This window comes from Chryseobacterium sp. TQ-BC-N36, from assembly GCF_058382295.1.
In genome coordinates this window covers 4,641,201-4,698,871 of the sequence record NZ_CM178175.1, presented here as the reverse complement: position 1 = coordinate 4,698,871, position 57,671 = coordinate 4,641,201, and the positions used below count along the sequence as shown (strand labels likewise).

Below are 57,671 nucleotides of genomic sequence, written 5' to 3'. Positions count from 1 at the left end.
GTTACAGTAATAAATTTGCTTAAATGCGATTTGAATGAGTCCATTGTAAGAATTAATACTCAAACTTAACTTTATTTTTTTAGTTTTACAATGAGAAAATATTGAATCATGGAAATCGTTGCTAAAATTCTGATCGCTGTTGTTGCACTGGAACACCTTTATATTCTTTGGATGGAAATGTTCGCATGGGAAACCAAAGGAAAAGAAGTTTTTAAAGCGGCTCTGCCTGCAGAAATGTTTAAGCCAACCAAAGGACTCGCTGCCAATCAGGGGCTTTACAATGGTTTTCTGGCTGCCGGACTGATCTGGTCGTTTCTGATTAAAGATCCGCAATGGCAGACCAATGTAGCGCTATTCTTTTTAGGATGTGTAGCCGTTGCCGGAATCTACGGAGCAATTTCTGCCACTAAAAAAATTTTTTTCGTTCAGGCTTTACCTGCCATCCTTGCTATTATTGCCGTTTTATTGAAATAAGCCTTACGAGTTTATCGTCAAAGTTTCTTCTCACATCAATATTCTCTTAACTTAAATGATAAGAGAAAAAATGCCGTGAAACACCTGATTTAAAACAACACTGAAAACCAACAAATTACAGCCATAAAAATCCATTTAATATAAAATTCGTAAATTTGCACCGTCATCAGAAATTGATATACAGTTTTTTGATGCTGGCAAGCATTTTGATGAAATGTAGCCATTCAAGTTGTTCAGTACACATATCTTTAATTACCTCATCCGTAATTTAATTGTAGAATCTATGTAAAAGATCAGTTTCTTTTTACATAATACACTCTTTTTCTAGAGTATAATCTATTGAAATATTTAAAATAAACATAAGGCCATCAGGTCTTTATGCTGTTATTTTTTTGTTTAAAGCTTTTATCACTAATGGCTTAGCAAATTATTTTATCCTATCGTCATCACCAGAACAACTAAAGCTAAATGGATATAATGAATTGATGTACAATTTTTATATCAAATTATTAATTGAAAAATTCTGAATATGGAAAAAAATGAAAACACTAGAAAAGTAAAACTTAAAGTGGAAGACCTGACCATCATCTTTGGTAAAAACAAAGAAAAGGCACAAGAACTTCTGGACAAAGGTTTTTCCAAAAAGGAAATTCTTGAAAAAACGGGTTGTACCATAGGAATCAACAAAGCAAGTTTTGAAATCTATGAAGGAGAATTCTTTGTCATCATGGGATTGTCAGGAAGTGGAAAATCTACTTTACTGCGCTGTTTGAACAGACTGAATGAACCCACTTCCGGAAAAGTATACATCAATGACGATGATATCACCAGCAAAAACAACAAAGAACTGCTGGAAGTAAGAAGAACGGAAATGAGCATGGTATTCCAGAAATTCGGATTGCTCCCCCATCATACGATTCTAGACAATGCCGGTTTTGGGCTGGAAATAAGAGGAGAAGATAAAGCTTCACGCGATAAAAAGGCACAGAAAGCACTGGATATCGTAGGATTAACCGGTTTTGAAAACCAATACCCTTCACAACTTTCAGGAGGAATGCAACAGAGAGTAGGGTTAGCAAGAGCTTTGGCCAATGATCCTGAAGTACTGCTTATGGACGAAGCCTTTTCTGCACTTGACCCATTGATCAAATCTGAAATGCAGGATCAGATGCTTGAACTGCAGAATACCTTACAGAAAACCATCGTCTTCATTACCCATGATCTGGATGAGGCCATTAAAATCGGAGACCGTATCGTCATCATGAAAGATGGAGTCATAGAACAGATAGGAACAGCGGAAGAAATTTTAACCAACCCAGCAAGCGATTATGTGAAAGCATTCGTGGAAAAAGTAGACCGTAAAACAATTATCACTGCCAGATCTCTAATGTTCGACAAAGCAACGGTAGTACGCTTCAGAAAAGACGGTCCGGAAGGAGCTTTAAGAAAAATGAGGGCTACAGGCCTGGAAAACTTACCTGTCGTAGATTTTCAGAATAAATTTCTTGGATTTGTTACTCTTAACGATGTCGTACGCATTGCCAAAAAGAAAGAACCAACAGTAGAATCAATTATCAACAGTAATGTTCCTTCAGTGTATCCTGAAGTGACTGTTGAAGAAATGTTACCACTGATCTCAGAAAATAAATCGTCCATTGCCGTGATTGATGAAGACAATAAATTTTTAGGTCTTGTGACCCAGTTATCTCTGGTCATAGAAGCCACAAAGTTTAACGAAGAAGAAATTATTGAATTAAAAGAAATCGCAAACAACCAATAAGATGAATAAAACTATAGATATAGGTCAATATGTAGAAACTGCAATCAATTGGCTCACAGAAAACGGAAAACCTGTATTCGATGTCATAAAACACTTAGGAAATGCCTCTATCATGGGGATTGAATGGGTATTAACAAACACACCTTTTTATGTAATTATTCTCTTCTTTACCCTTTTGGCACTGTGGAAAGCCGGAAAAGCTATCGCTGTGGTAACTGCAGCCGGACTAAGCTTAATATTTTTAATGGGATTATGGAAAGAAACTATGGAAACGCTGGCACTGATCTTTGTTTCCACTATTACAGCCCTTATCCTTTCTATCCCTTTGGGAATTCTGGCCGCTAAAAGCAAAATAGCAGACAAAATCATCCGTCCTTTACTGGATCTGATGCAGACTATGCCAGCCTTTGTCTACCTGATTCCTGCGGTGCTGTTTTTCAGTATCGGAAAAGTACCCGGTGCTTTTGCAACGATTATTTTTGCGATGCCGCCTGCAGTAAGGTTAACGGCATTAGGAATTGAGGCTGTTCCAAAAGATATTGTAGAAGCAGCCAGAGCCTTTGGAGCAACCAACCGACAAATTCTGTTTAAAGTAGAGCTTCCTTTAGCCATGAAAACGATTTTAACAGGGATCAATCAAACGATATTATTATCCTTATCCATGGTTGTGATTGCAGGAATGATTGCTGCAGGTGGTTTGGGAGAGAAAGTACTGGAAGGAATTAATAATCTGGATATCGGGTTAGGATTTGAAAGTGGTTTATCCGTTGTGATTTTAGCCATTATCCTGGACCGTATTACCCAGGGATTTGTAAAGAAAAAGCAATAAGATGAAACAATTAAAATATCTGTTTTTACCCGTTTTAATGTTACTATTTACAGCATTAAGTTCGTGTGAAAATATAAAAAACTCTAAATATATCACCATCGGAATGGTAGATGGCTGGGCGGAAGATGTTGCGATGACACACCTTGCTAAAGCCATTCTGGATGAACAGGGATATCACGTTATTATTCAAAAAGCCTCTACAGATATGATCCTGGCTTCGATGAATAATGAAGATACAGACCTTTTCATGGGAGTCTGGCTTCCATATACTCACGCAAAAAAGCTCGCTAAATTTCCGGGACTGACTCATCTTGGAACCAATTACGACAACGGCCGTATAGGATTGGTGGTTCCGGAATATGTTCCTGTGAACTCTATTGAAGAGCTCAATCAGCATAAAGATCAATTTAATCGTAGAATCATAGGCATTGAAAAAGGAGCCGGATTAACCACCGGAACAGACAAAGCAATCATAGATTATAAACTGGATTATCAGCAGATCAACTCCTCTACCATTGCCATGATCACCGAGTTACAGAATGCCATACAGCGCAAACAATGGATTGTGGTAACGGGATGGCAGCCTCATTGGATGTTTGGAAAAATGAAGCTTAAGTTTCTTGATGATCCCAAGAAGATTTATGGTGAAGCGGAACAGATTAAGACTTATTCAAGGAAAAGCTTTGCGAAAGATCATCCGGAGCTGGCCATATTCTTTTCAAAACTTCATTTTGATGATGAGAACATGTCTGATCTTTTAATGAAAATGGAACAGAGTAAAAACAAAGAAGCCACTGCCAAAGAATGGGTGAAAGATCACCCGGAACTGATACAGTCTTGGTTAAACAAAAATTAATAAACAATTTGGTATTATTTAAAATCCTCAGCTCTATATGAGCCTGAGGATTTTTTTTGATTTATTATGCAGAAGAACTCATTGATTCTTTGATTTTCTCACGATGAAGGATTCCCCAATTGACTAATGTTTCTGTTACCGGAAATACAGATTTTCCATATTCTGTGACAGCATAGGTTACCGTAATAGGTTTTGTATCCTGAATGGTTCTTGTGATCAGGAGATTGGCTTCCAGCTCTTTTAATTCTTTGCTCAGCATTTTTGCAGAGATCCCTTCAATACTGCGTTCCAGCTTTTTAAAATGAATCATCTGATCCGGTCTGTTCGTCAGATACCGTAAAATCATCAGTTTCCATTTTCCTCCCAAAACATCCAGACTGTCACGCATTGCAAACAGTTCTTCTGTACAGCTTGCTTCTCTTTCGATACCGTTTTCAATAATTTTTGCCATAATAGTTTCATGAAGGTAACTAGTTACCATTGGTTAACTAGTAGCAAATATAAACTATTCCCTTTTTACATTTGTGTATCAAATTAACAATAATGAAAGCAGTTATTTTAAATAAGAACGGAACACTGGAAAACGCACTGGTAGAGCAGCCAAAACCCAAAAGCAATGAAGTTTTAATCCATATTAAAGCAAGTGGTTTCAATCCCATCGATTATCAGATGCTGGAAAATGAACTGGAACGAAAACTGATCAGTTCCCCGATATTAGGAAGAGAATTATCCGGAATTGTAGTTGATATAGGTTCAGAGGTTACAGCATTCAATATTGGAGACGAAGTCTATTGTGGAAGCGGTTCTATGGGAAGTAACGGTACTTATGCAGAGTACATAAGCGTTCCCGAGGCCATTGTTTCTTTTAAACCAAACAATATTTCGTTTGAGCAGGCGGCTGCCATTCCTTCAGCAGGGCTTACTTCTTTACAGATCTTTAACCGTTTGAAATTAAACTCCGAAAATACAGTTTTAGTAACAGGAGCAACCGGAGGAGTCGGTTCATTTCTGATCAAAATTTTATTAGCACATAATATCCAACAGATCACAGCCACGGTTGGCAGCGAGGAAAACAGACAGATTCTTCTCAATCTGGGATTGAAAAATCATCAGATCATCAACTATAAAGAAGAAAATCTAATCAGTAATATTCTAAAAGCCAATAATGATCAACCTTTCGAATATGGAATTGATCTGGTGGGAAACTATATGTCTGAAGTGACCGCAGAGGTTTTGAAAATTAACGGAACCTATGTAGATGTGACCGCTTTAGTCACTAAAGATGCTCATGAAGCCCTGTTCAATAAAGGAACTATGATTATGAATATCTCCAATTATGCTTATGGGAAGATCAAAAAATATGATTACTATAAAAACAGCTTATTTGAAATAAAGAAACTTATCGAGAATGAAACAATTCCCCCTCCACAATATAAAATAGTTGGAAACCTTTCTTTGGATACTGTTATGCAGGCACATTCCATTCTAAAAAATAACCAGACCCAGGGTCACAAACTAATCATGAAACATTAATCTATGAACAAAATACCAAGACGGATCGTAACAGGAATAAAAGACGGAAAATCCGTTATTATAGAGGATCAGCAAGTAGAAAACGCGGTGGAACATTTCCCAGGACTTATCATTTCGGATGTATGGAATACTCAGACAATGCCGGCAAGCCTGAATTTTGAAACCAGAATTCCTAACACAGGATTTCCGCAAACGCCTAAAAATGGCACTTATTTCAGATATGTGGTGGTTCCGCCAGATAAAGATTTAGGCGTAGAATGGAAAAAGAACGAACCTCATCCGATGATGCATCAAACGCCAACACTGGATTATATCATTATTCTTTCCGGCGAACTTTACCTCATCATGGAAGAAGGAGAAACTCTTTTGAAACCTGGCGACATCGTTATCCAGAGAGGAACGGATCATGCATGGAGCAACCGTTCTGATGAACCTTGTATTCAGCTGGCTGTGCTGATCGATGCAAGTGGTCAGTTAGAATAATTGAAAGATTTAATGATTTAAAAATTTAAAGATTGGAATAGTTCTTACTCATTTTAAAATTCGTTAAAGAAAAAAATCTATGGAATCTTTGTAATTTGTGGGAAATAAAAAAGACTTTTAAAGTTGGGAAAACGCAAAGTCGCAAAGAAAAAATAAACAATAAGTTGTTTTATGGCGCAAGAAAATCAAAGATTTTCAGCAAAGATTAATCCATATAGTATTAGGAATATACAATTTTATCGCAGATAAAATCTTTGCGACTTAAAAATATCACCAAAGAAAAAACTTGCGCCTTCGCGTTTTCCAACAAAATTCAGAAACCTTAACTCACACAGATAAAGCAAATTTTGCAGATTTTTTTACTCAAACATCTGCGTTATCTGTATAATCTGCGGGAAATAACAACAACTTTGCGTTTTCCAACAAAAACCTTCCAATTTATAAAGCAGAAATTTCCAACAGTTTCTGCTTCATTTTTTCAGGCGTCATCTGCCCTTCCTGATAATACACCAGATTCTGATGCTTATCCAGAAATACCCACAAAGGATACACAGGCTGATTTTTATTTTTTGACAAAGCCAGCGCCAGCTTATGAATTCCCGAATTTCCATTCTGCAGATATTCAAACTCCTGATTCTGAAAATGAATTCTATCCTTCGTCTTTTCTGCCTCGAAATTGATAAAATAAAAATGTTCATTCATTATATTAACCAGCTCTTTATCTTTATTCAAACGGAAAGTTTCAATTTTACAGACCACACACCAATCCGTATAAAGGTGAATAACCACCGGCTTCGGATTTACTTTCTGCAAAACCTCAAGATCAGAAAAAGTGCCTGTCTTCATCTGAGACAGATAAAAACAGGGCACTAACATTAAAAATAAAGCCAATTTTTTCATTTCAAAGTATATTTTACTCCCAGGAAACCTCTTATTCCCTGCATCGGTGCATAGCCATATGCCGTATCAAAAGTATAATGATTAGGATTATTGATGGGATCATCAACATGTTTATCAAATGGGTCAAATGGTCTCATCAGAGGATCTTTAGGTCTGAAATTGAACAGGTTTTTCATTCCGCAATACACCTCAAATCCTGATTTAAAGCTCTTAGACACCTGAATATTAGCCAGAGAATAAAATGGTGAATATTCCGGACGGAAGTCATTTACCAGAACAGGAAGCCGCATTGGTCCGTAAAACTGTCCTGTAAAATCAATGGTCAGATTATTCGCAAACTTGTAGGTCAGGCTATAAGTACCACTCCACTTCGGGGCATGCAGCTGTTGTGTCTTTTGATTTTCATTATCAAATTTATGATACACATCCAGATAGGTCACTCCCAGATTAACACTCAAAGGAAACTGAAAACTAAAATCCACATTCAGAGAAGCGCCCCTTGAAATTCCGTATCCGTGAAGATTGTCATAAATGATTTTATCAGGATCAGAATCAAAATCACCTACGATTTTATTGCTGAAATACGTATAGAATGCGGAAGCATCAAGATTCAGCAAACGGTTTCCTAACGGAATTTTCCAGATATAATTCAGATTTCCGTTGACAGATCTTTCCGGTTTCAGGTCCGATTTTACCACAACCTCCCTTGAGCCTGTAAGCGCTGCATGATCTTCCGTAAACAGATTCACCACCCTGAAACCGGTTCCAAAGTTGAAACGTAAGGTATGATATGGATTAGGATTGAATTTCCATGCAAATCTCGGTGAGTGTACGGAATGATGCACTTTATCATAATCATATCTGTATCCGAGCAGTATGGTATTTTTTTCATTGATCTCCCACTGGTCCTGGATAAACGCACCCCAGATCGGAGATTTCATCGGCGCATTCGTGATACCGTCTGCAGCCAATGTTCCTGGTGTATTATCATCATAATAAGTTCTTTTGAAAGTAAGTCCGGCAGTGATATCATGCTTACCAAAACTTCTGTCCCAATAGGTTTGCACAAAAGCTACCTTTTGTGTCGCATTGAACGGATTGGTACCATAAAATGAATTCTGATCATGATAATTGTAAGAAAACTGGGTAACAATATGTTCCTTCATCGGCCATTCGTACAACCCGAAAACCTCTGCTCTGTTGGTATAAATACTTTCTCCATACACTTCATCGCTTCCACGGAAAGATTTGTTCCACTGCATTTCTCCCCCAAAACGGTCTTCATACAGATATCTCATCGCAAAACTGGCCTGTCTGTTTTCTTTTCTTTTAAAATTCCATTTGTTGAAAACCGAAATCCTGCTTTGCAGTGTAGCATCCGTAAAATTATCTTTATTCTGATCTATCCTTTCCTGAAAACTGAAATAATTCAAACTTAATAATGAAGCTGCATTCTTGCCCACATTAAACTTCGTAGAAAGATCCAGATTATTCTCACTCCATGTGCTGGTCATCAGATCTACACTCAGCTTGGGAGCGGTCAAAGCATTTTTAGTGATAATATTAATCACTCCTCCCATGGCTTCAGAACCGTAAATGGAAGACGCCGGGCCTTTTACCACTTCTATTCTATCCACCAAGCTATTAGGGATTCCGCTCAGTCCATAAACAGTGGAAAGTGAACTTACAATCGGCATTCCGTCAATCAGGATCATCGTATAAGGTCCTTCCAGTCCGTTGATATGAATATCTCCTGTATTGCACACAGAACAGTTCAGCTGAGGTTTTACCCCGTTCACCATTGCAATAGCCTCGAAAATACTGGGAGTCGGATTTTTCTGAAAAAATTTCTGACTGTAGATCTCCACTGCCACGGGACTTTTGGATCTGCTCATGGGTTTTATAGTACCGGTCACCACTACATCTTCGATGTTACTTGTCTTAAATTCCTTCTTCCTCACTTTCACTGAATCCTGGATTTTAGTCTGCTGTAAACTCAAGCTGTCGGTCTCCTGCGCAAAACAATAAGTTGATAAAAAAATGACAGAAAATAATATTCGCTTCATGAAATTAAAATTGTTAGACAAATCTAACAATTATTTTTCAAATACAAAACTTTGACTGAAAAATATAGATTCATCCAATTCATGAAAAATGATTAAATTTGAGAAACTACATATGAAAGTAAAATGAGATATCATCAATCGGGAAATATCCCACCAAAAAGGCATACGATCTTTAAGTCTCCGGAAGATAAATTTTACTATGAGCAGCTTTTCGGTACGGAAGGCTTCCATGGTATTTCTTCTCTGCTATATCATATCCACCGCCCTACGCAGATCAAATCTATCGGTGAGCCGAAAGATGTCACTCCTAAAATCGCTGTGGAAAAAAACATCACTCCAAGAATGTTTAAGGGAATGAATGTCACACCTGAGGACGACTTTATGGACAGCCGAAAGATCCTTTTGATGAACAGCGACCTGAAAATGGGATTGGCAAAGCCGAGAAAATCGATGGATTATTTCTACAAAAATGCAGAATGTGATGAGCTTTTATACGTTCATAACGGAACCGGAATTTTGAAAACATTTGTAGGAGATCTTGAGTTCGTAACGGGAGATTATCTTATTATTCCGAGAGGAACGATCTATCAGGTGGAGCTGAAGTCTGATGATACCGTATTTTTTGTCTTAGAAAGCCACTCTCCTATTTACACTCCGAAAAGATACAGAAATGAATTCGGGCAGCTTCTGGAACATTCTCCATTCTGCGAAAGAGATATTATCGCTCCAGCTTTCAAAGAACCGATCGATGAAAAAGGAGAATTCCTGATCAAAGTAAAAAAAGAAAACCAGATTACAGATTTCATCTACGCAACACACCCGTTTGATGTAGTGGGCTGGGATGGCTATTTTTATCCTTATAAATTCAATATTAAAAACTTCGAACCGATTACCGGAAGAATTCACCAACCGCCACCGGTTCACCAGAATTTTGAAGGACACAATTTCGTAGTCTGCTCATTCTGTGCAAGAATGTATGACTACCATCCACAGGCAATTCCTGCTCCTTATAACCACTCCAATATTGATTCTGATGAAGTATTGTTCTATACGGAAGGTGATTTCATGAGCCGTAACCATATTGATCTCATGGATTTTACCCTTCACCCGGGAGGCATTGTACACGGACCACACCCTGGTGCTATGGAAAGAAGTATCGGTAAAAAATTCACGGAAGAATATGCTGTAATGGTAGACCCTTTCCGCCCTTTAAAAATTACTGAAGAAGCTTTGAAAGTAGAAGATCCATCTTATAAAACTTCATGGCTGGAATAAAACATTAAAATACTTTTCTTTTAATCGAAAAAGTATTACTGAATACATACAAAAGACGCTTTAAATCCTTTATTTAAAGCGTCTTTTTTCGTAAATTTGTAAGGTATGGTTACCATATTAGCCATCATTATTTTTCATGACGCATCCTAAGTAATGGTGGTTTAAAACAAAATCAATATTACATGTTAGAAAGAATCAGATTAGAAAGTCTACACCAAAAGGTAACAACAGCTGAAAACGCTGTAAAAATGATTAAAGACGGCATGACCATCGGGTCCAGCGGTTTTACAAAAGCAGGTGACAGCAAAGCTATTTTGCCGGCATTGGCGGAAAGAGGAAAAACAGAAGATCTCAAGATCACCCTAATGACCGGAGCTTCACTGGGGCACGGTACAGACGGGAAACTGGCAGAAGCCAATGTCCTGAAAAAAAGAATGCCCTTCCAGGTAGATCCTATCCTAAGAAACAAAATCAACAACGGAGAAATTCTCTTCATTGATCAGCATTTAAGTGAAAGTGCTGAGCTTCTTCACACCAAAAACCTCCAAAACATAGATGTAGCCATTATTGAAGCTGCCTATATTGAAAGAGACGGAAGCATTGTTCCTACCACTTCTGTAGGAAATTCGGTAACCTTTGCAGCTTTGGCAAAAAAAGTCATTATTGAAATCAATACAGAAGTTCCGGAAGAAGTCTATGGAATCCATGACATTTACCAGGCAGAAGATTATCCTTACAGAAATGTTATCCCAATTGTAGCTCCTTGGAATAAAATCGGAAGAAAAAGCATTCCCGTTGACCCCAATAAAATTGAAGCCATTGTTTTTACTAACCGTAAAGACAGCCCGGCAGATATTGCAGAACCAGACGAAAAAACAACAGCCATTGCTAAACACCTTCTTGCATTCTTTGAAAACGAAGTTCTTTTGGGTCGCCTTACAGACCGCTTACTTCCCCTTCAGGCCGGTATCGGTAAAGTAGCCAATGCTGTTCTGACAGGTTTCAAAGACAGTAACTTTTATGATCTGACCATGTTTTCCGAGGTACTTCAGGACAGTACTTTTGATCTGATCGATTCCGGTAAACTGAGCTTTGCTTCGGCATCGTCCATTACCGTTTCTCAGGAATGCTATGAAAGAGTTTTAGGAAATCTTTCAAAATATAAAGACAAATTCGTTTTAAGACCTCAGAATATTTCCAATACACCGGGACTGATCAGAAGATTGGGAGTTATCGCAATCAATACAGCTATTGAGTTCGACATCTATGGAAATGTGAATTCTACCCATATCGGAGGAACAAAAATCATGAATGGAATCGGAGGCTCCGGAGACTTTGCGAGAAATGCCTATCTAAGTATTTTCGTGACTCAGGCCGCATCAAAAGGCAACAACATTTCGCATGTCCTTCCCATGGTTTCTCATACAGATCATACAGAACATGACGTTGATATTCTGGTAACGGATATCGGATTGGCAGACTTAAGAGGACTGGCTCCTAGAGAAAGAGCCCAGAAAATTATTGACAATTGTGTTCATCCTGATTATAAAGAAGAACTCCAGTCCTATTTCGACAGAGCCTGCGAAAGAGGGGGACATACACCTCACCTGCTGGAAGAATCTTTCAGCTGGCATCTGAGATTTTCTGAAACAGGAAGTATGAAACAGAAAAAATCGGTTGAAATTTCTAATTAACCTGAGATTAGTTTTAAGAAAAATTAAAAAATAACTGGCCGTCATTTACTTTCTTCGAGTGAATGACGGCTTTTTTTAGAATGAACCATATATATCGGAATTAATTTTTATATTTAAAAGATTTTAAAAAGCGTAATCCGAAAAGCTATATGAGTAGGAAAAAACTAAATACAATTATCTATGAAAAATCTTAAAAAAATGAAGAGAAACGAGTTAAAAAATGTAAAAGGAGGAGATAATCCTACCCGCGTTGTTTGTTTACAACTTATGAATCAATTTGTAGAAGCAATTCCCGAAGATTTTTGTGCTAATCCAGAAAATTCATCTCATACAGTATGTGTATGTAAAAGACTTTATGGTCTATAATATGATGCTAAAAGTATAATCGTCGCATTAATAAATTAGCTTATCAAAAACTACTGTAAGCGATGAATATAACTTTTGTATAAATTATCAGATTCTTAAAAAATATTTTATTCTAATTAAACTGAGTCAGGTTTAAGTAAAGTTAAAAATAATAGACCGTCATTTACTTTCTTCAAGTTGAATGACGGCTTTTTTTTAATAAGCAAATACGATCAGGCTAAAAGCTTCAACTGATTAAAGCAATAACTTTTAATCCCAAATTCTATTTCTATTCTTCTTATTCCGAACTAAGTCTAATTAATGCCCCACTATAAAAAAAAGCAAACAAATCACTAAATATCAAAAAAATTAAATCCTAACCTTTCACTATTTATTTGTTTTTTACAAGATGATAAAAGTCTTTTCAATAACTTTAAAATATTTGAAAAGGATATTATTATAAAGATTATCTTTGAAATAAGAGAGGTATTTTATGAAGTGAGAAACACGATTGACACCCTGTTAAAAAGATAAAATATGAATAATTACATCAGCGCAGAAGAAGCAATATATACGGTAAAAAGCGGAAACCGTGTCTTTTTTCACGGTAGCGCCTGTACTCCTAACTACCTGATCGATGAACTGGCAAGACAAGCTGGCAGACTGCAAAATGTGGAGATGGTTTCTATTACCCAACAGGGGAATGTGGAAGTTGCAAAACCAGAATACAAAAACAGTTTTTTTATCAATTCTTTGTTTGTTTCCACTCCTGTACGTGATGCCGTAAATTCCGACAGAGGAGACTTTGTACCAGTATTCTTAAGTGAAATTCCTATTTTATTCAGAAAAAATATTTTACCGCTGGACGTAGCTCTGGTTACCGTTTCTCCACCGGACAGACACGGCTTTTGTACATTGGGCACCTCTGTAGATATTGCAAGAGCAGCAGTAGATACAGCAAAAATCATTGTGGCTACTGTCAATCCGAGAATGCCGAGAACACATGGGGACGGAATGATCCATATCAGCAGAATTCATAAACTGGTCTGGCATGAGGAAGAACTTCCTACGGTAGATTACGGCTCAAAAGTGGGTCCTGAAGAAATGCTGGTCGGAAAAAATGTTGCTGAACTCATTGAAGACAGATCTACTCTTCAGATGGGTATCGGAACTATTCCTGATGCAGTGCTGAAATGTCTTACCAATCATAAAGACCTCGGAATTCATACAGAAATGTTGAGTGATGGTGTTATCGACTTAATCCAGAATGATGTGATTAACAACAAATACAAAGGTTACAACGATAATAAAACCATTACAAGTTTCTGCTTCGGAACCAGGAAACTCTACGATTATGTGGACGACAACACCGTATTTGCTTTCAGAGATGTAAGTGAGGTCAATTTTCCGATTAATATTATGAGAAACAAAAAAATGGTGGCCATTAATTCTGCCATTGAAATAGACCTTACAGGACAGGTTTGCGCCGACTCTATCGGAACACTGCAGTACAGTGGAATCGGAGGACAAATGGATTTCATGCGTGGTGCCGCTTTAAGTGACGACGGAAAACCCATTATTGCAATCACTGCGAGAACCAAAAAGGGGATTTCCAGAATTGTTCCTTTCCTGAAACAGGGAGCCGGGGTGGTAACAACAAGAGGACACATTCATTATGTAGTTACAGAATACGGAACGGCATATTTATACGGAAAAAATCTTCGTCAGAGAGCACAGGAACTTATCAGCATCGCCCATCCGGATGACAGGGAAATGCTGGAAAGAGCTGCCTTTGAAAGATTCAAACAGTGACAGTCAAATCAAAGAATTTCAGGCTGTTTTTGTATCTAAAAACATAAAACATTACGCCTGAATGTATAAAATCATAAAAAAAGTGCTAATATTTTGGCAGTATTTTTGATAAAATTCTTTCAAAAACAAGGAAATTGAAAACTATATATAATTCGATACGAGAAGAAGTTGTAAAGCATTCGAAAGTAAGAAATTCTGTTTTGGGGAATGTGAATGAGTGGAAGAGAAGCCATTATATTATTCTTTCCGAAATTATTAAAGATGAACTCTCGGAAGCAGAAGAACTGAAGGGAGGGAAAAAATTCGAAATCGGAAATACCATTTCCCATGTCACTCTGCAGCGTTTCTTTGAAAATGATTATCAGGATAAAACCCATAGTGATCTCAGGTTTTTAAAAACATTGGATAAAATATGTATTTTCTTAGGATATAAAGATCTCAATGATTACATACTGACGATCAAACATAAAAAAGAAGATGACAACCGGGAAACTGATGAAATTTCATCCATTATACAGATGGTTTACGACTATTGTGCTACCGCTTTTGAGTTCTGCAAGCAGTTTCCTGATCATAACACCAGCCTGTTTAAAGAACTGGTTTTTGATGATTCTCCATTTTTAGAACGGGTTTCACAATTTAGCAAAGAATTGTGTGATAAAGATTTTCATCTGGTAACTAAAAACAACAGATCCAACTACGAAGTTTTTGACATTCATGTCGTTACTGATGAACCGGATAAGAAAATCCTGGAATCCCAGGAATTCTGGAACCTGTTGTTCAAAGTAGGAGAAACCGGAGAAGAGCATTTTGTAAATCAGCTGAGTACCCAGATCTACTTTATACGGAAAGTAAATGACTCCTGGAAAATCTGGGACAATTATAATCCCGATGCCGGAATGCTTAACAGAAAAATAGAAACCATCTAAAATAAGAAAGCCGCAGAGAGTATCTACGGCTTTCATGTTTCGAAATATTTTTTCTCACTTGTATTTTGTATAACAAATGTAGGTAGACGATTTTAAACGTAAGAAACTTAAATATACTTAAGTAAACTTTTCTTTAACATTATGTTAAATATCTTCAATGAATCCGAAGTAATATTTTCGCAATGTCCAAGTTTTTTGTAATTTGCATACCAATAAAATAAAAGTAAAAGAGAAAATATGTCAACACTTACATTTGCCGAGAAAATAGCTCAAGCAGAAAATTTCTTGCCGATTAACGGTACAGATTATATTGAGTTTTATGTAGGAAATGCAAAACAGGCTGCCCATTATTACAAAACCGCTTTCGGTTTTCAGTCTGTAGCTTATGCCGGTCCTGAAACAGGAGTAAGAGACCGTGCATCTTATGTGCTTCAACAGGGAAAAATCAGATTGGTATTAACAACAGGACTTAAGTCTGATTCTCCTATCAGTGAACACGTAAAAAAACATGGTGACGGAGTAAAAATTTTGGCACTTTGGGTAGATGACGCCTATGCAGCTTTCGAAGAAACAACTAAAAGAGGCGGAAAACCATATTTAGAGCCTGTAACGTTAACTGATGAGCATGGTGAGGTAAGAATGTCCGGAATCTACACTTATGGAGAAACCGTTCATATGTTTGTAGAAAGAAAAAATTATAATGGAGCTTTCATGCCTGGTTACGAAAAATGGGAAAGTGATTATAACCCTGAAGAAGCAGGCTTGTTATACGTAGACCACTGTGTAGGAAATGTTGACTGGAACAGAATGATCCCGACAGTAGAATGGTATGAAAAAGTAATGGGATTTGTAAATATCCTTTCTTTTGATGATAAACAGATCAACACAGAGTATTCTGCATTGATGTCTAAAGTAATGTCAAACGGAAACGGATATGCTAAATTCCCGATCAATGAGCCGGCAGAAGGTAAAAAGAAATCTCAGGTAGAAGAATACCTTGATTTCTATGAAGGTGAAGGTGTACAGCACATCGCTGTTGCTACAAAGGATATTATCCACACTGTAACCGAACTGAAAAAACGTGGTGTTGAGTTCCTTTCTGCTCCACCTGAAGCTTATTATGACATGGTTCCTGAAAGAGTAGGCCATATTGATGAAGATCTTAAAAAACTTCAGGAGTTAGGTATACTTATTGATCATGATGAAGAAGGCTATTTATTACAGATCTTTACGAAGCCTGTAGAAGACCGTCCTACTCTATTCTTCGAAATTATTGAAAGACACGGCGCACAGAGTTTTGGTGCCGGAAACTTCAAAGCTTTATTCGAAGCATTAGAAAGAGAGCAGGAAAGAAGAGGTAATCTTTAATTTACATTTACAATATAGGTTTTGTCAGAATATAGTATTCTGGCAAAACTTTTTTATAAAACACAGTATATGAGAAAACTTTTAATTGGAATTTTCCTTCTGGGAGCATTAGGGCTTAAAGCTCAATACGGAACACTGAACGAAATTCTCAACCGACTTGAACAAAGAAAAGGCATCAATCAGCATCTTGAAAATGTAAATATTGACAGCAAAAAATTCGTCTTCATTAAAGATGAAACCGATCATACAGAAAGGGACTTTATTATTATCAAAGGAAATAATGCCACTTATGTAGAAGTTTTTGATGATAAAGCAACAGGAGAAAGCAGCTCCAATGTTTTCACAGGTGATATCATCAGGAAAAAAAATATTATTTCTTTAAGAGCAGATATGCTTGAGAATAAAAAAATCCCAATGCCAGTCACCAAGACGTTATTGCTGACCCAGCAGGATAATATCCTGTACCTCATCGATGTCAATACCAGAGACAGATGGATAGACGAAGCCTCTTACTCAAAAAAGACAAAATAAATGTTCCGGGGAATACTCCGGATGATATTTAATCTAACTAAAATCTAAACTTATGAAATCATTTGTAGACTATTCCTCAAATTCGGATTTTTCTATACACAATATTCCTTTCGGAGTCGCAGTTTTTAATAAAGAATACATCGGATGCTGTACAAGAATCGGAGATCAGGTCATTGATCTGGCTACCTTGTATGATCTTGGCTATTTCGAAGATATCGAAGGATTGGACGATAATGTTTTTGAAGCATATACCATCAACGAATTTATCGAACTGGGTAAACCGGTTACCAACGCCGTTCGTACCAGAATCCAGGCTCTATTGCAGGAAGGGTCAACTTTATCAAAAGACCAGAAAACGATTGAAGAAGCATTCTATGATCTGGATAAAGTAAAAATGATGATGCCTGTTCATATTCCTAACTACACAGATTTCTATAGCAGTATTGAACACGCTACCAATGTTGGAAAAATGTTCCGTGATCCGGCCAATGCTTTATTACCTAACTGGAAACATTTACCGGTAGGTTACCACGGAAGAGCATCCTCAATTGTTGTTTCCGGAACAGAAATCAACCGTCCGAAAGGTCAGATGAAACCTGCTGATACAGATAAACCCGTTTTTGGACCATGCAAGCAGCTGGATTTCGAACTGGAAATGGCATTTATCATCAATAAAAATACGGAGATGGGAGAAAGTATTTCTACCAAAGACGCAGAAGATGCTATCTTCGGAATGGTCATTTTTAACGATTGGTCTGCAAGAGATATCCAATCATGGGAATATGTTCCGCTGGGGCCATTCCTTGCTAAAAATTTCGGTTCATCCATTTCTCCATGGGTGGTTACCCTTGAAGCTCTGGAACCATTCAGAACAGCTTCTCCTGTACAGGATCCTGAAGTTTTAGACTATTTAAAATTTGAGGGTGATAAAAACTACGATATCAATCTTGAAGTATACATCCAGCCAGAAAACGGCGAGCAAAACCTGATCTGCGAAAGCAACTACAAACATATGTACTGGAATATGACCCAACAACTTGCACACCACACCGTAAACGGTTGTAACGTAGAAGTAGGTGACATGTATGCGAGCGGAACTATTTCCGGAAGTGATCCGAAATCTTTCGGTTCTATGCTTGAGCTTACATGGAGAGGCCAAAATCCTTTATCATTAAGCAACGGAGAAGAGAGAAAATTCATTGAAGACAATGATACGGTTACCATGAAAGCATGGGCTGAAAAAGATGGTGTGAGAGTAGGCTTCGGGGAAGTTTCAGGTAAACTTATTCCGACACTTTAATTTTTATTTAAATTTTAACTTTGCACAATAACTATTAAACCTTATAGGTTTTCAAAACCTATAAGGTTTAGTGTATGACACTGCTAGAGATATGCTGTTAAACAGTTAATATTAGAAGTGTCATGCTAAGCGGAGTCGAAGCACCTTTTTAATATCATTTGAATACTTAAGTTAAATTAAGTGTTAAAACCAAAAACATGAAAACAGTAATCCCCTCAGAGATAACCTCTGTACAGCTACAGACCATTATGCAGACAGCCGTTTCACCGCGCCCGATTGCACTGGCTTCTACTGTGGACAAAGACGGTAACAGTAACTTATCTCCATTCAGTTTTTTTAATATGTTCAGTACAGTTCCTCCGGTTCTGATTTTTTCACCATCGAGAAGAGTACGTGACAATACCACTAAGCATACACTGGAAAACGTTCTTGAAGTGCCTGAAGTAGTAATAGGAACAGTGAATTTCCCGATTGTACAGCAGATATCTTTAGCCTCTACAGAATATGAAACCGGAGTCAATGAATTTATCAAATCCGGTCTTACGATGAAAGATGCAGACCTTGTACAGCCTAGACTGATAGAAGAGTGTCCTGTTAATTTTGAATGTAAAGTGTTAGAGGTAAAACCATTAGGTGATCAGGGTGGCGCAGGAAACCTTGTCATCTGTGAAGTTCTGAAAATTCATATCAGGGAAGAATACCTGAACGAAGCCGGAAATCTGGATCAGAAAAAACTGGATATGGTAGCCCGTTTAGGCAGTAACTGGTATTCGAGAAGCAATGAGAGCAGTCTCTTTGAAGTACCAAAACCTTTGGTAACAAAAGGAATCGGTTTTGATCAGCTCCCGGATGCCATAAAATACAGCAAAGTATTTACAGGAAACGACCTTGGAATGCTCGCCAATACCGAAATATTACCTGCCGGAGAATTTCATGCTGATGAAAACATTCACCTTGATGCCCAGAGATTACTTCTGGAAAGTAAAGTTGAAGAAGCATGGACCGTTTTGACCATTAAATAAAATAAAAGAAGCCTGAAATTTCAGGCTTCTTTTATTTTATAATGGAAGTTAGAGGCTGGAAGTTTATAAAAACTTAAGTAACTTACAGTTTTTATAACTATTTTTGATTTCAATAGATGTTGGAATGCCATTACCCCAGCTTCTGTCTTCCAGCTCCCTTTCTTATTTTGCTTTCAACGATTCAGAAACAGTAATTTTTCCTTTTTCAGCAAAGTCTGTTATCTTGCCATTTTTATCAATAGAAACATTCAGATTATCATTTTTGGCATCATAATAAATGCTTGTAGCATATCCCGGGCAGTCGTGCTGCTTACAGCCTGTCAGTTTATAAATTCCATTCTCTGATGCAATAGGACCTTCCACATTGAAATTCTTCACCATTTCATCGTATTGGGATCCTGCCAGTTTTTTCAGTCTTTCTGATATCCCCTTATCTTCAAAGAATTTAATATCATGTGGATATTTACCCACATTCTTGGTGATAATATTATCAGGAGCCGGAGCAGAGGGAGATGGTGATGCAACAGAATCATTTTTTGGAGTTGAGACAGTGTCTGGAGGCATCGCCGTAGTAAGAGTATCTGTAGTGCTTACAGAAGATTCTGTTTTTGTTTCTTTTTTACACGAAACAAGACATAGTGAAAGTGCAAATGCGCCTGCAATAATTTTTTTCATAATGATACTGATATGGTGGTTCATTTATAATAACGTGTTTTTAAATGTTTTATTTCAATTTTTCTTTGATAAAATCAATACATTTTTCGGTTACAGTATTCAGATCTTTGGGTAAATCATTTTCTGTCCATGGTTCTTTTGCTCCGAAAGTATGGTTGGCATTTTCAACCAGAAAAAGTTCGGAATTCGGGTGAAGAAGATGTAGATGCTCAGCCTGTTTTACTTCTACTGCTTCATCCTCTGTTCCATGAATAATCAGCAAGTGGGCTTTGGCCATTTCTGTAGCCCTTTCCACATCAAAACGGTGAATATCCTTTTCATAATCCTCATAAAACTGATAATAATGCGGCATTTCCTGTCTGGTACGCCCGTTCAGCGCATAATATACGCCATTATTTTTCCAGCTTTCAAAAGATTCTCCTTTAGGAAAACGGTCTAATGTATCTACACTCGCCAATGTAATCAAACCGTTGATTCTTTCATCTTCGGATGTTTTAATAATGGAAATCCCTCCTCCCCTGCTGTGTCCTATAAGAACTATTTTTTCTTCGTCCACATGCGGATCTTTACTGAAGTGATCGATTACCACACTAAGGTCAGATAATTCTTTAGAATAATTATTATGGCCAAAAGCCTCAAGATCTCCAAAATTCAGTGGATCATCTGTTGTCGTTCCGTTATGTGAAAAATTAAATTTCACAAAGAAAAATCCGGATTTCGCAAACTTTTCAGCCATCAGACTCCAGGCTCCCCAATCTTTATAGCCTTTATATCCGTGAACAAATATCACTAAAGGAAGCTTCTGCACGGTATCCTGATAAAAAGCATCTGCAAGAAAACCTCTTGTTTCTTTATTTTCCAGGTATATATTATTTTCGGTAATCAGATTCATAAAACAAATTTTTCTTTCCATTTAAAATGGAAATTTATGAAAAAAACTCTGTTTTAAAATCTTCAATTCCTTATTTCTTTTATTTAAAGTCAGGTTAAAGTTTATAAAAATAGCCTTATTTTTGCCTCATGCAGAATTTAAGAACGGTAACCGTGATGCGTTACATTCTGCCCCTGAGAGAAGGAGGATCTCTTCCGGCTCTGGCAGAAGCTGATGATGATTTCAAATATGTATTAAAATTCCGTGGTGCAGGCCATGGAGTTAAAATGCTGATATCCGAACTTTTAGGGGGTAAGATTACCGAAGCTTTAGGGCTTAAAATTCCTGAGCTTGTTTTTGTCAATCTTGATGCTGATTTCGGCAGAACAGAAGCCGATGAAGAAATCCAGGATCTGCTGAAATTTTCCGAAGGTCTGAATCTTGGACTGCATTATCTTTCCGGTTCTATCACCTATGATCCCGGAGTAAGTGTGGATCCGCTGCTGGCTTCAAAAATTGTATGGCTGGATGCATTTATCACCAACATTGACCGTACTTTTAAAAATACAAATATGCTGATGTGGCATAAAGAACTCTGGATCATTGATAATGGTGCTTCGTTCTACTTTCATCATTCATGGCAGAATTTTGATGCAGCAGCAAGAACACCTTTCAAATATGTGAAAGACCATGTGCTTCTTCCCAAAGCAAAAATGCTTGATGAAGCAGACAGGTTTGCTCATGAAGTTCTGAACGAAACATTATTCAGGGAAATTGTCAATATGATTCCTGAGGACTGGCTGCAATGGAATGATGCTGACGAAACACCGGATGAAATTCGTGAAATCTATTTTCAGTTTTTGAAAACCAGATTGGAAAATTCTCAAATCTTTGTAAACGAAGCTAAAAATGCAAGAGGATAAAATATATGAATATGCGGTAATACGCCTGGTACCTAAAGTTGAAAGAGAAGAATTTTTCAATATCGGACTGGTGATGTTTTCTAAAAAAGAAAAGTTCATCAGGGTAGAGTTTTATTTGTGTCCGGATAAATTTAAGCTGATGCACAGCAAGCTTGATTATGACGATATCATCCATAATCTGGAAAGCTTTCAGAAAATTGCGAATGGTGATAAAGATGGCGGTCCTATTGCGCTGCTTGATATCCCGGAACGTTTCCGATGGCTGACGGCTGTAAGGAGTGCTGTTGTTCAGACCTCCCGCCCTCATCCGGGAAAATCCAAAGATCTGGATGCTACTTTTGGTAAGCTTTTTGAGGAGTTAGTAAAATAAAGCATCCTTAAAAAATTTAATATGAATTTATCAATAAACAACATATCAATTTACAGGTTTTTCACAAACCTGTTTTTTATTTCATTTTTAAGTTTTTCCAGTTTATTTTTTTCACAAGACCTACCATTAAGACCAACTAAAGCTCCTGCTGTAAAAAGCACATTACTTCCTGAAATAGCAACAGTTTCTGAGAATATTGTTTACAAAACCAACAGAAAGAGCCAACCTCTCGCCCTTGATCTCTATACTCCTAAGAACAGTACTGATGAAAAACTTCCGGTATTGATCTACGTTCATGGAGGCGGATGGATAGAAGGCGACAAAGTAGTTAATGCCGATAACTATCTTGAAACGACTATAAAAAAACTCATAGGCAAACAATATGCGGTGATCAGTATCAACTATACGCTTTTAAATGACAGCACTCATTTTCCTTTGCCTTTGGAAGATACCAAAGACGCTGTAAGATGGGTCAGAAAAAATGCAGAAAAATATCATTTTGATACCAGTAACATCGGCCTTTTCGGAGCTTCAGCGGGAGCTCACCTTTCTCTGATGGCAGCTTATACACCAGACAATACTTATTTGGGTAATCCTGAGCTTTCATCCTATTCTGCTAAGGTAAATTATGTAATTGATCATTATGGCCCTGCAGACCTCAACAAACTTTTCCATACAAGATTAGGGACAATCCCGGTAGGAATGATTGGACTAATGTCCAAAAAAATTGTCGGGTTACAGGAAAATCTGGTGAAAGGGATTTCCGGATATGATATCAGAAAAGATCAGGACAGGGCAATAGATTATCTTAAGACGATATCCCCGGTTAATTTCGTATCAGGTGGTGTTCCTACTTTAATTGTTCAGGGAAATAATGACAAAATTGTTCCTTTGAGTCAATCCAAAAAGCTTCACAGAAAATTAAACAGAGTAAAAATTCAAAACTCTTTAATTGTGGTTGAAGGTGGAGTCCATGGCTTTGGGACTACAGACAAGGGTTATCTTGATAAGATAACAGATCAAATGGTAGACTTTATTCTTTCCCAGAAGAAATAATATACATAAAACTACGAAAAAACAATTAAATCACTACATATCAACACAATAAACAACGACAAATAATAAATATGCTAGATTGATATACATATTGGTATTTTTTATTTAAGAATTAATTACCTTGGCTAATGATTAAACTATTGACAATAAAAACAATAATAATTTAATCATTCACTAATAAAAACAAGCAATATGGATTCACTAAACAATATCAATGCGCTTACTCTCATATTTGTGTCTGTTCTTATTTTCGCAATTGCTTACCGGTTCTATGGTATTTTTATTGCCAATAAAGTTCTCCGTTTAAACGATCAGAATATGACCCCGGCTGTCGAGTTTGCAGACGGGAAAGATTATGTCGCTACCAACAAAAATGTGCTTTTCGGACATCATTTTGCGGCCATTGCTGCTGCCGGGCCATTGGTAGGGCCTGTTCTCGCGGCACAGTTCGGATACCTTCCCGGTGCATTATGGATCCTGATCGGATGTGTGCTGGGTGGTGGTGTGCATGATATGATTGTACTCTTTGCTTCTGTGAGGCATAAAGGGCAGAGCCTTGCTACCATTGCTTCCAAAGAAATCGGAAAAGCAACGGGAACTGTTGCAGGATTTGCTATTCTTTTCATTCTTATTCTTACACTCGCAGGATTATCATTAGCCTGTATCAATGCAATGCACGAAGCTTCATGGTCTCTTTTCACAGTAATCATTACCATGCCTATTGCGATCATTATGGGCCTGATTATGCGTTACAAAAAGAACAGTGTCCTGTTTGCGAGTATTCTTGGAGGCATTCTTCTGGTGGCAGGAATTATCAGCGGACACAGTCTGATGCAGAACCCTACAATGAATAATTTATTTTCATGGGATATTAAAACAATTTCTATAGCGATTCCTCTGTATGGTTTTATTGCTTCTGTATTACCGGTATGGCTTCTTTTGGTTCCAAGGGATTATCTTTCGACTTATTTAAAGATTGGAACCATTATTATGCTGGCGATCGGTGTAATTGTTATTCACCCTACCATACAGATGCCTGCCATTACAGCTTTTGTTAATGGTGGTGGTCCTATTATTGGCGGCCCGGTACTTCCTTTTATTTTTATTGTAATTGCCTGTGGAGCGATTTCGGGATTCCATGCAGTGATTGCTACGGGAACAACTCCTAAAATGCTCAATAAAGAAAGAGAAATCCTTTTCGTAGGATATGGAGCTATGCTCGTGGAGGGATTTGTTGCATTAATGGCACTTATTGCAGCCTGTACACTGATGCCCGGCGATTATTTTGCAATCAATACTCCTAAAGAAGCTTATGACTCTTTCCTTGCTGCACATCCTTCACTGCACGGAGTAGATATTGATTATTACTCACAGAAAATAGGTATTGATCTCTATGGAAGAACAGGAGGTGCCGTATCTCTGGCTGTGGGAATGGCTCATATTTTCAATAAAATCCCATATATGGATCAGCTGACAGCCTATTGGTATAATTTCGCCATCATGTTTGAAGCGGTCTTTATTCTTACAGCGATTGATGCAGGAACGCGGGTGGGACGTTTCTTTTTACAGGAAATGCTGGGTTCTGTGGTTCCAAAATTCAATGATAAAAACTGGATTCCCGGAATCATTATCAGCAGCCTTCTTTTCACTTTTGCCTGGGGATATCTTGTGTATACAGGAAATGTCAACAGCATCTGGCCCTTATTTGGAATCAGTAATCAGCTATTGGCTGCCTGTGGACTGATTGTCTGTACAACGATGCTGATCAGGATGAACAGAGGAAAATATGCCTTATGTTCTGCTGTTCCCGGAGTTTTTATGGCAGGGATTACATTTTGGGCCGGTTACATTCAGGTGACAGCCATTTATATTCCCAAAGGACAATATTTACTGGCAGCTTTAGCGGTAACGGCAATGGTTCTGATGCTTATTGTTTTTATCGGAGCTTTCAGGAAATGGTATCAGCTCCTTCAGATCAATAAGACAGAGATTGATCATTATGGGGAACCTGTGAAGGAGCTTGTGGAAAGATAAGATTCACATTAAATAAAAAGAAAAACAGTTCAGAAATTCTGAACTGTTTTTTTATAAGCATTATCTGTTATTATATTAAAAATTGAAATTAAGTCTTGCAAAAACATATCTTCCGTTCTGTCCAAACTGAGAAGTGGAACGTGAATAAACAAACTGATCATTATTTGTAGAAGCGGGAAGGTTTTTCGTTGGATAAATATCAAACAGGTTATTGACCCCCAAAGTTAATCCTACATTTTTGGTAAACTGATAGGCAGCAGAGATATCGGTAATGATTTTATCTCCGATCTGCTGATGTTCGTTAAAATCAATAATTCCGTCTCCGTTTACATCAATAACATCAGCACCTGTTACTTTTCCGAAATAGGTATTTCTCAGATAGAAGCTGGCATTCTTCCATGAAAGAGTATGGGAAAGACTTGCTTTTACTCTAGGTACAGCTTCTTCCAGATACACTCTCGATTTTTCAGAGAAATAAATCTTTTCAAGTGCCGGAGACTGCAACAATCCTGATGAGTGAACCGTTCCTACCTGTTTGGTTTTATTAAGATTAATAGCAAAGTTGTTATCCAATTTAAATCCAGAGAATCTTAGATTGTGTGAAATCACAACATCTACTCCTTTTGTTTCTGTATCAATCGCGTTGGTAAAGAACTGGGCGCCGTTTACATTTAATTTATCATATTCTTTTTGTGCATCAGAAGGCACGTCCTTTCTTAGGAACTGGTCCGTAAGAATGATACGGTTATCAATTCTTGTAAAATAACCGTCTGCTGTGAAACTAAGCCCTGCTGACGGAATTCTGTAGGTAAATCCGACACTGGCAGATTTTGAAGTCTCCTGCTTCAGCTTTGGCATATTCAGCTGTTGTGCCAGCTGAGAATCATTACTGAAAGTCCCTACTTCCAATAGTTGATTATTGGTAAACAGTGTAGAGGTTACATTATAATAAATCTGGTGGATGGATGGCGCTCTGAATCCTGTAGAACCAGCAAATCTCACATTGAAATCAGGAGCGACTTTGATCCTTGAGGCCAATTTATAATTGAATGTTGATCCGAAATCAGAATAGTTTTCATATCTCGCCGCTGCATCTACCAATAGCCAGTTGGTAAAATTAAATTCAATATCTGCATAAGCTGCTAATGACTGTCTGTTTTTATTCACTGCATTTTCAGGCCTGAATCCGTTGAATACCTGAGAACCTCCCGGCAAGGGTTGTCCAAAAAAGTCTGTGGCTCTCTGGCTTGGATCTCCGTTCCAGATATTTCCAAACTGGTCATAGGTCTGATAGGAAGCTTCTTCTCCCTGGTTAATTTTAAAGTTTTCATAACGGTGCTCTCCTCCGAAGGCCACGTTAATCCCTTCCCATACATCATATTTTTTAGAGAAATCTAAATTGATGGTATTCTGAGAAAACCTTAAACCACCTGCATTGAATTCATTGGGTGAAGCAAAGCGCATTGAGGTGTTTCCTGTATTTCCGATGTTGTATGTAAAAGAGTTTTGTCCGAAAGTATTACTGAAGTCAATATTCCAGCCATCCCATTTCCCCTTAATTCCTGCAGCCAATGAAACATCCTGAATGTCCGTTCTGATCTGTGGAAGGTAACCGTTAGGATATAATCCTGTAAAGGTTCTGCTTTCTCTTGGTCTTCTGTAAAATCCACCGGAAGTTCCGTGTCTTAAGCTGTATCCACCAAAAGTATACACTTTCCAGTTGTCACTGACAGGGATCTCAGCATTCACAAAAAACTGATGATTATTCAGTTTAGACTGCCCAACCTGCATATTAAAATCTTTTCTGGTCTGTCCTCTGTAGCTCAATTCCTGATCTGTTACATCAGCACTGAGTAAAGACCAAAGTCCTTTCTGAAGAACATTCCCTGAGGCGTCAGTAATGTCTTTGAATGTATTTGCATTTTGTATATCAGAGAGTTGAGCTGCACTAAAGTAGTTTACCCCCTGAGCATACTGGTGTACATAATTAATAATTTGCTGTGAATTGGGAGTATTATTTATATTGGTAAAAAGAGAAGATAAATTGACTCCATCATTCAAAGCACGCTGCTCTATGGCATTATAAGCATTATAGATTTTTCCACTTTCAGTACCCGCTCGGTATGTAGGATTTCTGAATTGTGAAGACCAGGTAATATTAAAGAATCCACCTTTGGTCCCGATTTTATTTCCATAGTTCAAATCCAGCTGAATATTCTGACCGTCAAAATCTCCGGTATGGTCATTGGCCGTAGGGGTAAGATTACCACCATAGCTGATCTGACCTGTCAGTTTACCCGTATCTCTTTTCAGATCCAGGTTAATAACACCGGCAATCGCATCAGATCCGTATTGAGCTGCGGCTCCATCTCTCAATACCTCTATCCTGTTTAAGGCAAAAGACGGAATAGCATTAAGGTCAGTACCCACCGTACCTCTTCCCGGTGTTCCGTTCACATTCACCAATGCTGAAGTATGTCTTCTTTTTCCATTCACCAGCACCAAAACCTGATCCGGTCCCAGACCTCTCAGCTGAGCAGGATCCAGATGGTCCGTACCATCAGAATTGGTCTGAATCGTGGAAGTAAAGGAAGGTGCCACAGCATTGAGTATTTGTCCAATATTGGTCTGTGGAAGGATTATGGAAGACTCCTTCACATTGAATACATCTACAGGAACCGGGCTGTCGGTTTTAGACCTGGCTCCGGCCCTTGAACCCAATACTACTACTTCTTCTACATTATTGGTCTTTATGCTGTCTTTATTTGTTTTTATACTGTCTTTTTCCTGTCCGTAAGTAAATACGCCGAGGAAAAATAAAACAGAGGCCGAAAGAATAGTTTTCTTATTATTCATAGTTTAGAATTTGATAACATTTATGTTTTTACAGGGTGCAAATGTAAAATTTATTTATTAGTCTACAAAAACAATAGACTTTGTTTTTGTAAAAAATTGTTATCGTTTCTGTCTATCCCTCACTTAAAGTTAAGATAAATTAAGGAAATATTCATAAAAAATATTGCACTTATCGGTTATTATTTCGGCCGCAACGGCACTTTGTTCAGCAGAGGATTTGTCTTAGCTAAGTGAAACGACATTGTGAACGAAAAAATGAAACAGTTCAAATAGAAACTCTGTAAACTTCGCGTTTAAATAAAGACAACGGATCCAATAATTGAATCCGTTGTCTTTATATTTTTATTTTGAAATTAAATCTTAGTCAGTTTTGCATATTTCAGGATCAGGTTTTTCTCTCCTTCATGCATGAAAACTACTTTTGCTTTGATATTCTGTGGATCTGTTCCGTCCAGGAAAGTGACTTCTCCAATACCGAAACGGTCGTGTCTCACCTTATCTCCTACTTCAATATCCTGAGACGAGGCTCCGCTTGGATTGATAATTTTAGCTGTGCTTACAGGTTTCAGTTTTCTTACTTCCGGTGCTGGTTTCGAAGTATCACCTCTGTCAATGGTTTTCTTTTCAACCTTTTTAAAAGATCTCATTTCAGAAGGATGTTCATCAAAAATATTGGACTTTACCCCTGAATTATTGATAAACCTCTTTTCCATAGCAGGATTAAGGAACTCAATATATTCATCATCAATTTCACTTAAGAATCTTGAAGGTTCCGCATCGGTGATTTTCCCCCATTGGAAACGGGAAACAGCATAGGAGAAGAAGGCTTGCTTTTCAGCTCTTGTCAGGGCTACATAGAATAATCTTCTCTCTTCTTCCAGGTCTTCCCTGGTAGCCGAACTCATAAAGCTCGGGAACAAGTTTTCTTCAAGACCAACCAGATGAACCACCGGGAATTCCAGTCCTTTTGAAAGGTGAATGGTCATCAGTGAAACCATATCATCCTCCAGCTCTTTATCCTGAGTATCTGCAGAAAGGGCAATATTTTCAAGGAAATTGGAAAGACTCGGATCACCGTCTTCAAGCTGCATTTGTTCTTCAATGAATCCCTGCATAGAGTTCATCAATTCCTGAACGTTTTCTACTCTGGAAATTCCTTCAGGCGTCTGATCATCTTTTAAAAACTTGATTAAACCGCTTCGTTTTGCTACTTCCATAGCAACGCTGTAAGCTGTTTCTGTTTTCAATAGTACCTGGAAGGCCTTGATCATGGACCAGAAGTCGTTCAGTTTGTTTAAAACTCCATTGTTAAGCCCTAACTGTGGTGCATACATAGGAAGATTATCCAGTACTTTTGAAACTGCAATATTGTGGGCATCTGCAAAAACGATCAGCTTATTCTGTGTCGTTTCTCCGATCCCTCTCGCCGGATAATTGATAATCCTCATCAATGCTTCAGAATCATTTTCATTGATCAGAAGACGAAGATACCCGATAAGGTCTTTTACTTCTTTCCTTTGATAGAAAGAAAGTCCTCCATATACTTTGTATGGAATATTTTTACGTCTCAGTGCATCTTCAAAAGCACGCGTCTGAGAGTTGGTTCTGTATAAAATGGCAAAATCGCTGTATTTTCTCTGGTCACGGTTACGAAGTTCCCAGATATTTCCGGCAACAAAATTGGCTTCATCAGCATCGGAAAGAGAACGGTATATTTTGATCTTGTCCCCTTCTTCATTATCACTGAATACGTTTTTCTTAAACTGCTGCAGGTTTTTTGCAATGACTACATTGGCAGCATTTACAATATTCTGTGTAGAACGGTAATTCTGCTCCAGCGATACCGTTTTGGCATCAGGATAATCTTTTTTAAAGTTTAAGATATTATAAATATTGGCTCCACGGAAAGAATAGATAGACTGAGCATCATCCCCTACGACACAGATATTCTCAAATTTTGAAGCCAAAGCTTTTACAATAAGATACTGGGAGTGGTTCGTATCCTGGTACTCATCCACCATGATGTACCTGAACCTGTCCTGATATTTCGCCAGTACTTCTGGGAAACGGGTTAATAATTCATTGGTTTTCAGAAGAAGATCATCAAAATCCATGGATCCGTTTCTGAAACATTGCTCAACATATCTCTGGTAAATCTGTCCGATGAATTTCATATTTGCTTTTTCATCAGCTTCCATCAGCTCCGGATTGTTGAAATAAGCTTTTACTGTAATCAGATTATTTTTGTACGTTGAAATTCTTGCCTGAACTTTTTTAGGTTTATAAAGATCAGCATCGATATTCATATCCTTCAGCACTTTTTTGATCACGTTCAGAGCATCCTGCTGATCATAAATCGTAAAGTTGGAAGGATATCCAAGATAATGAGCTTCAATCCTTAAAATCCTTGCAAAAACAGAGTGAAAAGTTCCCATCCAGAGACTTCTTGCATTGCTTTCCCCTACTACTTTTGCGATACGGTCTTTCATCTCACGGGCCGCTTTATTGGTAAAGGTAAGGGCCAGAATATTGAAAGGGTCTATCCCATTATGTATTAAATGGGCAATACGCATGGTAAGTACCCGCGTTTTTCCGGAACCTGCCCCGGCAAGCACCATCAGAGGTCCCTGTAAAGAGGTAACGGCTTCATATTGTGATTCGTTGAGTCCTTTCAAATAGTCCATACAGCAAAAGATTTTGGGAACACAAAATTAAGGTATTCAGAGGAGAATTCAAACTTTCATAGAGAAGTTAGGAATTTGAAGTATTCAGTTTTGGATGCTAAGTACTGTGTACATTAAATGTAATTCTAAATTAAACGCTACTGTTCGCAAGGTTAATGATTAATTTTATACCATATCTTTTGTTCGCAAGGGCACTTCGTTCAGCCAGGATATCAACTTTCAACTATTGCTGAGTGAAACGCCTTTGCGATCGTAACTTAAAAATCATAAAATTTCTCAGCGAACCTTACGTTAAAATATAAGCTGATTAAAAAAACAGTTATTATTTTCTAACATTTCCGTTCTTCCACCATATATTTCTATACATTCTGTAACATTTAATTCACTTTTCATACTAATTGATAAACAATTTCTAAATTTTATGAAAAAGCGACTTCTTTCTGCAGCTGCCGTAGCTTTCTTCGGGCTAATGCTGAATGCACAGCAAATCAAATTCGAAGAGTATGACCTTCCCAATGGTCTCCATGTAATCCTTCATCAGGATAACTCAGCACCGGTTGTAACCACAGGTGTAATGTACCATGTAGGTGCAAAAGATGAAGTAAAAGGCAGAACAGGTTTTGCTCACTTCTTTGAACACCTTTTATTTGAAGGAACTCCTAATATCAAGAGAGGAGACTGGTTTAAAATCGTTTCTTCAAACGGAGGGCAGAACAACGCCAACACCACCAATGACAGAACTTATTATTATGAAACATTCCCTTCCAATAACGAACAGCTTGGACTTTGGATGGAAGCCGAAAGGATGCGTCATGCAGTAATCAACCAGATTGGTGTGGATACCCAAAGAGAGGTCGTAAAAGAAGAGAAAAGATTAAGAATGGATAACCAGCCTTATGGAAACCTTTTCACCACTATTCAGAAAAATTTATTTACCAATCACCCATACAACTGGCCAACGATCGGTTCTATGGAAGATCTGAACTCAGCAAAGCTGGAAGAGTTCCAGGCATTCTACAAAAAATATTACGTTCCGAATAATGCTACTTTGGTCGTTGCAGGAGATATCAAACCTGAGCAGACTAAGAAATGGATCGAAACCTATTACGGGGGAATTCCAAAAGGAACACTTTATCCAAAAGATTTCCCGAAAGAAACTCCTATCACTCAGGAAAAAGAAGTAACCGCTACTGACCCGAACATCCAGCTTCCTGCTTATATTTTCGCGTACAGAACTCCGGCTAATAAAGAAAAAGATGCTTATGTTTTAGATATGCTTTCTTCTTATTTAAGCAGTGGAAAGTCTTCAGTTTTATATAAAAAATTAGTAGATCAGGACAAAAAAGCACTTCAAGTAGCGGCTTTCAACCAGGGTCTTGAGGATTACAGTATCTTCGCATTCTTTGCCATTCCGATGGGGCAAACTACCAAGCAGGCTTTACAGACGGACATTGATGCGGAAATCAAAAAACTTCAGACGACTTTAATTTCTGAGGAAGATTATCAAAAACTTCAAAACCAATACGAAAACCAGTTTGTAAATGCCAATTCGAGCATTCAGGGAATAGCGGCTTCATTGGCAACCAACCACGTATTGATGGGTGACACGAACCTGATCAACAAAGAAATCGACATTTACAGATCTATCACCAGACAGGATCTTCAAAATGCGGCTAAAAAGTATCTTAATTCCAACCAAAGAGTAATCATTAACTACGTGCCTGAGAAAAAGTAACCATTTCAAATTTCAGGCTACCCTATGATTATTAAAAATTAAATTTTTACAAATGAAAAAGCAATTAACATATATAGCTGCAGCGTTTTTCTTTACAGGAATGGTTTCAGCACAAAAAATAGATCTTAATGCAATGCCGAAACCGGGACCTACTCCTGCAATCAACATCGCGAAACCCAAAACCTTCCAGCTAAGCAACGGGCTTACAGTAATGGTAGTTGAGAACAACAAACTGCCAAGAGTAAACGCAAGTCTTTCTATGGACAGACCTCCATACAATGAAGGTGCTGTAACCGGTGTAAGCGAAATTATGGCTGAACAGTTCGAAAATGGAACAACCAACATCAGCAAAGATGATTTCAATAAAAAGGTGGACTATCTTGGTGCCAATCTTAATTTCTCTTCAGGGGGTGCTTCTGCCAACTCACTTTCAAAATATTTCCCTGAAGTATTAAACTTAATGGCTGATGCGATTATCAATCCGAAATTCTCTGCGGAAGAAATTCAAAGTTCTAAGGAAAGAGCTATCGAAGGATTAAAATCTGAAGAAAAAAACGCTTCTTCTATTGCTTCAAGAGTTTCCAATGCTTTGATGTATGGAAAAAATACGTCAAGAGGTGAATTTGAAACCATTGAATCAATCAACAAAATCCAGCTTGCTGACGTACAAAATACATACAAAAAATACTACGCACCGGACAATGCTTATTTAGTCATCGTGGGAGATGTAAAGTTTGATCAGGTAAAACCTTTGATTGAGAAAGCTTTCAGTGGCTGGAAAAAAGCAAATACACCTGTTACCCCACTAGAACCGGCTTCTAATGTTGCTAAAACAGAAATCAACGTAGTAGATGTTCCTTCTGCAGTACAGTCTGTTGTTTCCTTAAACAACCTGAATACCCTGAAAATGAAGGATGCTAATTACTTTCCTGCAACAATCGCCAACTACATTCTTGGAGGTGGTGGTGAAGCAAGACTTTTCATGAATCTTCGTGAGAAAAACGGATTCACTTATGGTGCTTATTCTAGTATGGTTGCCAGCAAGTATTCTCCACAATTCTCTGCAAGTGCAAGCGTAAGAAATGAAGTTACAGACAAAGCTGTTAAAGAATTCATGAATGAGCTTAACGCTATTTCTACAGTAAAACCGGAAGAACTGGAAAATGCTAAAGCTAAGCTGAAAGGATCTTTCATCATGTCTTTGGAACAGCCAGCTACTATCGCAAGATTTGCTTTAAATCAAAAGGTTCAGGATTTACCGGCTGATTTCTATACCAATTACTTAAAGTCTATTGATAAAGTAACGGCGGCAGATGTTGCCAATGCTGTAAAAGCAACTATTTTACCCAACCAGAGCAGAATTTTCATAGCAGGTAAAGCCTCCGACATTTCTGAAGGACTGGAAAAATTAGGTTATCCTGTAAAATATTTTGATAAAGATGCCAATCCGGTCGCTAAACCTGCTGCGCAGAAAGTAGATGCAAATGTTACCATTGGTTCTGTAGCTGATAAATACATCAATGCAATCGGAGGGCTTACCGCTGTTCAGAAAGTGGTTTCTATTACGACAGATGCCTCTACCAAAGTTCAGGGAATGGATATGACCATGAAACTGATCCAGGCTAAAGGCGGAAAAATGGCCATGGATATGAAAATGATGGGAAATACTGTACAGAAAATCATTTTTGACGGTAAAGACGGATATATGGAAGCTCAGGGAAGAAAAATGCCTCTTAATGAAAAGCAGAAAGCTGAAATGGCAGATCCTGAACTTTTCCCGGAACTTACTTTTGCTAAGAATCCAGAGTTTAAACTGGCAGGAATTGAAAAGTATAATAACGAAGACTCTTATGTTGTGAAAGGAGCCAAGGACACCTACTATTACAGCGTAAAAACAGGTCTTAAGACTGGTGAAGTAAAAACCGGAGAGGGAGGATCCATCCCTACAAGCTATGCAGATTACAAAGAGGTTTCCGGAGTAAAACTTCCGTTTACCATCATCCAGAATATGGGAGGTATGGATATCAACCTTGCTGTACAGTCTTATCAGATCAATCAGGCTAAAGATGCTGATTTCAAATAAAAACACCTTATTTTTATATAAAAAACGGCAACAATTGTTGCCGTTTTTATTTTTATCAATATTTGACGGCATCTTTTTTTGTCATTCAGTAAAAAAAGATTAAATTTGCCCATTCAAAAAGATATCAGAATTAATGGATACTATATTTACACTATTGATGGTTCTTGTTATGATTGCCAGTGTCTTATTGGTAATTATTGTTATGGCACAAAATCCAAAAGGAGGAGGCCTTTCCAGTACTTTCGGAGGTGCGTCATCTGCACAGTTTGGAGTACAGAGAACCAATGATTTCATGGAAAAAGCAACATGGACTCTGGGCGGGACTATCATTGTTCTTATCCTTTTAAGCGTTGTTATTACAGGTAAGCCTTCTCAGGCACTTCCTACCCAACAGCAGCCAGCGAAGAAAGAAGCACCTACAAAACAGTCAGCTCCGGCTTCTTCCACAACTACTCCGGCACAGACTCCTGCACCGGCAAAATAAGAAGAATATCATCTTATATAAAACAAAAGCAACTCCATGGAGTTGCTTTTTTATTTTAATTTAATCTTTTCAAGCTGATGCCTGAGCTTTAAACCTGCTTTCAAAAAAGAATACTGTACAGGTTTTGATTGTTTATAATATTTATCAATAAAGATCTGCATAGCCCCATAGAATCTCTTGAGATAAACTTCATCTTTAACTGTACTTTCCCCTTTGTGGTGAAGAATTGAAGCTTCTCCATAATAGAAATTTTTATATCCGTTTCTTAAAAAGGTATAGCAAAGATCAATATCTTCACCATACATAAAATAAGCTTCATCCAGACCACCTATTTTTTCATAGACATCCTTTTTAGCCAATAAAAAAGCTCCTGTGATCACTTCTACTTCAGCAACTGCATTTTCGCCTATATCATTTCTGTAATAGGATTTTGAGCTATTCTTTTTAAAACTGGTAAAGAGCTTTTCAAATGAATTGATCATATCCGGCACTGAGCGCTTGCTTTCAGGCAGAAATCTTCCTTCCGCATCATGCATTCTCACTCCCAGACATCCGAATAAAGGCTGAGCATCTGCAAAATCCAGAAGTTCTTTCATATAAAAGCCTTCAAACTCGGTATCTGGATTCAAAAGTAAAATATATTCCCCTTTTGCCGTTTGGATGGCCTGATTGTTGGCTTTTGAAAAACCGCCATTTGTTTCGGAAGCAATAAAGTGTATGTTTGGAAACTCAGTAACAAGCTCTTGCCATGAAGCGTCTGTAGAAGCATTATCGATGACAACGACTTCATATTCTATCTCCCGGATGTATTTCTGAAGTGACAGGAGACAGCTTCTGAGCAATTGAGTAACATTATAGTTGACGATGATAACAGACAGCTTCATATTAATCCTTTTCGTTGTATGGCAGCCTGTTGATAATAGATCTTCCTAAAGAAATCTCATCGGCATATTCCAATTCGTCTCCCACTGAAATCCCTCTTGCAATGCTCGAAAAATTCACATTGAAATTTTTAAATTTCTTGTAAATATAATAAGCCGTTGTATCTCCTTCCATCGTCGCACTTAATGCAAAAATAAACTCCTTCACATTCCCTTCATTCAGTTTCTTTTCAATGCTGGGAATATTCAGCTGGCCGGGCCCCACTCCTTCCATTGGAGAGATTTTTCCGCCAAGGATCAAGTATTTTCCGGTGTATTTTCCTGTATTTTCAATAGCAATTACATCACGTACATCTTCCACTATACAGATCAACTCTCCGTTTCTTTTTTCATTGCTGCATATTTCGCAGACGTCAAAATCTGAAAAATTATGACATTCCTTACAGTATTTTATTTCATTGACAAGATTGATCAGGGAGTTTCCAAGACTTACAGCTCTGGAATTGGGCTGCTTCAACAAATGGAGTGCTAACCTCAAAGCCGTTTTTCTTCCAATCCCAGGCAATCCCGAAATCTCATCTACTGCTTTTGCCAATACTTTACTAGGGTAATCCATAGGTACAAAAATAAGGATTAAAGTTGATAATTTACAGTGTATCATAAATCGTCGATTCGCTTTGCATGTGAATTTTCATACAACATAAATAAATTTTAACGCAGTGTTCGCTAAGATTTTTTTTAAATTCTTAAAAACGATCGCGGGGGCGTTTCACTCAGCAATAGACAAATCTGATATCCTGGCTGAACGAAGTGCCTTTGCGATCGAAATAAATAAAAATAAATATCAACCTTGCGAGCATAGCGTTTTTTTTAAACAAAAAACATTTCCAAAACAATGTCTCATTATGATATTTTATATTTCTCCCCTATCTGAGAACTCTAAAAAAACCTCTATATTTGCGGCTTAAATTAAATATGAAAAAAATAAACTGACATGGTACTTAACAATCTTAATTATCCTCTGGATTTCAAATTCAAAATCACTACTTTAGCAAGTGACTTCAACATTACTGACAAAAACGGAAATTATGTGGCATATGTCCGTCAGAAAATGTTTAAGTTGAAAGAAGATGTTATCGTTTTCAATGATGAGAGTAAGTCTAAAGAGCTTTTCAGAATAAGAGCCAACCAATGGATTGATTTCAATGCTTCCTATTCTTTGAATGATCTTATTGACAATAAAAACTTCGGCAGACTGGCAAGAAAAGGGATGCGTTCCCTATGGAAAGCAAGCTATGATATCCTGGATGCACACGATCAGCCCAAGTTTAAAATCCAGGAAGACAGTGCATGGGTAAGATTCTGGGACAGCTTTGTAGGAGAAATTCCTATTATCGGAATGTTCACCGGCTATTTCCTCAATCCGTCTTACACTGTAACCGGTATTGATGGTAAAGCTTATTTTAAACTGAAAAAAATGCCTTCATTCTTTGGAAGAAGATTCCAGCTGGACAGACTGATCGACATTGATGATGAGGAAGAAAGTCTGGTAATCCTTTCTTTACTTATGATGACCCTTCTTGAAAGAGCAAGAGGATAAACCCGTTATAAAACCACAAACACATGAAATATTTAATCATTTTATTTTCTGCATTTTTACTGGTAGCCTGTAAAAAGGAAAAAGAAACCATTCCTGGCGCTGCACCAGCTGATTCTTTACACGTTGCTAAAGACTCTGCTTCCACTGGACCTTCTTCCGGAAATATCCTGGTAGGGACAATTCCGTTTCCAAAAGAAATCAAAGAATGTTCCTGTTATTTTGCTGTGAGCAAAACCGATTTTGAAAATGAAAGATACATCTATGCAGATGATGCCGGGAAGACAGCTTATATGAAGCTTGACGGTAAAAGACTGGCTCTGAATCTTATCTCATCAAGCGATATGGAAGTAGACGAACTGCTTACCAAAGAAATAGAAAATGATGATTATAAGATTTCTGTAAAAGGAAAAAAAATAAAAGGCGAAGAAGCTTTGTTGTTTGAAGGTACTCTGACTATTGAGAAACCAGACGGTACCACTTTCACCACTCCGATCTACGGAGAGTGTGGATGTTAATAACAGCGAAAAAACCCACTCGCAAAAAGGTAATAGTGTAAAAAAACAGATCAGCACATTTGCCGTTTTGCTATTTCGTCTCCAAATGCATACAAAAGTGCTTCTGTATCCTACAGAAGCATTTTTTATTTTGTAAATTTGAGAAAAATAAATTTCAATGGAATTATCGAATATAGAACCGCAGATTATCTGGAAAAATTTCTCCAAATTAAATGCTGTTCCAAGACCTTCGAAAAAGGAGGAAAAAGTAATAGCTTTCATCAAAGAATTCGGTGAGAATTTAGGGCTGGAAACTACGGTAGATGAAGTAGGAAACGTTATTATTAAAAAACCTGCCACGGCAGGAATGGAAAACCGTAAATCTGTTGTGCTTCAGTCGCACCTTGATATGGTTTGTCAGAAAAACAATGATGTCAATTTCGATTTTGAAACAGAAGGAATCAAAATGGAAATCGACGGTGACTGGGTAAAGGCTAAAGGAACTACTTTAGGTGCTGATAACGGCCTGGGAGTAGCAACCATTATGTCTGTTCTTGAAAGCTCAGATATTCCACACCCTGCATTAGAAGCTCTTTTTACCATTGATGAAGAGACAGGAATGACAGGAGCTTTAGGATTAAAGCCAGGGCAACTGACAGGACAAATTCTATTGAACCTTGACACAGAAGAGGATGATGAAATTGATATCGGCTGTGCAGGAGGTGTAGATGTAACCATCACTCAAACTTATGCTGCAGAAGCTTCAAAAGGTCAAATTGCAAGAATTGAAGTAAAAGGTCTTCAGGGAGGACACTCCGGAATGGATATCCATAAAGGTTTCGGAAATGCCAATATTATTTTAGGAAGGCTTCTTTATACCGGATTGGAAAACCAGAATATTGAACTGATCTCTATCGACAGCGGAGGCCTGAGAAATGCTATCCCAAGAGAGGGTGTTGCCGTTATTTCGGTGAGAAACGCTCAGGAGTTTATCGAAAATGCGACTGCTCTTAAAAAAGATATTTTAGAAGAGTTTGCATCAGTAGAACCGGGAATTCAAATCAATATTGAGAACTCCACATCTTCTGACAAAGCTATTTCTGAAGAAGATTCTAAAAAAGTGATCCTTACCTTAAAAGCACTTCACAACGGAGTTTACAGAATGAGCCCGGACGTTAAAGATCTTGTAGAAGCTTCCAACAACGTGGCAAGAGTAGAACTTAAAGGTGGAGAACTTAAAATCTTAAATCTTACGAGATCTTCTGTAGATTCTTCCAAATATTCAGTGGCAGAACAATTGAAATCTGTTGCAGAACTGGCCGGAATGAATGTTGAATTCAGTGGCTCTTACCCTGGATGGAAACCAAAACCAGGTTCAGAGATTGTACAGTTGATGGAGAAACTTTACACGGAAAAATTCAGTGAAAAACCTCATGTGGTAGCTTGCCACGCAGGTCTTGAATGCGGAATCATCGGTGCCAACTATCCTGAAATGGAAATGGTAAGCTTTGGACCAACCATCAGAGGGGCACACTCTCCTGATGAAAGAGCCAATATTCCTTCAGCCCAGAAATTCTGGAGTTTCCTAAAGGATATTTTAGCAAATATTCCTCAGAAATAGAACATTAAAATTACTATATTGAATATCCAGAGTCTTATGATTTTGGATATTTTTAGTTTTTAATTGAAATAAATATGCTTCGACAAGCTCAGCATCACTTCTCTAATACTAACAGCTTTTTTAGAGATAAATTTTCAGCAGTGTCATACTGAGCCTTCCCAGGCATCTAAACGTAAAATAAATTTTATACAATGAAAAGTATCACCGTATTCTGCGGATCAAGTTTTGGCGCAGATAAAATATATGAAGAACAGACATTCCTGTTGGGGCAAACCTTAGCAAAACAAAATATACAACTGGTTTATGGCGGCTCAGAAACCGGCTTGATGGGAACGGTAGCCAATGGAGCTTTAAGTGAAAATGGCAAGGTAATAGGAGTTCTTCCCCAGTTTTTGCAAACCAAAGAAATTGCCCATAAAAACCTGACCGAACTTATCATCGTGGAAACCATGCATGAAAGAAAAACCAAAATGAACGAACTCTGTGACGGGGTTATCGTTCTTCCCGGTGGCTATGGTACGTTGGAAGAGTTTTTCGAGATGATCACATGGGCACAGCTGGGACTTCATCAAAAACCTATCGGAATTCTGAACATTGACGGATTTTATGATGACCTGATTCAACTTATTCAGACCATGGTGGACAAAGGATTTTTAAAACAAATCAACAGTGATATGGTACTCCTCAGTAATTCAATTGATGATCTGCTGGAAAAAATGAGAAATTATCAGGCTCCTACAGTCTGGAAAGTGATCAGCAAAGATGAGGTATAAAGAAAAAACCCGTCCGAATAACTCGGGCGGGTTTCTTTATTAAGATTAAAAAATATTTTCTAAGGATAAGGAGCAATCTCCACTTCAAGCCCCTCCATTTCATCTGCAATATGCAGCTGGCAGCCTAATCTGCTGTTGTCTTTCACATGGAAAGCTTCAGCCAACATAGCATCTTCTTCATCTCCCATCGGTTCCAGACCAGGATCATTGATTACATAAACCTGGCATGAAGCACACATCGCCATTCCTCCGCATACCCCAATAGTACCTTCTTCCGCCAATTCATAGGAACGGATAATTTCCATTAAGTTCATGGACATATCCGTAGGAGCTACGACATCGTGGGTTACCCCTTCTCTGTCGGTAATTTTAATATTAATATCTGACATAATTCTGCAAAATTAGTCAATTTTTTTAACAACAGCTTTCTCTGCTTCTTTACGGCTTCCGTCAAATCCGTCAACACCACTTACCGTTGTATATTTTAATACGAATTTTTTACCGGGATTTAGCCTGTTATAAACACTCTGGCACATCAAAGTAGCTTCGTGGAACCCACAAAGGATCAGCTTCAGTTTTCCAGGATACGTATTGATATCTCCGATAGCATAAATACCATCAATGTTGGTCTGATAATCAAGGGCATTGTTGACAACAATAGCATTCTTTTCAATATTTAATCCCCAGTTTCCGATTTCTCCTAATTTTGGTGTCAATCCGAATAAAGGAATAAAATAATCTGTTTCAATATCGTAAGCTTCCTGCCCATCCACTTCTACGGTGATTGCTTCTACTTTTCCGTCACCTTTAATACCGGTAACTTCAGCAGGAGTAATTAATTTAATTTTTCCCTGATTTTTCAGGTCCTGAACTTTTTCTACAGAATCCAAAGCTCCTCTGAACTCATTTCTTCTGTGGATCAAAGTCACTTCGCTGGCTACATTGGAAAGGAAAATACTCCAGTCAAGGGCAGAATCGCCACCTCCCGCAATAACTACTTTTTTGTTTCTGAAGTGTTCTGGTTCTTTAACGAAATATTCAAGACCTTTTTCTTCATAATCAGCTATATTGTCGAAAGTGGGTTTTCTCGGCTCAAAAGTTCCCAATCCTCCTGCAATAGCAATCGCTTTACATCTGTGGACAGTACCTTTGTTTGTGATCACTTCAAACCACTCATCATCAATCTTTGTATAAGAAACAGCTGTCTCCCCTAAAGTAAAACCAGGCTGGAACTGCTTGATCTGTTCCATCAAATTATCCACCAATTCTCCAGCATTTACTGAAGGATAACCAGGGATATCGAAGATAGGTTTTTTAGGATAAAGTTCTGCCAGTTGCCCTCCCGGCTGTGGAAGTGCATCAATAATATGGCACTTCATTTTTAATAAACCAGCTTCAAAAACTGCAAAAAGTCCTGTAGGCCCCGCACCTATGATCAATATATCAGTGGTTATCATAATATTTAAGATAATTTAATTATACATGTAGCTGCAAATTTACTAATTTTAATGCGAAGCATATTTAATTGATTCTAAATAAAAACCTGAGATTTGTCAAATATCAATCATTTAGGATTTTAAATTTGGCAATGTTTTTGTAAATGTCTTGTTATGAAGAAAATTTTAAACCTTTTTGCAGTATTTATATTCTTTTTAGGCTCAGCCCAGATTGATAATATCGCAGACGGCGAATCGATCACTCTTAGAATTCATTACGGCTTTCTGAATGCGGGAACAGCAAACCTGACTACCAAACAGACCAACTACAAAGGCGTACCCCATCTGTATGTAAAAGGTACAGGGCAGACGACCGGCGCAGTAAAGGCATTCTTCAAAGTAGAAGATTTATATGAAAGCTTCATCAATATGCAAACAGGATTACCGAGTTTCTATGTAAGAAATGTCCGCGAAGGAAGCTATCGTCAGCATCTTGAAACGGTTTTTAATCACGATAACAATACTTTAATTCTAACTGATAAAAAAACACCCGCCAACGGTTCGAAGGTTTTAAAATCAGTAAAAGGTGTACAGGATATGCTTTCATGCTTTTATTATTTAAGAAGTAAAAGCCCGGACGAATTGAAAGTGGGAACCGTCATCAATATGAACGTTTGGATTGATGATGAGATGTTTCCTTTTCAGCTGAAAGTAACAGGAACAGAAAATTTAAAGACTAAATTCGGGACGATCAACTGTTTAAAGATTATTCCATCTGTAAAAAGCGGAAGGGTATTTAAAGATAAAGAAGGAGTAACCATGTGGGTTTCCAATGATGCCAATCATCTTCCTATGCTTTTGAAAGCGGAACTTGCAGTAGGCGCACTGAAAGCAAGCATTGACGACTATAAAAATGTGAAATATCCTCTAAATTTCAGTAAGTAATTATCACCGATTTTTAAATATCAGGTCTGTAAAATTTTACAGACTTTTTTATTTTCATGTAATATATTCTTAATATGGATTGTCTTTATTATAGAGGCAGTCAAAGAACTGCGGCATGTCAATACTTCACTGAGATACTTAGTGTATTCGAACCGAAGTATAAGCATAAGAAACAGACACGTGTAAATTTTTCAATAAGATCAGTTTTTAGTTACGTTTTGTTTCTTAGGTCAGTAATTAAAAACAAAAAACCTCCGGAGCTCCGGAGGTTTGATTTTTTATAGTGTTTTGAACTGTTCCAGTGTTCTGATATCATTTTCAAAGAACATTCTGATGTCACTCATCTGGTAAAGCAGCATCGTAATTCTTTCAATTCCCATTCCGAATGCATATCCTGAATATTTCTCAGCATCAATATTTACATTTTTCAGTACGGCAGGATCTACCATTCCACATCCCATGATTTCCAGCCACCCAGTTCCTTTCGTGATTCTGTAATCCGTTTCAGAGTTTAATCCCCAATACACATCAATTTCAGCACTTGGCTCAGTGAATGGGAAGAATGAAGGTCTCATTCTGATTTTAGATTTCCCGAAAAGCTCAGTGGTAAAAAACTGAATGGTTTGCTTTAAATCTGCAAAACTCACATTCTCATCAATATATAGCCCCTCAATCTGGTGGAAAATACAGTGAGAACGTGAAGAAATCGCTTCATTTCTGAATACTCTCCCCGGAGATAAAATCCTGATTGGCGGTTGGTTTTCTTCCATAAAACGGGTCTGTACAGAAGAAGTATGTGTTCTTAAAAGAATATCCGGATTCTGCTCAATGAAGAAAGTATCCTGCATATCTCTTGCCGGGTGGTATTCCGGGAGATTAAGCGCTGTAAAGTTATGCCAGTCATCTTCAATCTCAGGACCGTCTGCTACAGCAAACCCGATAGATTTGAAGATTTCTATAATTCTGTTTTTTACCAGATTGATCGGATGTCTGGAACCCAGATCCAATGGAAAAGCGGGTCTTGTAAGATCTTCTTTTTCTACCACGACAGAAGAAGCTGAAGCATTTTTCAAATCCTCCAGTTTTACAGCAACTGCCTGTTTTAAAGTATTGATCTTCTGCCCGAATTCTTTCTTCTGGTCATTAGGAACTTCTTTAAATTTTTCAAAAAAATCATTCAGAACCCCTTTTTTACCATTATACTTGATTCGGAAGTTCTCGATCTCTTCCTTAGAGGTGGCATTGAAGCCATTTACTTCGATCAGTAGTTCTTCTATCTTTTCTATCATTGTTTTACCCTTTCAAAATGTTTTGCAAAAATACGATTTTTAAGTTGAATAATAAGTCCGTCATAAAAAAATCTGCCTCTTTTTCGGGAGGCAGACTTCAATCACTTATTTCACTTAAATAAAAAAATTATTTCTTTTCTAAAGCTTTAACGCTGATCTGAAGAGTCACCTCATCTTTAATCACACCGTTTTCAGCAGGAGCCTGGAACTTCACGCCAAACTCTTCTCTTTTGATATCTTTCGGTTCAGTAGCTACACTCACCTCCCCGTTTTTCACGGAAACATTAGCCTTAAACTGAACAGGCTTGGTAATTCCTTTAATCGTCAAATTACCATCCAAAAGAGTATTATAATCACCTTCTGTAGCGGGAGTTACTTTTGTAATTTCGTAAGAAGCTGTCGGAAACTTTTCAACTTCAAAGAAATCACCACTCTTCAGGTGACCGTTTAATTTTCCTAAATCTTCCGGACTGTCTTTCAAATCCACAGAAGTTAAGGAATTCATATCAGCAACGAATTTTCCGCTTTCCAGTTTTCCGTCTTTCACCGTCACATCTCCGCTTTCAAATCTGATGGTTCCAAAATGACTTGTATTTTCAGATTTAAATACTTTATATCCCTTCCATTCAACCTTACTGTTTAGCGTATCCAATGTGAACTGGCTCCCTTCTTTAGTAGTCGTCACTTCATTACTTTCACTGGTAAGCGGTTTGTCTTTTTTACAAGAAACCGTTACAACAGCAACAAATAATGCAGGAATAGCTAATGAAAACAGTTTTTTTCTCATTTTTGATTTATTTTTATTAGTTCCGCTAATATAATAAAAAAAATTATGTTTTCATAAAAACCTTACATTTGTAATATGCTATTAGAAATAAACAATTTATTTTTCTCTCACAACAAAGAAAATCCCCTGTTTCAGAACCTTAACCTGAGGTTTGAAGCTGACAGGATCATTGCTCTTGCAGGAGAAAGCGGATGTGGAAAATCTACCCTTCTCAGTCTGATCTATGGGCTGCTGGACTGGGAAAGCGGAGAGATCATTTTTAACGGAACACGACTGTTAGGTCCGAAAGGAAATCTTGTTCCCGGAGAAGCAGAAATGAAATTTGTAGCTCAGAATTTTGACCTCATGCCTTACGCTACAGTAGCTGAAAATGTGGGAAAATTTATTTCAAATATCAATTTAAAACAAAAAAAAGAAACTGTAACAGAGCTTCTTGAGGTAGTGGGACTTCAGGAATTTGCCAATGTACTTCCCAAATACCTTAGCGGTGGACAACAGCAAAGAGTAGCCATTGCCAGGGCCCTGTCTGTTCTTCCTCAACTTCTGATTCTGGATGAGCCTTTCAGTAATCTGGATTTTCCGAGAAAAATTGAGCTCAGAGAAAGACTTTTCAGATACGTAAAACAGCATGGGGTATCTCTGATTATTTCTACCCATGAACTTCAGGATATTATGCCATGGCTGGATCAGATCGTTATCCTCCAGGATGGAAGACTTATTCAGAATGACAGCCCTGAAGAAACCTACAGACATCCTTATAATTCTTATGTGGCTAAATTATTTGGGGAAGTAAACATTTTCAGCGAAACAGAAGCCGCAGAGTTCCAACTTTCAAAATTTTCTTATTATCCTAAAGAAATAAAAATTACTGAAACAGGTTTCGAAGCAGAAGTTCTGGAAAGCAGATTTGCAGGAAACTACTATTGGAACAAGCTGAGAGTAAAATCAAAAGAACTGGTTGTTTATACTGATGAGAAAATATCGGGAACAATAAATATTTCATTTATTTAAGAGAAAACGCTAAATCGTAAAAGAGCATTTCGCTGTTTTGCCATCCCGTTACCCCACCCTTAACTCATACATTTACTTACACTTATCAATAAAAAAAATACAAACATAAGAAGCTGTTTATAAAACTTTTTCTTACATTTGTATTTCTACAGCATAAGGAAATCTTTGGTTAATTCTCTTTCTGCCTTCCGGACGGACATTAGCAGTTTTGCAATTAAGTCTTATGAAAGATTACACTGTCCAATTTTTTCCTTTTCTTTATTTTTAAGCCATACAAGCAGCCTTGATCTTATGCTTTCTTTACAAATTCAGATTTAAGAGCCATCGCTCCAAAACCATCAATTTTACAGTCGATATTGTGATCGCTTCCCGGTCTTAAACGGATATTTTTCACTTTAGTGCCCGCTTTTACCGGTTTGGGTGCCCCTTTTACAGGAAGATCTTTTACCACAACTACAGAATCTCCATCCTGAAGTTCATTTCCGTTGGAATCCAATATTTTTCCTTCACTGGCAACCTCAGAAGCAGCTTCTTCAGGGTTCCATTCGTAAAAACACTGAGAACATACCATCATATTATCGCTTGGGTAGGTAAACTCAGAGCTGCATTTCGGACAAAGTACCGTATCACTCATATTTTAATTTTTTTGCAAAGGTAGGGCTTTTTAAAGGTTGAAGTCAAGAGGTAAAGCTCAGTATAGTAGACAATAAGCGCATCTTTATTTAACACCGCTTGGTGAATTAATGCGAATTAAATAAACCAGACGCAAAGAAAGTAAAGTATAATAATGAACAGTGTATATTTTGCTGGCAAATATTTTTCATTAAGCAAAAACACAGGTTAATTCTTCATAGAGTGAAGGCAATGGTAAACCAATAAAAATATAAACATATTTGATATAAAAATTTATCCGAAAAACGGATTGACCATTCAGAATTCGCTATCCTTCATCAACTCTCCCACCCCAAATTCTAAACTCTCAATTAAAAGTCGTATTTTTGCAGATTCAAACAGCGAAGCAAACTTATGGAACTTATTCACAGAAACTTGGCGATCGGAATTCACGATGCCTTACAGGAGACATTTTTTGAAAAAAACAAATATGCCGATAAAGTTATTGAAAGACTTTTGAAAGCTAACAAAAAATGGGGAAGCCAGGACAGAGCTGTTGTTTCTGAAATTTTCTACAATATTATCCGTTGGAAAAAACGCCTTGAATATTATATGGGAGAAGGCGTAAAACCCAACAATATCTACAAACTGATTATTGCATATTTACTTTGGAGTAAAACCAATTATAAAAAATTTGAAGAATTTGACGGAATCAAAATTGCTGATATTCTTACCAAACTTAAAAAAAATACGGTTCCTACAAAAGCAATAGAACATTCTATTCCCGACTGGCTGGCTGAAACCCTTGAAAAAGAGCTGGGTGCCAACTGGGAAAAAGAAATGACCGCTTTGAACGAACAGGCTCCTACTGTTTTAAGGGCTAATTCTTTAAGAACAACAACTAAGGAACTTATTTCTGATCTTTCTGATGAGGGTGTTGTCTCTTTTCCTGTTAACGGCTATCCTGATGCTGTACAGCTGGAAGAAAAGAAAAACGTTTTCCTTACTACAGCTTTCAAAGAAGGATTATTTGAAGTTCAGGATGCATCTTCACAGAAGATTGGCTATTTCCTTGATGTAAAAGAAGGACAAAGAGTGGTGGATGCCTGTGCCGGTGCAGGGGGGAAAACACTTCACCTGGCGGCATTAATGAAAAATAAAGGACAGATCGTGGCATTAGATATCTTCGAATGGAAGCTTGCCGAACTGAAACGCCGTGCCAAGAGAGCCGGAGCCCACAATATTGAAACCCGTATGATCTCTGACAACAAAGTGATCAAACGTCTTCATGAAAAAGCAGACAGACTTCTGATTGATGCGCCATGTTCAGGTCTTGGTGTATTGAAAAGAAATCCGGACAGTAAGTGGAAGATTGATCAGGACTTTATTGACAGAATTAAAAAGGAACAGCAGCAGATCCTTCAGGATTATTCCAGGATGCTGAAAAAAGGAGGAAAAATGGTATATGCCACCTGTTCTATCCTTCCTTCCGAAAATAATCTGCAGGTAGAAGAATTCATCAAAAATAATCCTGGATTTAAAATGATTAAAGATGAAAAGGTGATGCCTAGCGAAGGATATGACGGATTTTATATGGCCCTGATTGAGAGAGTTTCTTAATCTAAATTCAATAAACAATACATAAAACTACTCTATTTTCTGGAGTAGTTTTTTTTTGAAATTATAAACATAGAAATAGCTTTTATTATCAAATAAAATTATTTTATCCTGAAAGTTATCCCTTGAAACCTGAAAAGGATACCATGAGCTTTCTTCAACTTCTATCTTATCTGATATGCATTCACTATCACCATCAAAGTAGGTAAATATATTGGGAGTATGAAAAATCAGAAAGAAATCTGAGTAAGCAGAATCCACATAGTATTTGAAATCTTCAATTTCAAAATCATTCATTACAAATTCCGGATAATTACTACCTGTTGGAGAGCTATTATCAATTCCAAACATAAATTTCCCGTTTTTCCATGAAATTTTAGTTCTTAAAAATCCGTTATTCAATAATTCAATATTGTTATTAATAACTTCATCCACTAATTTCGATTGTGCTTTACAGATCTTTCTAATAAAATTCTCAGAATTAACAGATATTGTCAGCTTTGCTTCTCCATAATAGTAATCTGCAGGAATATACTTTTGATTAAGTTTCTTCCGATTCAGAATAGAATACTCAACAAGTTTCAAAACGTCGACCACATTTATATTTCCACTTAAAATCCTCACAGCTAAACCATTATTATTACTTTTCAATATAACACCATCATCTAAAAATGCCAATTTATATTGAGAGTTATTGTTTTCCAAAATAAAAAGCTTTTGATTAACATCATGAGAATAGTAAGTTTTTCTTTCAATCATAATCGTATCAGAACATCCTAATTTTTCAGCGATAAGCTTAGATAACCTTCCAACAACCTGCATTTTTAGCTCTTCTGACTCAATCGTTTTGGGATTAAAATTAAACCCTGATGTAAAATAAGTTTTTATATTTCCGAAGTTTCCTATTCTTACTTTAGGTTTATGTGCTTCTACAAAGTTTGATAATACAAGAAATATAAAAAAGAGAATTAACTTTTTCAATGGTATTGTTTTTTAATTGAACGTAAGGTGGATTAATTTATTTCAAACTCAATATTGTATTAATTTTCTGAAAAAATGTAACAATTTTTGTAACATTTAAAGCATATTGTCTACTAACTGTTTAGATTAAAACCGTATTGATGCTGTTAAAAGTTTAGAATACCTTTGCTGCAAACTCATTTATTTATGAATACAAGAATTGTTTTCAATTTTCTGGCTGTTTTTTTATATTGTCTGTTTTCCGCACAGACCTATGAAATCCAGTACATCAGTTCTTATAACGGAAAAACAATAACGGATCAACCCTCAACAATAGTCTGGGTCAATGAAAAAGAAAATCTCATTCTCAACAGCTCCATCAAAGAACAAAAAAGCAGCTACCCTTATGAAATCACTAAGGTAGAAAAGCCATCCAACACTATTTTTTCTTATGCTTTTTTAAAACCTGGATCAGTCATTTCTACATCAGATGCTGAATCAGTAGGAAAACAGGATTTTGAACCTACTCATGAAACGAAAAAGATCTTAGGATATAACTGTAAAAAAGCAGTTACAAAGGTCAATTCAAATACCATTGAAATCTGGTACACGAATGATCTGAAGCTAAAAGGAGGACCTTCTGTTTTAGGACAGAATTTAGGACTGGTTCTGGAAGTGGAAAGAAACAAAAATTCTTTAATGACAGCAGGATCTGTCAAAAAAATCAAAAATACTGGGATTGAAAATATTCTGAAAGGAAGTATACAGGCTACAGATCAGTTAGGATATAAAGACCTGCTTTGGAAAAGCAGATTTACTACCCTGAATGTTTTCGACAACGAAACCATCAATTTTTCTGATGCCTCCAGATCAGATGACCAGATAAAAAGATACGCCAACGGAACGGTTATTCTGAAAAAAATAAAATTCCCTGTTATCACTGAGGGAGAAAACATTTTTGTAGAACTGAAGCAACAATCCAACGGAGATGCTTATGACAGAACCGGAACTGTATTCATCATTCCACAGGACAAAGAAAAATCTTTTTTTGATGGATTGGAAAATGGAGTAAAAACACTCCCTACTTATGAAAATGGAAACGGTAAACAATATTACGGGGTAAACGCTACAGACCACTACATCCCCGCTCTGGAAATGATGAGATTCTTTACAGCGTTTGGAATTCAGAAGTTCAATCATATTCAGCTTAAAGGAAAAACCTGGCAGACCATCAATCCTTACCGGCAGGATATTACAGATCTGAAACCGGCCTTATCAGGAAAAGAACTTTGGGTAGGAACATTTATCGGCAACTATGATAAAGGAGGACATAAAGTAAGCCTTGACATTACGATCCATAAAAGCGATCAGACTGTTAATAAAAACAATGTGGCCATACCGTTATTCAACACTTTAAACATTATGGAAATGGCCGGACAGGACTATTCTACTATGTTCAGTCAGGATAAAGGTCTTCTCGTCAATTTCACTTTAGATAAAGACCTGAAAAACGTACAGCTAAGATATACCACTACGGGACACGGAGGTTGGGAAAACGGAGACGAGTTTGTCCCTAAGGTCAATTCTGTCTTTGTGGATGGAAATCCGGTATTCTCATTTGTTCCCTGGAGAACAGACTGCGGCTCTTACCGTTTATACAATCCGGCTTCAGGAAATTTTCAGGACGGGCTTTCATCATCAGATCTAAGCAGATCAAACTGGTGCCCGGGAACAGTCACCAACCCTAACTTCATTCCCCTGGGAGACTTAAAAGCAGGAAAACATATTATTCAGATAAAAATCCCACAGGGACCTACTGAAGGAACAAGCTTCAGTTCATGGAATGTTTCGGGTACGTTACTTGGAGTCCAATAAAAACAAAACCTTCTTGCATGAGAATTGCAAGAAGGTAAAAACACAAATGATGAAAAAAAATTATTTCGAGCCACAAAGTAAGGGGTAAAATTCATATAATAAATTACCATATATTAATAAATATGTCATTTTTATTTCGTATAGAGATTACCTCAATCCTACTCAAGTGAAAAAAATTAATCAAAAGCATGTCAATTTCAATAAATAGTTAAAATTTTTAACTATTTAAAACAATCTAGTTAAAAATTTTCGTTTTTAAATATTTTTTATTGTTATTTATAAACATCACCTTTACTTTTGTTTCATAAATAATAATAAAATTATGTGTGGAATTGTATGTTTATTTGACGCCAAGCAGAAAACTGATATATTAAGACCTCAGGTATTGGAAATGTCAAAGAAAATCCGTCACAGAGGACCGGATTGGAGTGGAGTTTTTCAGGACGAAAAAGTAGTTTTCTCTCATGAAAGACTTGCCATCGTAGATCCTACCTCCGGAAAACAACCTTTATTTACGAAAGACGGAAAAGTAGTATTAGCCGTAAATGGTGAAATCTACAACCATAGAGCATTAAAAGAAGAGTTTCCTGATTATGAATTTCAGACTCAGTCTGACTGTGAGGTAATCCTGGCTCTTTACAAAAAATACGGAAAAAATTTCGTTGAAAAACTGAACGGGATTTTTGCATTTGCATTATATGACACTGAAAATGACGTTTATCTGATTGCCCGTGACCATATGGGAATCTGTCCGCTGTATCAGGGTTGGGACAAAAACGGAAACTACTATGTAGCTTCTGAATTGAAAGCTCTTGAAGGAATCTGTAAAAAGATTGAAACATTTTTACCGGGACATTTCGTATACAGCAAAGACGGCGCCGAACTTCAGCAATGGTACAAAAGAGACTGGGAAAGTTTTGACCATGTAAAGGACAATGAAACTGATATTGAAAAACTGAGAAAGGGTCTTGAAGATGCTGTTCACAGACAACTGATGAGTGATGTTCCTTACGGGGTTCTTCTTTCCGGAGGTTTAGACTCCTCTGTTATTTCAGCCATCACAGCAAAATTTGCACGCCAGAGAATTGAAAGTGGTGACACACAGGAAGCCTGGTATCCGAGACTTCACAGTTTTGCAGTAGGCCTTGTAGGTTCTCCTGATCTGGCAGCTGCCCAAAAAGCTGCAGAACATATAGGATCTGTTCACCATGAGGTTAACTTTACGGTGCAGGAAGGGTTAGATGCTGTACGTGATGTGATTTATCACCTGGAAACCTACGATGTGACAACCATCAGAGCATCCACTCCGATGTATCTTCTGGCAAGGGTGATCAAATCTATGGGAATTAAAATGGTTCTTTCAGGAGAAGGTTCTGATGAATTATTCGGTGGTTATTTATATTTCCACAAAGCGCCCAACGCAAGGGAATTTCATGATGAAACAGTGAGAAAACTGAACAAACTTCACCTTTACGACTGTTTAAGAGCCAATAAAGCGCTCATGAGCTGGGGAATTGAAGGCAGGGTACCTTTCCTTGATAAGGAATTCATGGATGTTGCCATGACTCTTAACCCAAAAGATAAAATGATCAATGCAGCCGAAGGGAAAATTGAAAAATGGGTATTGAGAAAAGCTTTTGAAGACATCCTTCCTGATTCTATTGTCTGGAGACAGAAAGAGCAGTTCTCTGACGGTGTCGGATATTCATGGATCGATACTTTAAAAGAAGTCGCTGAAAAAGAAGTAACAGATGAAATGATGGCCAATGCAAGATTCAGATTCCCGCTGAACACCCCACAAAACAAAGAAGAGTACAGATACAGAACTATTTTTGAAGAACATTTCCCAAGTGAGACAGCTGCGGCTACAGTACCATCTGTTCCATCAGTAGCCTGTTCCACTCCTATTGCACTGGAATGGGATGAAGCTTTCAAAAAAATGAATGATCCTAGTGGAAGAGCGGTGAAAGTGCATGAAACTTCGTATTAAAGTGGTATATTGATGAATATTCACTAGTCAATCCACTGCACTTGCCAATTTATTGCGGGTTTCGGGATATTTTAACGCAGAGTACGCTAAGCTATTGTCTAATATCCAAGAACGATCGCCAGGGCGTTTCACTCAGCAATAGATCAACTGATATCCTGGCTGAACAAAGTGCCCTTGCGAACGAAATATACAAAATGAAATATAAACCTTGCGACTATAGCGCTTATTTCAACTGTTCAATAGTATTAGTTAGCTATTGAAATGTATATTTTTTTATTCAAACCTATAACTCCCTCAGTTATAATTTATCAATCCTGTAGCAATACAGGATTTTTTCTTGAATTAACCATAATAATATAGCATAATTTAACTCACAATCCAAAATAATATCTAATAAATAATTATATTTGGAAAACGAAAATATCAATTATAAAAAAATGAGAAGAAACCTTACTGTTTTGTTTGCTTTATTAGCCATAACTTTTGCTTTTGGACAGGGAAAATATGGCAAATATCTGAATTCAAAGAAGCTTGCTTTAGCTTACAAGAGTGTGAAAGACGCAGATAAAGATGACTACTACCAACAATATTATTGGCTTGTAAAGGCAGAGCAACTGAAAACTTACCCTCACCTTAAAGACATAAAACCTGTTGTTTTATACGAGTTTGTAAAATATGTAAACCCTCAGAACCCAACAAAAAAACTGGATGCCAGAGGTAAAGAATTGAGAGCCACAGCAGAATTATCATTGAATCAATATTTTAAAAACAAGAATTTTGAAAACAATTCTGTTTTAATGTACAACCTTGAAACCTATGTAGATCCTTCAAAAGGCCAGTATTATACTAAGGTTGACCCGGAAAAAATCAAGGAACTTGTACCGAAAGAGTTATTTGCATTCAACTCATTCAACAGAAATATAGGAGAAGAAAAAACGTATTATCTTTGGATTGACAAGAAAAAAGATGATCTGAACATTGTCGATATCATTCCTAGCGAAAAAGAAGATAAAGCTTTCTACACCAGATTAAAACAATACCTTCCCAGTTACAAATTTTCAAAATATGTTCCTTCTGTAAAAAAAGGAAACAAGTCTGACAAAACGGATATCGAATACTATTATATCATGCCGTTTGAGCAGAATACGGATAATATCGAATACAAAACAAAGGATTTCAAAACTTTCACTTTAAGCCAGTACAGAAAAGCCGGTGATGAATGGAAAGGAGTAGAAAAACCCAGAAAATAAATCAAAAAGTCCTGTGAAATTTCACAGGACTTTTTTAATTTTATATGGATTTCTTTATCTAAAGATTTAACTGCTTAAAGCAGGCAGTTTCTTCAACAAAAAAAGTCTGGAAGTTTTTGAACTATCCAGCCTGTAAAAAATGACACAAACAAATACACAACAGACATCCGTAAAGAAAATACTACCCTTAATTCTGGCCACTGCCATTTTTATGCAAATGCTGGATTCTACAATCCTTAATACTTCCCTGCCCGCTATTGCAAAAGATCTGAATGAGTCTCCGCTCAATATGCAGAATGCTATCATCAGCTACGTTCTGACTCTGGCAGTTTTTATGCCTGCCAGCGGATTTCTTGCAGACAGGTTTGGAACAAAAAAAGTGTTTATATTTTCTTTAATATTATTCAGTCTGGGTTCTTTGTTCTGTTCCATGTCTCAGAATCTTACGCATTTAGTAATTTCAAGGGTTATTCAGGGAGTCGGAGGAAGTCTGATGACCCCGGTCGGAAAGCTGGCGCTTATTAAAACCTTTGATAAAAATGAGCTTCTCAAAGCCATGAACTTTGCGATCATTCCTGCCCTTATCGGGCCCGTACTTGGTCCTTTGGTTGGAGGTTATATGGTAGATTACCTTTCATGGCACTGGATATTTCTTATTAATATCCCGATTGGTATTCTGGGAATTCTTCTAGGATTGAAATTCATGCCTGACTATAAATCTGATGATGTTGATTTTGATTTAAAAGGCTTCCTAATCTTCGCAGCAGCCTCACTCCTGCTTTCTGTATCACTGGAACTTTTTGGAGATATCCAGAATATTACCCCTGTCTTGCTTGTATTTATTATGGGATTCCTGTTCCTGTATTATTATTACAAACATGCAAAAAAAGGAGGAAATCCTATTTTCCCTTTAAACCTTTTTCAGGTAAGAACTTTCCGGGTAGGTATTGTGGGAAACCTTGCCACCAGATTAGGGATCAGCTCTGTTCCTCTATTACTCCCGTTGATGATTCAGATTGCCTATAAACAGTCTGCTGTAACTTCAGGCTGGATCATTGCCCCTATGGCTTTAACTGCTATCTTCGGGAAATCATATGTCATTAAAATTCTGGATAAGTATGGCTACCGTCAGACTTTAATGGTGAATACGTTCATCATCGGAACCCTGATATGTCTTCTTGCCATTCCTGATATCCACACCTCTCTGTACTGGTTTGTTCCTATCATAGCGATATTAGGTTTTTTCAACTCTATCCAGTTCACTTCCATGAATACTATTTCTATTGCTGACCTTCGGAACTTCCAGACCAGCAGCGGAAACTCTTTACTCTCCGTCAATCAGCAATTAGCGATTGGTTTCGGAATTGCCTTCGGACTGATTGTTTTAAAACTTTTTGAGAATACAGATCTTGTCAAAGGAGAAATCCATAATGCATTCCGTCTCACGTTTCTCACTGTAGGTATATTAACGATTTTATCAGGGCTGGTATTCAGAAGACTGCATATTTCAGATGGGAAGAATATGAAATCGAAGGAGGATTAAATAGAGAAGATTCTAATTCCGACCACTTACCTTTCACTCTTTAGCTCTCTACGAACTTAACACAGGTCAATGCCTCTCACTTATAACTATGGTAATTTTGTTTACACAAATCAACAATGTGATGGCAACTAAAAAAATAGAAATCGTAGTATCTCCAAAACCTGCACACTTTGTAGGTGATGGATTCAGGGTTCATAACTTCATTCCGGGCGTACCTGGATTGGATATGAAAAGAATGGACCCATTTATCATGCTGGATTACAATTCAAAATTTCATTTCAACGGATCAGACAGACCAAGAGGAGTTGGAGTTCATCCGCACAGAGGTTTTGAAACCGTAACGATAGCATATAGCGGAAAAGTAGAACACCATGACAGTGCCGGCGGTGGCGGTGTTATCGGAGAAGGTGATGTTCAGTGGATGACTGCCGCCAAAGGGGTTTTACATAAAGAATATCATGAAACGGAATGGGCAAAAGAAGGAGGAATCTTTCAGATGGTTCAGCTTTGGGTGAATCTTCCGGCGAAAGACAAAATGAGCTGTCCAAAATATCAGGCCATTGAAAACTCTAAAATGGAAAGGGTTGATCTTGGTGAAAATGGTTTTGTAGAGATCATTGCCGGAGAATATGCCGGTCATAAAGGACCTGCCAGTACCTTTACACCAGTTCACATGATGAATGCCAAACTTAAAGCGGGAGGAAAAGCTGATTTTAGCTTCCCTGCCCATTTCAATACTGCAGCTTTGGTGATTGAGGGGAGCGTTATTATGAATGGTGAGGAAACAGTGAAACAAGATCATTTTGTCCTGTTTAAAAATGAAGGTGAAACATTCAGCATTAAAGCAAAAGAAGACACTGTTGTTCTGATCATCAGTGGTGAGCCTATCAACGAACCGATTTATCCCCACGGCCCTTTTGTCATGAATTCCAGAGAGGAAATCATGCAGGCTTTTGAAGATTTTAATACCGGCAAATTCGGATACCTGGAAGATTAAAAGAATTAAATTTTTCGTAATCTTTAATTATTCCTTTTTTATTAACTTTATATGATGGCAAACCTTACAGGTTTTGGAAACCTGTAAGGTTTAATTGTTATAATAAACCATTTCCTGTTTTACAGGAAACGTGACACCTCTAGCATAAATATTATGAAACCTGAATTTGAAAATATACCTCTTGTAAAAGCAGAAAAAAGATTTGAAATAGAAGTAAGCGGACACTATGCATTCATTGATTATCGGGAAACAATGCACCAGATCTCTTTAATACATACTGAAGCAGATCCTGAACTGGCAGGAACAGGTGCAGCCGCAGCAGTAGTGGAAAAAACACTTCATTATATTGAAGAAAGCGGGAAAAAGCTTCTTCCGTTCTGCCCTTATGTTTTTGCCTTTATCAGAAAACATCCTGAATGGAAGCGTATCGTAGATGAGAGATTTGAAGGATTTAACAAACTTTAGTCTCCATAAACACTCAATTTATTAAAAACAACATTTAAAAAGTATCACATTATTATGTCAAATATTGGACTTATCATTGAAGAAAAAGCAGCTGATATCGGAAATTTCCTAGTAGGAAGGCTTCTTCCTTTCCGTGAAAAAAGAGCGGTCGGACCTTTTGTTTTTATTGATCATATGGGACCTTCAGAATTAAAAGATTACCAGAATCTTGATGTTCCTCCACATCCACATATCGGTTTATCTACGTTAACTTATCTGCTGGAAGGTTCTATTTTCCACAGAGACAGCATCGGAAGTGCTATTGAAATAAAACCGGGTGCCGTAAACTGGATGACTGCCGGAAAAGGAGTTGTCCACTCCGAAAGAACGCCTGAATATTTAAGACACAGTGATAAAAGACTTCACGGTTTTCAGATCTGGGTAGGGCTTCCCAAGCATCTCGAGCAGTCTGAACCTACCTTTCATCATATTGAAGCAGATGATATCCCGGTTTGGGAGGAAGACGGCATTCAATATAAATTAATTGCCGGTGAAGCATTCGGAAGAACATCTCCCGT

The 57,671-nt window shown here is 37.4% G+C and carries 52 protein-coding genes (2 of these 52 cut by a window edge); 36 read left to right on the top strand and 16 right to left on the bottom strand.

The annotated features are described in order from the left end of the window. A protein-coding gene (locus AC3FI7_RS21265; protein ID WP_491460848.1) for a Crp/Fnr family transcriptional regulator crosses the window boundary here: on the bottom strand, nucleotides 1-44 show its 5' portion. It extends 529 nt beyond the left edge of the window; 44 of the gene's 573 nt are visible here — the first part of the coding sequence; its start codon is at nucleotides 42-44; its stop codon lies off the left edge, out of view. Between the two features lie 64 nt (nucleotides 45-108). Between AC3FI7_RS21265 and AC3FI7_RS21260 the strand changes: the two genes are divergently transcribed. The 4 genes from AC3FI7_RS21260 to AC3FI7_RS21245 all read left to right on the top strand — a co-directional run bounded on the left by AC3FI7_RS21260 (nucleotide 109) and on the right by AC3FI7_RS21245 (nucleotide 3,939). Further along, a complete protein-coding gene (locus AC3FI7_RS21260) occupies nucleotides 109-474 on the top strand; it encodes a DUF1304 domain-containing protein (RefSeq protein ID WP_047429381.1) in 366 nt (121 codons plus the stop codon). Nucleotides 475-1,003: 529 nt separating this feature from the next. Next, nucleotides 1,004-2,254 carry a quaternary amine ABC transporter ATP-binding protein gene (locus AC3FI7_RS21255; protein ID WP_491460847.1) on the top strand — a complete coding sequence of 417 codons (1,251 nt, stop codon included), beginning with the start codon at nucleotides 1,004-1,006 and terminating at the stop codon, nucleotides 2,252-2,254. A gap of 1 nt (nucleotide 2,255) precedes the next feature. After that, complete coding sequence (locus tag AC3FI7_RS21250) at nucleotides 2,256-3,083, top strand: ABC transporter permease (protein ID WP_047429375.1); 828 nt, start codon at nucleotides 2,256-2,258, stop codon at nucleotides 3,081-3,083. A gap of 1 nt (nucleotide 3,084) precedes the next feature. Continuing rightward, on the top strand, nucleotides 3,085-3,939 hold the full coding sequence (locus tag AC3FI7_RS21245) for a glycine betaine ABC transporter substrate-binding protein (protein ID WP_491460846.1): 855 nt from the start codon (nucleotides 3,085-3,087) through the stop codon (nucleotides 3,937-3,939). Between the two features lie 64 nt (nucleotides 3,940-4,003). On the opposite strand, the gene AC3FI7_RS21240 is transcribed toward AC3FI7_RS21245, so the two are convergent. Then, on the bottom strand, nucleotides 4,004-4,390 hold the full coding sequence (locus tag AC3FI7_RS21240) for a winged helix-turn-helix transcriptional regulator (protein ID WP_343661439.1): 387 nt from the start codon (nucleotides 4,388-4,390) through the stop codon (nucleotides 4,004-4,006). Nucleotides 4,391-4,482: 92 nt separating this feature from the next. On the opposite strand from AC3FI7_RS21240, the gene AC3FI7_RS21235 reads away from it, so the two are divergent. Next, a complete protein-coding gene (locus tag AC3FI7_RS21235) occupies nucleotides 4,483-5,472 on the top strand; it encodes an NADP-dependent oxidoreductase (RefSeq protein ID WP_343661438.1) in 990 nt (329 codons plus the stop codon). Nucleotides 5,473-5,475: 3 nt separating this feature from the next. Beyond that, entirely contained in the window at nucleotides 5,476-5,955 is a 480-nt protein-coding gene (locus tag AC3FI7_RS21230) for a cupin domain-containing protein (RefSeq protein ID WP_491460845.1), read from the top strand. A gap of 438 nt (nucleotides 5,956-6,393) precedes the next feature. Here AC3FI7_RS21230 and AC3FI7_RS21225 read toward each other — a convergent pair whose 3' ends face one another. Together AC3FI7_RS21225 and AC3FI7_RS21220 are read right to left on the bottom strand one after the other, a co-directional pair. Then, entirely contained in the window at nucleotides 6,394-6,801 is a 408-nt protein-coding gene (locus AC3FI7_RS21225) for a thioredoxin fold domain-containing protein (protein ID WP_491460844.1), read from the bottom strand. Between the two features lie 50 nt (nucleotides 6,802-6,851). Next, nucleotides 6,852-8,921, bottom strand: a complete 2,070-nt coding sequence (locus AC3FI7_RS21220; protein WP_491460843.1) for a TonB-dependent receptor plug domain-containing protein — start codon at nucleotides 8,919-8,921, stop codon at nucleotides 6,852-6,854. Between the two features lie 123 nt (nucleotides 8,922-9,044). Here AC3FI7_RS21220 and AC3FI7_RS21215 point away from each other — a divergent pair, with 123 nt between their 5' ends. The 9 genes from AC3FI7_RS21215 to AC3FI7_RS21175 all read left to right on the top strand — a co-directional run bounded on the left by AC3FI7_RS21215 (nucleotide 9,045) and on the right by AC3FI7_RS21175 (nucleotide 19,197). Continuing rightward, nucleotides 9,045-10,196, top strand: a complete 1,152-nt coding sequence (locus AC3FI7_RS21215; protein ID WP_291904908.1) for a homogentisate 1,2-dioxygenase — start codon at nucleotides 9,045-9,047, stop codon at nucleotides 10,194-10,196. A 182-nt stretch (nucleotides 10,197-10,378) separates the two neighbouring features. Continuing rightward, on the top strand, nucleotides 10,379-11,890 hold the full coding sequence (gene scpC / locus AC3FI7_RS21210) for a succinyl-CoA:acetate CoA-transferase ScpC (RefSeq protein ID WP_142724014.1): 1,512 nt from the start codon (nucleotides 10,379-10,381) through the stop codon (nucleotides 11,888-11,890). A 180-nt stretch (nucleotides 11,891-12,070) separates the two neighbouring features. Then, nucleotides 12,071-12,256, top strand: a complete 186-nt coding sequence (locus tag AC3FI7_RS21205) for a bacteriocin-like protein (protein ID WP_142724016.1) — start codon at nucleotides 12,071-12,073, stop codon at nucleotides 12,254-12,256. 516 nt (nucleotides 12,257-12,772) lie between these two features. Continuing rightward, complete coding sequence (locus AC3FI7_RS21200) at nucleotides 12,773-14,047, top strand: acetyl-CoA hydrolase/transferase family protein (protein ID WP_142724017.1); 1,275 nt, start codon at nucleotides 12,773-12,775, stop codon at nucleotides 14,045-14,047. Nucleotides 14,048-14,181: 134 nt separating this feature from the next. After that, nucleotides 14,182-14,976, top strand: a complete 795-nt coding sequence (locus tag AC3FI7_RS21195) for a hypothetical protein (protein ID WP_142724019.1) — start codon at nucleotides 14,182-14,184, stop codon at nucleotides 14,974-14,976. A gap of 237 nt (nucleotides 14,977-15,213) precedes the next feature. Then, entirely contained in the window at nucleotides 15,214-16,344 is a 1,131-nt protein-coding gene (gene hppD, locus AC3FI7_RS21190; RefSeq protein WP_142724021.1) for a 4-hydroxyphenylpyruvate dioxygenase, read from the top strand. A 69-nt stretch (nucleotides 16,345-16,413) separates the two neighbouring features. Beyond that, the gene (locus AC3FI7_RS21185) at nucleotides 16,414-16,875 is read left to right on the top strand and encodes a hypothetical protein (protein ID WP_291904922.1); all 462 of its coding nucleotides are present in this window, start codon (nucleotides 16,414-16,416) and stop codon (nucleotides 16,873-16,875) included. A 52-nt stretch (nucleotides 16,876-16,927) separates the two neighbouring features. Continuing rightward, the gene (fahA, locus tag AC3FI7_RS21180) at nucleotides 16,928-18,175 is read left to right on the top strand and encodes a fumarylacetoacetase (RefSeq protein ID WP_491460842.1); all 1,248 of its coding nucleotides are present in this window, start codon (nucleotides 16,928-16,930) and stop codon (nucleotides 18,173-18,175) included. A 197-nt stretch (nucleotides 18,176-18,372) separates the two neighbouring features. After that, nucleotides 18,373-19,197, top strand: a complete 825-nt coding sequence (locus tag AC3FI7_RS21175; protein ID WP_491460841.1) for a flavin reductase family protein — start codon at nucleotides 18,373-18,375, stop codon at nucleotides 19,195-19,197. A gap of 162 nt (nucleotides 19,198-19,359) precedes the next feature. On the opposite strand, the gene AC3FI7_RS21170 is transcribed toward AC3FI7_RS21175, so the two are convergent. Beyond that, nucleotides 19,360-19,872 (bottom strand): Ivy family c-type lysozyme inhibitor, encoded by a 513-nt coding sequence (locus AC3FI7_RS21170; protein ID WP_491460840.1) that lies wholly within the window; start codon nucleotides 19,870-19,872, stop codon nucleotides 19,360-19,362. Between the two features lie 49 nt (nucleotides 19,873-19,921). Continuing rightward, a complete protein-coding gene (locus AC3FI7_RS21165; protein ID WP_491460839.1) occupies nucleotides 19,922-20,764 on the bottom strand; it encodes an alpha/beta hydrolase family protein in 843 nt (280 codons plus the stop codon). Between the two features lie 128 nt (nucleotides 20,765-20,892). Between AC3FI7_RS21165 and AC3FI7_RS21160 the strand changes: the two genes are divergently transcribed. The 4 genes from AC3FI7_RS21160 (at nucleotide 20,893) to AC3FI7_RS21145 (ending at nucleotide 25,126) form a co-directional block, all read left to right on the top strand. Next, entirely contained in the window at nucleotides 20,893-21,666 is a 774-nt protein-coding gene (locus tag AC3FI7_RS21160) for a HipA family kinase (RefSeq protein ID WP_491460838.1), read from the top strand. Further along, nucleotides 21,653-22,036, top strand: coding sequence for a DUF3037 domain-containing protein (locus tag AC3FI7_RS21155; RefSeq protein ID WP_142724032.1), 384 nt, complete (start codon nucleotides 21,653-21,655; stop codon nucleotides 22,034-22,036). Before AC3FI7_RS21160 ends, AC3FI7_RS21155 begins: the two co-directional genes overlap by 14 nt. Before the next feature lie 21 nt (nucleotides 22,037-22,057). Then, nucleotides 22,058-23,092: an alpha/beta hydrolase fold domain-containing protein gene (locus AC3FI7_RS21150; RefSeq protein WP_491460837.1), complete on the top strand. Its 1,035-nt coding sequence runs from the start codon at nucleotides 22,058-22,060 to the stop codon at nucleotides 23,090-23,092. 192 nt (nucleotides 23,093-23,284) lie between these two features. Next, nucleotides 23,285-25,126: a carbon starvation CstA family protein gene (locus tag AC3FI7_RS21145; protein WP_491460836.1), complete on the top strand. Its 1,842-nt coding sequence runs from the start codon at nucleotides 23,285-23,287 to the stop codon at nucleotides 25,124-25,126. 75 nt (nucleotides 25,127-25,201) lie between these two features. Here the strand turns inward: AC3FI7_RS21145 and AC3FI7_RS21140 are convergent, their stop codons facing one another. Next, nucleotides 25,202-27,982 carry a TonB-dependent receptor plug domain-containing protein gene (locus tag AC3FI7_RS21140; protein ID WP_491460835.1) on the bottom strand — a complete coding sequence of 927 codons (2,781 nt, stop codon included), beginning with the start codon at nucleotides 27,980-27,982 and terminating at the stop codon, nucleotides 25,202-25,204. A 353-nt stretch (nucleotides 27,983-28,335) separates the two neighbouring features. Then, the gene (locus tag AC3FI7_RS21135; protein WP_142724035.1) at nucleotides 28,336-30,666 is read right to left on the bottom strand and encodes an ATP-dependent helicase; all 2,331 of its coding nucleotides are present in this window, start codon (nucleotides 30,664-30,666) and stop codon (nucleotides 28,336-28,338) included. Nucleotides 30,667-31,087: 421 nt separating this feature from the next. Here AC3FI7_RS21135 and AC3FI7_RS21130 point away from each other — a divergent pair, with 421 nt between their 5' ends. From AC3FI7_RS21130 to secG, 3 genes are all read left to right on the top strand, one after another. Next, entirely contained in the window at nucleotides 31,088-32,401 is a 1,314-nt protein-coding gene (locus AC3FI7_RS21130; RefSeq protein ID WP_142724036.1) for a M16 family metallopeptidase, read from the top strand. Nucleotides 32,402-32,453: 52 nt separating this feature from the next. Then, the gene (locus AC3FI7_RS21125) at nucleotides 32,454-34,484 is read left to right on the top strand and encodes a M16 family metallopeptidase (protein ID WP_491460834.1); all 2,031 of its coding nucleotides are present in this window, start codon (nucleotides 32,454-32,456) and stop codon (nucleotides 34,482-34,484) included. Between the two features lie 133 nt (nucleotides 34,485-34,617). Beyond that, nucleotides 34,618-34,968, top strand: coding sequence for a preprotein translocase subunit SecG (gene secG, locus AC3FI7_RS21120; RefSeq protein ID WP_491460833.1), 351 nt, complete (start codon nucleotides 34,618-34,620; stop codon nucleotides 34,966-34,968). A gap of 50 nt (nucleotides 34,969-35,018) precedes the next feature. Here the strand turns inward: secG and AC3FI7_RS21115 are convergent, their stop codons facing one another. Further along, a complete protein-coding gene (locus AC3FI7_RS21115) occupies nucleotides 35,019-35,858 on the bottom strand; it encodes a glycosyltransferase family 2 protein (RefSeq protein WP_142724039.1) in 840 nt (279 codons plus the stop codon). Next, complete coding sequence (gene recR, locus AC3FI7_RS21110; protein ID WP_343661415.1) at nucleotides 35,854-36,465, bottom strand: recombination mediator RecR; 612 nt, start codon at nucleotides 36,463-36,465, stop codon at nucleotides 35,854-35,856. The genes AC3FI7_RS21115 and recR overlap by 5 nt, the downstream gene beginning before the upstream one ends. A gap of 378 nt (nucleotides 36,466-36,843) precedes the next feature. On the opposite strand from recR, the gene AC3FI7_RS21105 reads away from it, so the two are divergent. The 4 genes from AC3FI7_RS21105 to AC3FI7_RS21090 all read left to right on the top strand — a co-directional run bounded on the left by AC3FI7_RS21105 (nucleotide 36,844) and on the right by AC3FI7_RS21090 (nucleotide 40,337). Then, nucleotides 36,844-37,449, top strand: a complete 606-nt coding sequence (locus tag AC3FI7_RS21105; RefSeq protein ID WP_142724041.1) for an LURP-one-related/scramblase family protein — start codon at nucleotides 36,844-36,846, stop codon at nucleotides 37,447-37,449. 23 nt (nucleotides 37,450-37,472) lie between these two features. Beyond that, nucleotides 37,473-37,964, top strand: coding sequence for a hypothetical protein (locus AC3FI7_RS21100; RefSeq protein WP_343661413.1), 492 nt, complete (start codon nucleotides 37,473-37,475; stop codon nucleotides 37,962-37,964). A 157-nt stretch (nucleotides 37,965-38,121) separates the two neighbouring features. Continuing rightward, entirely contained in the window at nucleotides 38,122-39,564 is a 1,443-nt protein-coding gene (locus tag AC3FI7_RS21095; RefSeq protein WP_491460832.1) for an aminoacyl-histidine dipeptidase, read from the top strand. A 191-nt stretch (nucleotides 39,565-39,755) separates the two neighbouring features. Next, entirely contained in the window at nucleotides 39,756-40,337 is a 582-nt protein-coding gene (locus tag AC3FI7_RS21090; RefSeq protein ID WP_291904958.1) for an LOG family protein, read from the top strand. A 59-nt stretch (nucleotides 40,338-40,396) separates the two neighbouring features. Here the strand turns inward: AC3FI7_RS21090 and AC3FI7_RS21085 are convergent, their stop codons facing one another. Both AC3FI7_RS21085 and AC3FI7_RS21080 read right to left on the bottom strand, forming a co-directional pair. Further along, a complete protein-coding gene (locus tag AC3FI7_RS21085) occupies nucleotides 40,397-40,726 on the bottom strand; it encodes a 2Fe-2S iron-sulfur cluster-binding family protein (RefSeq protein WP_002984379.1) in 330 nt (109 codons plus the stop codon). 12 nt (nucleotides 40,727-40,738) lie between these two features. Beyond that, on the bottom strand, nucleotides 40,739-41,794 hold the full coding sequence (locus AC3FI7_RS21080; protein ID WP_142724046.1) for an NAD(P)/FAD-dependent oxidoreductase: 1,056 nt from the start codon (nucleotides 41,792-41,794) through the stop codon (nucleotides 40,739-40,741). 153 nt (nucleotides 41,795-41,947) lie between these two features. Here AC3FI7_RS21080 and AC3FI7_RS21075 point away from each other — a divergent pair, with 153 nt between their 5' ends. Next, complete coding sequence (locus AC3FI7_RS21075) at nucleotides 41,948-42,718, top strand: DUF3108 domain-containing protein (RefSeq protein WP_142724047.1); 771 nt, start codon at nucleotides 41,948-41,950, stop codon at nucleotides 42,716-42,718. Between the two features lie 278 nt (nucleotides 42,719-42,996). Here the strand turns inward: AC3FI7_RS21075 and pheS are convergent, their stop codons facing one another. Both pheS and AC3FI7_RS21065 read right to left on the bottom strand, forming a co-directional pair. Next, a complete protein-coding gene (gene pheS / locus AC3FI7_RS21070; RefSeq protein WP_142724048.1) occupies nucleotides 42,997-44,007 on the bottom strand; it encodes a phenylalanine--tRNA ligase subunit alpha in 1,011 nt (336 codons plus the stop codon). 127 nt (nucleotides 44,008-44,134) lie between these two features. After that, the gene (locus AC3FI7_RS21065; protein WP_142724049.1) at nucleotides 44,135-44,794 is read right to left on the bottom strand and encodes a YceI family protein; all 660 of its coding nucleotides are present in this window, start codon (nucleotides 44,792-44,794) and stop codon (nucleotides 44,135-44,137) included. Nucleotides 44,795-44,869: 75 nt separating this feature from the next. Between AC3FI7_RS21065 and AC3FI7_RS21060 the strand changes: the two genes are divergently transcribed. Further along, on the top strand, nucleotides 44,870-45,805 hold the full coding sequence (locus tag AC3FI7_RS21060; protein WP_142724050.1) for a sulfate/molybdate ABC transporter ATP-binding protein: 936 nt from the start codon (nucleotides 44,870-44,872) through the stop codon (nucleotides 45,803-45,805). A 289-nt stretch (nucleotides 45,806-46,094) separates the two neighbouring features. On the opposite strand, the gene AC3FI7_RS21055 is transcribed toward AC3FI7_RS21060, so the two are convergent. Then, the gene (locus AC3FI7_RS21055) at nucleotides 46,095-46,439 is read right to left on the bottom strand and encodes a zinc ribbon domain-containing protein YjdM (RefSeq protein WP_142724051.1); all 345 of its coding nucleotides are present in this window, start codon (nucleotides 46,437-46,439) and stop codon (nucleotides 46,095-46,097) included. Between the two features lie 392 nt (nucleotides 46,440-46,831). Here AC3FI7_RS21055 and AC3FI7_RS21050 point away from each other — a divergent pair, with 392 nt between their 5' ends. Then, nucleotides 46,832-48,037: an RsmB/NOP family class I SAM-dependent RNA methyltransferase gene (locus AC3FI7_RS21050; protein ID WP_142724052.1), complete on the top strand. Its 1,206-nt coding sequence runs from the start codon at nucleotides 46,832-46,834 to the stop codon at nucleotides 48,035-48,037. A gap of 27 nt (nucleotides 48,038-48,064) precedes the next feature. Here the strand turns inward: AC3FI7_RS21050 and AC3FI7_RS21045 are convergent, their stop codons facing one another. Next, nucleotides 48,065-49,015, bottom strand: coding sequence for a hypothetical protein (locus AC3FI7_RS21045; RefSeq protein WP_491460831.1), 951 nt, complete (start codon nucleotides 49,013-49,015; stop codon nucleotides 48,065-48,067). A 186-nt stretch (nucleotides 49,016-49,201) separates the two neighbouring features. Between AC3FI7_RS21045 and AC3FI7_RS21040 the strand changes: the two genes are divergently transcribed. The 7 genes from AC3FI7_RS21040 to AC3FI7_RS21010 all read left to right on the top strand — a co-directional run. Then, nucleotides 49,202-50,869 carry a GLPGLI family protein gene (locus AC3FI7_RS21040; protein WP_491460830.1) on the top strand — a complete coding sequence of 556 codons (1,668 nt, stop codon included), beginning with the start codon at nucleotides 49,202-49,204 and terminating at the stop codon, nucleotides 50,867-50,869. Nucleotides 50,870-51,191: 322 nt separating this feature from the next. Beyond that, nucleotides 51,192-52,859 (top strand): asparagine synthase B, encoded by a 1,668-nt coding sequence (asnB, locus tag AC3FI7_RS21035; protein WP_343661405.1) that lies wholly within the window; start codon nucleotides 51,192-51,194, stop codon nucleotides 52,857-52,859. A gap of 407 nt (nucleotides 52,860-53,266) precedes the next feature. Continuing rightward, on the top strand, nucleotides 53,267-54,109 hold the full coding sequence (locus AC3FI7_RS21030) for a hypothetical protein (protein WP_291904992.1): 843 nt from the start codon (nucleotides 53,267-53,269) through the stop codon (nucleotides 54,107-54,109). Between the two features lie 139 nt (nucleotides 54,110-54,248). Continuing rightward, nucleotides 54,249-55,652 carry an MFS transporter gene (locus tag AC3FI7_RS21025; protein ID WP_142724058.1) on the top strand — a complete coding sequence of 468 codons (1,404 nt, stop codon included), beginning with the start codon at nucleotides 54,249-54,251 and terminating at the stop codon, nucleotides 55,650-55,652. A gap of 121 nt (nucleotides 55,653-55,773) precedes the next feature. After that, complete coding sequence (locus AC3FI7_RS21020; protein WP_491460829.1) at nucleotides 55,774-56,649, top strand: pirin family protein; 876 nt, start codon at nucleotides 55,774-55,776, stop codon at nucleotides 56,647-56,649. A 153-nt stretch (nucleotides 56,650-56,802) separates the two neighbouring features. Next, on the top strand, nucleotides 56,803-57,114 hold the full coding sequence (locus AC3FI7_RS21015; RefSeq protein WP_491460828.1) for a GNAT family N-acetyltransferase: 312 nt from the start codon (nucleotides 56,803-56,805) through the stop codon (nucleotides 57,112-57,114). 54 nt (nucleotides 57,115-57,168) lie between these two features. Further along, nucleotides 57,169-57,671 carry the 5' portion of a pirin family protein gene (locus AC3FI7_RS21010; protein WP_142724061.1) on the top strand. Its footprint extends 397 nt past the window's final position, so only the first 503 of its 900 coding nucleotides appear in the window; its start codon is at nucleotides 57,169-57,171; the stop codon falls past the right edge of the window.

Coding starts and splice junctions, on each gene's coding strand:
- asnB (WP_343661405.1), top strand. CDS start 51,192: ATGTGTGGAATTGTATGTTTATTTGACGCCAAGCAGAAAACTGATATA.
- AC3FI7_RS21090 (WP_291904958.1), top strand. CDS start 39,756: ATGAAAAGTATCACCGTATTCTGCGGATCAAGTTTTGGCGCAGATAAA.
- AC3FI7_RS21225 (WP_491460844.1), bottom strand. CDS start 6,801: ATGAAGACAGGCACTTTTTCTGATCTTGAGGTTTTGCAGAAAGTAAAT.
- AC3FI7_RS21205 (WP_142724016.1), top strand. CDS start 12,071: ATGAAAAATCTTAAAAAAATGAAGAGAAACGAGTTAAAAAATGTAAAA.
- AC3FI7_RS21220 (WP_491460843.1), bottom strand. CDS start 8,921: ATGAAGCGAATATTATTTTCTGTCATTTTTTTATCAACTTATTGTTTT.
- AC3FI7_RS21050 (WP_142724052.1), top strand. CDS start 46,832: ATGGAACTTATTCACAGAAACTTGGCGATCGGAATTCACGATGCCTTA.
- AC3FI7_RS21235 (WP_343661438.1), top strand. CDS start 4,483: ATGAAAGCAGTTATTTTAAATAAGAACGGAACACTGGAAAACGCACTG.
- AC3FI7_RS21105 (WP_142724041.1), top strand. CDS start 36,844: ATGGTACTTAACAATCTTAATTATCCTCTGGATTTCAAATTCAAAATC.
- AC3FI7_RS21175 (WP_491460841.1), top strand. CDS start 18,373: ATGAAAACAGTAATCCCCTCAGAGATAACCTCTGTACAGCTACAGACC.
- recR (WP_343661415.1), bottom strand. CDS start 36,465: ATGGATTACCCTAGTAAAGTATTGGCAAAAGCAGTAGATGAGATTTCG.
- AC3FI7_RS21080 (WP_142724046.1), bottom strand. CDS start 41,794: ATGATAACCACTGATATATTGATCATAGGTGCGGGGCCTACAGGACTT.
- AC3FI7_RS21255 (WP_491460847.1), top strand. CDS start 1,004: ATGGAAAAAAATGAAAACACTAGAAAAGTAAAACTTAAAGTGGAAGAC.
- AC3FI7_RS21055 (WP_142724051.1), bottom strand. CDS start 46,439: ATGAGTGATACGGTACTTTGTCCGAAATGCAGCTCTGAGTTTACCTAC.
- AC3FI7_RS21170 (WP_491460840.1), bottom strand. CDS start 19,872: ATGAAAAAAATTATTGCAGGCGCATTTGCACTTTCACTATGTCTTGTT.
- AC3FI7_RS21230 (WP_491460845.1), top strand. CDS start 5,476: ATGAACAAAATACCAAGACGGATCGTAACAGGAATAAAAGACGGAAAA.
- AC3FI7_RS21130 (WP_142724036.1), top strand. CDS start 31,088: ATGAAAAAGCGACTTCTTTCTGCAGCTGCCGTAGCTTTCTTCGGGCTA.
- AC3FI7_RS21260 (WP_047429381.1), top strand. CDS start 109: ATGGAAATCGTTGCTAAAATTCTGATCGCTGTTGTTGCACTGGAACAC.
- AC3FI7_RS21215 (WP_291904908.1), top strand. CDS start 9,045: ATGAGATATCATCAATCGGGAAATATCCCACCAAAAAGGCATACGATC.
- AC3FI7_RS21165 (WP_491460839.1), bottom strand. CDS start 20,764: ATGAATCTGATTACCGAAAATAATATATACCTGGAAAATAAAGAAACA.
- AC3FI7_RS21135 (WP_142724035.1), bottom strand. CDS start 30,666: ATGGACTATTTGAAAGGACTCAACGAATCACAATATGAAGCCGTTACC.
- AC3FI7_RS21020 (WP_491460829.1), top strand. CDS start 55,774: ATGGCAACTAAAAAAATAGAAATCGTAGTATCTCCAAAACCTGCACAC.
- fahA (WP_491460842.1), top strand. CDS start 16,928: ATGAAATCATTTGTAGACTATTCCTCAAATTCGGATTTTTCTATACAC.
- AC3FI7_RS21125 (WP_491460834.1), top strand. CDS start 32,454: ATGAAAAAGCAATTAACATATATAGCTGCAGCGTTTTTCTTTACAGGA.
- AC3FI7_RS21155 (WP_142724032.1), top strand. CDS start 21,653: ATGCAAGAGGATAAAATATATGAATATGCGGTAATACGCCTGGTACCT.
- AC3FI7_RS21140 (WP_491460835.1), bottom strand. CDS start 27,982: ATGAATAATAAGAAAACTATTCTTTCGGCCTCTGTTTTATTTTTCCTC.
- AC3FI7_RS21185 (WP_291904922.1), top strand. CDS start 16,414: ATGAGAAAACTTTTAATTGGAATTTTCCTTCTGGGAGCATTAGGGCTT.
- AC3FI7_RS21075 (WP_142724047.1), top strand. CDS start 41,948: ATGAAGAAAATTTTAAACCTTTTTGCAGTATTTATATTCTTTTTAGGC.
- AC3FI7_RS21095 (WP_491460832.1), top strand. CDS start 38,122: ATGGAATTATCGAATATAGAACCGCAGATTATCTGGAAAAATTTCTCC.
- AC3FI7_RS21065 (WP_142724049.1), bottom strand. CDS start 44,794: ATGAGAAAAAAACTGTTTTCATTAGCTATTCCTGCATTATTTGTTGCT.
- pheS (WP_142724048.1), bottom strand. CDS start 44,007: ATGATAGAAAAGATAGAAGAACTACTGATCGAAGTAAATGGCTTCAAT.
- AC3FI7_RS21145 (WP_491460836.1), top strand. CDS start 23,285: ATGGATTCACTAAACAATATCAATGCGCTTACTCTCATATTTGTGTCT.
- secG (WP_491460833.1), top strand. CDS start 34,618: ATGGATACTATATTTACACTATTGATGGTTCTTGTTATGATTGCCAGT.
- AC3FI7_RS21060 (WP_142724050.1), top strand. CDS start 44,870: ATGCTATTAGAAATAAACAATTTATTTTTCTCTCACAACAAAGAAAAT.
- AC3FI7_RS21025 (WP_142724058.1), top strand. CDS start 54,249: ATGACACAAACAAATACACAACAGACATCCGTAAAGAAAATACTACCC.
- AC3FI7_RS21085 (WP_002984379.1), bottom strand. CDS start 40,726: ATGTCAGATATTAATATTAAAATTACCGACAGAGAAGGGGTAACCCAC.
- scpC (WP_142724014.1), top strand. CDS start 10,379: ATGTTAGAAAGAATCAGATTAGAAAGTCTACACCAAAAGGTAACAACA.
- AC3FI7_RS21015 (WP_491460828.1), top strand. CDS start 56,803: ATGAAACCTGAATTTGAAAATATACCTCTTGTAAAAGCAGAAAAAAGA.
- AC3FI7_RS21150 (WP_491460837.1), top strand. CDS start 22,058: ATGAATTTATCAATAAACAACATATCAATTTACAGGTTTTTCACAAAC.
- AC3FI7_RS21100 (WP_343661413.1), top strand. CDS start 37,473: ATGAAATATTTAATCATTTTATTTTCTGCATTTTTACTGGTAGCCTGT.
- AC3FI7_RS21240 (WP_343661439.1), bottom strand. CDS start 4,390: ATGGCAAAAATTATTGAAAACGGTATCGAAAGAGAAGCAAGCTGTACA.
- AC3FI7_RS21040 (WP_491460830.1), top strand. CDS start 49,202: ATGAATACAAGAATTGTTTTCAATTTTCTGGCTGTTTTTTTATATTGT.
- AC3FI7_RS21250 (WP_047429375.1), top strand. CDS start 2,256: ATGAATAAAACTATAGATATAGGTCAATATGTAGAAACTGCAATCAAT.
- AC3FI7_RS21160 (WP_491460838.1), top strand. CDS start 20,893: ATGCAGAATTTAAGAACGGTAACCGTGATGCGTTACATTCTGCCCCTG.
- AC3FI7_RS21245 (WP_491460846.1), top strand. CDS start 3,085: ATGAAACAATTAAAATATCTGTTTTTACCCGTTTTAATGTTACTATTT.
- hppD (WP_142724021.1), top strand. CDS start 15,214: ATGTCAACACTTACATTTGCCGAGAAAATAGCTCAAGCAGAAAATTTC.
- AC3FI7_RS21200 (WP_142724017.1), top strand. CDS start 12,773: ATGAATAATTACATCAGCGCAGAAGAAGCAATATATACGGTAAAAAGC.